Consider the following 43,781-nt stretch of genomic DNA (forward strand, 5'->3'; position numbering starts at 1 on the left):
GGACGACAAAACCGTCCTGCTCGACCGTCAGGGCCATGGCCCGGCGTCGAGTCCGCTGACCGACTTCGCCGCGCCGCCGCGCTTCGAGCAACTGGAAGAACGGATGATCTACGCCGCGCGCCTGCGCCCGGCGGAAGCGTTCAACATCAGTCTCAATTCGCTGGTGGCCGCATCGTCCGAACTGCTTTCGGAAGTGGTGCGCCTCAAGCACAGCGAAACCCGCGAAGACCTCTACGCGCTCAACGAGCGCCTGACCGCCGGGCTGAAACTGTTTGAAGTGCGTGCGCTGCACAACGGTGCGGAAAGCAGCCAGGTGATGGCCGCACGTTACGTGCTCTGCACCGTGGTCGACGAAGCTGTCGTGACCACGCCGTGGGGCAACGAAAGCGAATGGTCGCAGATGAGCCTGCTGAGCAGCTTCCACAACGAAACCTTCGGTGGCGAGAAGTTCTTCCAGTTGCTCGATCGGCTGTCGAAAAACCCGGTCAAGCACCTGCCGATGCTCGAACTGATGTACCTGTGCCTGTCCCTCGGTTTCGAGGGCAAGTACCGCGTGCAGGCACGCGGCATGCTCGAACTCGAAGGCATCCGTGACGCCTTGTACCGGCAGATCCGTCAGTTGCGTGGCGACGTGCCGCGTGAGTTGTCGCCGCACTGGGAAGGCCTCAACGATCAGCGTCGCAGCCTGGTGCGCATCGTGCCGGCGTGGATGGTGGTGTTGTTCACTTTTGTCTGCCTGGTGGTGATGTATTCGGGCTTCGCCTGGGTCTTGGGCGAGCAGCGCGAAACCGTTCTGCAACCTTATCAGCCGCTTGATCCGGCCGCGGTTCAGCCGCAGTCGCAGCCGTAAACAGGGACGTGTGATGAAGAATTTTTTCAAGAAAGTCGGCGCCTTTTTGCGCCAGACCTGGGTCTGGACCCTGCTGCTGGTGCTGTTCGTGGCGCTGCTGGTGTGGTTCGTCGGCCCGTTGCTGGCGGTGGATGACTACAAGTTCTGGGAGGGCGCGACCTCGCGTCTGCTGACCATCAGCGTGCTGTTCCTGATCTGGGGCCTGACGATGGTCTTCGTCAGCTGGCGCGCCGGTGTGCGCAAGAAAGAAGTCGAGGCTACCGAAGACGGCCAGGAGCGTATTCGCCGCGAAGAGCAGATCGACGACGAGCAGAAGGAGTTGAAGGCACGTTTCAAAGACGCGCTGAAAACCCTGAAAACCTCGAGCCTGTATCGCGGCCGCAGCGAACGCTGGCGCAGCGACTTGCCGTGGTACTTGCTGATCGGTCCGCAAGCCTCCGGCAAGACCAGCCTGCTAGACTTTTCCGGTCTGGAATTCCCGATCAACAAGATCGACCGCAAGCTGACCCGCGACACCCTCGGCACCCGTCATTGCGACTGGTACTTCGCCGACCACGGTGTGCTGATCGACACCGCCGGCCGCTACACCACCCAGCCTGACGCGGAAGTCGACGGCAGTGCCTGGCGCACGTTGCTGGAATTGTTGCGTAAGCGTCGTCGCGGCCGTCCGTTGAACGGTGTGCTGGTGACCATTCCGGTGGAATCGCTGACCGGTGGCACCGAGCAGGACATTGATGTGCTGGCGCGCCAGGTCCGCGCTCGTCTGCAAGACGTTTATCAGAAGCTGCACGTCGATGTGCCGGTGTATCTGGTACTGAGCAAGGCTGACAAGCTGCTCGGCTTTGACGAGTTCTTCGATCAACTGACCCGCGAAGAAAGCGATCAGGTACTGGGCACCAGTTTCCGCAAGGAACAGGTCGGCACCGACGTGGCAGTGCTGCGTAACGAGTTCGAAGAACTGCTGCGTCGCTTGAATAGCCAAGTGATCATGCGCATGCACTCCGAGCGCGACACTCAGCGCCGTGGCCGCATCCTCGACTTCCCGCATCAACTGGGGCAGATCGGCGAGCGTCTGTGCCTGTTCGTCGACATGGCATTCACCGGCAACCGCTATCAGCGTGCAACGCAACTGCGCGGTTTCTACCTGACCAGTGCACCGCACCTGACCCAGGAAATGGATTCGACCACCGCTGGCATTGGCGCCAACCTCGGCATTAATGCCGGCGTGCTGCCGACCTTGCGCAGCGGTCGTTCGCGCTTCATCCATCACCTGCTGAGCCAGGTGATTTTCCCCGAGGCCGATCTGGCCGGTCTGGACAAGCGTGAGCGCAGCCGCATTCATTGGGGCCAGCGTGCGTTGTACGTCGGCGCACTCGCAGCACTGGCACTGTTCGGCATGCTCTGGGCGGGCGGTTTCTCGGCCAACTACGAGCGTCTGGAAAACCTGCGCACACTGGCGCAGAACTGGACTCAGCAGCGTTCGGCACTGACCCCGCGCGATGATGCGATGGGCGTGCTGAAAACCCTCGACACCAGCTACGCCGCGACGCAGGCCTTCCCGAAGAAGGGCGACGTTTCGTATCACGAGCGCGGTGGTCTGTATCAGGGCGAAGACGTCAATCCGGTGGTCAAAGCGGCTTACGAGCGCGAGCTTGAGGTGCAACTGCTGCCACGGGTTGCAACCACGCTCGAAGGGCAGATCCGCGCCAACATGAAGGACCGCGAAAAGCTGATCAACAGCCTGCGTGCGTACCTGATGTTGAACATGAAGGATCGTCGCGACGCCGCGTGGCTCAAGGACTGGGTCGCCACTGACTGGTCGCAGCGCTACACCGGCAACACCGCCGTGCAGAACGGTTTGACCACTCACCTTGAGCGCCTGCTGAAGCAGCCGTTCATCTACCCGCTGAACGATCAGTTGGTGACGCAGGCACGTCAGGTTCTGCGTGCCGAATCGCTGGCCACCGTGGTCTACCGCATGCTCCGCGAGCAGGCGCGCAACCTGCCGGAATACCGCTTCAGCCAACACCTCGGCCCACAGGGCTCGCTGTTCATCGGCACCGAATACGTGATCCCGGGTTTCTACACCCAACAGGGTTATCAGCAGTACTTCTCGGTGCAGGGTTCGGCGCTGGTCACCGACATCCTTCGTGACAACTGGGTGCTGGGCGAAGGCGCGGGCATCAGCGACATGGACTTGCGTCGCCTGATGGTCGAACTGGAGCAACTGTACTTCCGCGACTACGCCAACTACTGGAGCGAGGCCGTTGGCCAGGTGGCCTTGCCACCGATCAGCGACGCCGGTGAAGGCGCCGAGCAACTGGCGGGCCTGACTTCGGCCAACTCGCCGGTGCTGGCATTGCTCACTGAAGTACGCGAGAACACGCGCTTCCCGGCCGCCGCTGATCCGGTGGATGAAGCCGGTGACGCTGCCGATGCACTGGCTGGGCAGAAGGGCAAGCTGGGTAAAGTCGGCAAACTGGCCTCGGCCGTAGCGGACAAGGCTTCGGCGATGGCCGTGGCGAAAAACCTGCCGGACACCGCGAAGAAGTCGCTGCAACGTCGCTTCGAGCCGCTGCATCGTTTGCTTGATGACAACAACGGCCCGGCCGCTGACCTGACGCCGGCCCTCAGCGCGCTCAACGACCTGCAACTGCAACTGTCCGGTCTGGCCCGTTCCAGTACGCCGGAACAAGCCGCGTTTGAAATGGCGAAAACCCGCATGAGCGGCCAGCGTGATGCGCTGACCAACCTGCGCACCGCGTCGGGTCGCCTGCCGCGTCCGCTCAGCGTGTGGTTCAACGTGCTGGCCGAAGACTCGTGGCGTCTGGTGCTCAACGATGCTTACCAATATCTGAACGGCCGTTATCAGAACGAGCTGTACAGCGTGTATGGCAAGACCATCAGCAAGCGTTATCCGTTCAGCGCCAGCAGCACCAGCGACGTGGCGATCAGCGATTTCCGCGAGTTCTTCCGGGCTCAAGGTACCGTCGACCGCTTCTTCGACAGCTACATGCGTCCGTTCGTCAGCGGTGATCCGGGCAACTACCGCATGCGCAGCATCGACGGTCACAGCCTGCCAGTGTCGAAGATGTATCTCGACCAGATGGCGGCAGCCCTGACCATTCGCCAGAGCTTCTTCTCGATCAACCCGGCCGAGCCGACCGTGCAGTTCAAGCTTGAGCCGTACACCCTCGACCCGGCGGTCAGTCGCTCCGAGTTCAAGTTCGGCGACAAGACCATGGAATACCGTCACGGCCCGATCCTGCCAATGTCGTTCAAATGGCCGACCGATGCTGAAGACGGTCGTACCAGTCTGGTCATGGACAAAATGGCCGGGCGTCCGATCGGCATCGAGAAGAACTCCGGCCCATGGTCGTTGTTCCGTCTGTTCGACCTGATGCAGACCGAGTACTTGAGCGGTCGCGACGTGCTGGTGCTGAAAGCTGACGTGGGCGGCCTGCGCGCCAACTACCTGCTGACCAGCCAGCGCACGCCGAACCCGTTCGACATGGGCGTGCTGCGCACCTTCCGTATGCCGGTGCAGCTCTGATGCTGGTGGCCAGTCCCTGGCGCAGCGCGGCGCGTACCGACCCGGGCAAGGTGCGGGCGCGCAACGAAGATGCCTTCCTCGACAATCCGCAGCAGGGGCTGTGGGTGGTCGCGGACGGCATGGGCGGTCATCAGGGTGGCGACATCGCCAGCCAGTTGATCGTCGCCAGCCTGGCTGAACTGCCGCAACACGAGGACTTCGACGAACGCCTCAAAGCCATTCGCCAGTGCCTGCACTGGCTGAACCGGCGTTTGGGGCAAGAGTTGACGGTCACCGCCGGGCGTCACGACAGCATCATGGGCAGCACCGTCGTGGCGCTGCTGGTGGAAGGCAATCGCGCGGCCTGCATCTGGGCCGGCGACAGCCGTTGCTATATGTGGCGCGGGCAGCGGCTGTATCAGCTGTCCAAGGACCATTCACTGCAGCAGCAACTGATCGACGAACAGCAAATGAGCGTCGAGCAGGCGGCCGCGCACCCGGCGGCTCAGGCCTTGACCCGAGCCGTTGGCGCCGCCGAAACACTGACCCTGGATGTGCTGGAACTTGAGGTGTATCCGGGCGATGCGTTTTTGCTTTGCAGCGATGGTTTGTACCAAGGCCTGAGCAGCGATGCCCTCGGCAACGCCCTCAGCCTCAGTGCGCCGCACGTGGCGCTGGAACGTTTGTTCGACGGCGCCCTGCGCGGCTCCGCTCGCGACAACCTGACAGCCGTGGTGATCCGCCAATGAGCAAAATCGAATCGCCAATCGATGACTTGCTGATGAGCGAAGAACAGGCTAACAACCTGACCTACTTCGCCTTCGCCAAGGCTAACAACGCAGAGCCTTTGCTGGCGCCAACCAAGGCCAGCATCGGTGCACTGCCAGACGTACTCGCCGGTCGCTACCACCTCGAGCGTCTGCTCGGGGCCGGCGGCATGGGCGCTGTTTACCGGGCCAGGGATCTGCTGCACGAACAGTTCGGCGATCCCGACCCTTACATCGCGCTGAAAATCCTCAGCGAAGAATTTGCCGAATCGCCGGACGCCAGTGCCTTGCTTTACAGCGAGTTCGCCCTGACCCGACGCCTGCGCCACGACAACGTTGTGCGCGCGCACACCTTTGAAGTCGACACCGATTGCCAGCGGGCCTTCATCACCATGGAATACATGCGTGGCCTGACCCTGGACAAATTGCTCTGCGAGCGGCCACTCGGCCTGCCGTGGAAAGAACTGCGCGACATCGTCCTGCCGCTGCTCGACACGCTGGCCTACGCCCACCGTCGCGGCGTGCTGCACGGCGACATGAAACCGAGCAACGTCATGCTCAGCGAAGACGGCCTGCGCCTCTTCGACTTCGGTCTCGGCCAGGCAGAAGAGGGCACCTTGCCCGGCCTGCCGCACCTGAGCCGCGAACGCTTCAACGCCTGGACCCCGGGCTACGCCGCCCCCGAACTGCTTGAGGGCCAATCGTTGTCGGCCAGCGCGGACGTATACGGCGTGGCCTGTGTGATCTATGAACTGGCGGGCGGCAAACACCCGTTCCGCCGCTTGCCCTCGACCCAGGCCCGCGACGAGCACCTGGAGCGCGAACTGCAAGCCCCGCAGAACTTACCGAAACACTGTTGGCCAGCGCTGCAAACTGCGCTGAGCTTCGATGCGGCAGAACGCACCATCACTGCCGAACAACTGCGTGACGCCTTGGGCGCCACTTCATCCTGGCTGCAACGTCTGCGGTTTCGGGCGTAACGGATGACATTCGAACAGGGAGCACACAATGTTCAACTCAGCTAACGAGACCCACTTCAGCCTCAAGGTCGAAGACTACGTGGGCGACCTGCAAGTGCTGGCGTTCACCGGTACCGAAGGCATCAGCCAGCCGTTTCGCTTCGACCTCGAACTGGTCAGCGAAAACCCCGATCTGGACCTGGAAAAGCTCCTGCACAAACAGGCATTCCTGGCGTTCGATCCACAAGGCTCCGGCATTCACGGGCAGATCTACCGCGTCGCCCAGGGCGATGCCGGCAAGCGCCTGACCCGCTACAAAGTGTCGATGGTGCCGCAACTGCAATACCTGCATCACCGCACCAACCAGCGCATTTACCAGCAGATGTCGGCGCCGAAAATCATCGCGCTTATCCTCGAAGAACACGGCATCAAGGGCAACGCCTACAACTTCCAGCTGAGCCAGCCGTGCCCGGATCGCGACTACTGCGTGCAGTACGACGAAACCGACCTGCACTTCGTCCAGCGCCTGTGCGAAGAAGAAGGCATTCACTACCACTTCCAGCACACCCCCAAAGGCCACCTGCTGGTGTTCGGCGACGACCAGACCGTGTTCCAGAAACTCGGCCAGCCGACCGCGTACGTGCAAGGCAGCGGCATGGTTGCCGACGAACTGGTGATCAAAGGTTTCAAACTGCGCCTGGAAACCCGCACCAGCCGCGTCACCCGTCGCGACTACGACTTTGAAAAGCCGCGCCTGCAAATGGAAGCGGCATACAAGCCAGAAGGCGAAAGCACTGAACCGGATCTGGAAGACTACGACTACCCCGGCCGCTTCATCGACCGCGCGCGCGGCAAATTCCTCAGCCAGCGCGCCCTCGAACGCCACCGCGCCGACTATCGTCAGGCCGAAGGCCGCAGCGACCAGACCCGCCTCGTCAGCGGCCACTTCCTGGAAATGTCCGACCACCCGCGCACCGAGTGGAACGACCTCTGGCTGCTCACCGAAATCGTCCACGAAGGCAAACAGCCGCAAGTCCTCGAAGAAGGCGTGACCAGCGACACCACCGACAACAAGGACGACTTCCACCAGGGCTACCGCAACACCTTCCTCGCCACCCCGTGGGACGTGTTCTACCGCCCGGCCCTCGAACACCCGAAACCGCGCGTCCTCGGCAGCCAGACCGCCCACGTCACCGGCCCCAAAGGCGAAGAAATCCACTGCGACCAGTACGGCCGCATCAAGGTGCAATTCCACTGGGACCGCGAAGGCCAGGCCGACGACAAAACCAGCTGCTGGCTGCGCGTCTCCAGCTCCTGGGCCGGCGACCGCTACGGCGCCATCAGCATCCCGCGCGTCGGCATGGAAGTCCTCGTCACCTTCCTCGAAGGCGACCCCGACCAACCCCTGGTGACCGGCTGCCTGTACCACAAGGAAAACCCGGTGCCCTACGCCTTGCCGGCGAACAAAACCCGCAGCGTCTTCAAAACCCTCAGCTCACCGGGGGGCGGCGGCTACAACGAACTGCGTATCGAAGACAAAAAAGGCGCCGAGCAGATCTACATCCACGCCCAACGCGACTGGGATGAAAACATCGAGCACGACCAGAAGATTCGGGTCGGCAACGAACGCCACGACACCGTCGAGAAGAACACCTACACCGAACTCAAGGCCGAAGAACACCGCACCACAGTGTCCGACCGCAAGGTTGAAGCGCGAATCGATGATCACCTGACAGTTGGGCAGAACCAGCACATCAAACTGGGCACCGCGCAACTGACCAGCGCCGGGAAAGAGATACACCTCAAGGCTGGGGACAAGATCGTTATTGAGGCGGGAACTGAGCTGACCATTCTTGGCGGTGGCAGCTTTATCAAACTCGATGGCGGCGGCGTGACGGTGGTTGGGCCGGTGGTGAAGATTAATGCTGGTGGCTCGCCTGGGAATGGGACCGGGATCGGGATTAAACCGCCGGTGCTGCCGGGGGCGGCGGATAAGGATAAGGCGGGGAGTTTGATGGGGCAGGCGATAGCGAATGCGCCAGAAGAGTCTAATCCCGAAGTGGATTATCCATTCTCGCTGTAAAGCTGACTTCTATGAATCTGAATTGATTAGAAATGGATCATATTAATGTTAATTAGCCCTCCTTTTATACCTGCAAGCGTTGCTAATGAGACTGATCACGACTATCTAGATAGAGCTATGATCGCCGGGGAGCCAGGAAACGGCGCATTTCCAGTAAGCTACGATATGGGTTGGCATGGGGGGGTTCATCTAACTGCTCCCCAGGGTACTGGTGGTTTTTTGCCAGTTCGCGCTATTGCCGATGGGAAAATCGCTTATTTTCGTAAACCATCTACTGATCTAACCTCTGATGCACTTAACTATGGAGGAGGGTGGACCGATGATGGATGTTTAGTAATAAAGCACGAAACAGATATTGGTGAGGGTGAACAAGCAAAAATTGTTTTTTATTCAGTTTATATGCACCTGGCCTCCATTTCTATTGCGAACATCAGCGTAGGCCTGCGCGTATACCGAAAAGATAAATTGGGTGTCGCTGGTAGTGTATATGGTCAGCGCAATAAGATTCACTTTGAAATAATTTGTAGTCAAGATCAAATATCAAAAATCACAGGTCGATCAACTAGCAAAGTGGGAAGTGGTAGTGGGCGTACGGATAGCTGTTGGGGGGATATGTATTTTCAATTGCCGCCCGAAGCAATATTGTACGAAGATAGACCTGCAGATCCTAAGAGCTCAGTGAATACATCCGCTGTAATATATCGTCCTGAAGAGACTCTGTTTCTTCGGATAAGTTACAGGCGAGGGCAGTGCAAGTTGTCGGTATTTAATGAGTCCGGTGTGCTGCAGGATGAGCGTGCTGATGAGTCTGACTATGAATATAATCTATATAAGCACGCGTTGAAGTCGTATCCGAATTGCACAAGCGCTGGTTATGAATTGCTAAGGTTTGGGCGAGTGCTAAGTTCAGATATTTTACAGCCGGCAGATTGTGCCCATTGGCGAAAAATAACGTCGCCACATGGAATTGGCTGGATAAATCTAAACGGTCCAACAATCACAATGTACAGCGATGCAGATTTTCCCCATTGGCAAGGCTGGCTGTTGATAGATGACGACAATAACGGGGATGGCCGCTGCCAGTCTAAAACGGTTTTGGATTTGCTTGGTATCGAAAATGCGCCAGAAACTTCGGAAGAGCGTGAGCGGTGTCGAGCGTTATTAGGCCAGCCCGAGATGTATGCGAGAATAGGTCGATTGGTGTGTAAGTTCCCCACTGAATGGAAGAAGGAAAATTTCGCCCAGAGATTCAGTTGGTTAACTAACGGGGAGACTCCCATCGTTTCGAGTGAGATCTACGAGCGTCTAAAAAAACACTATGAGGCTTTAGCGTTCTGGGAAGACGCTAACTTAGAAGGCATTGGTGCTGAACACTGGCATTTTCCTCCAAAGCAGTTTGTAGCTTTATTTCGACAGTGTGGTTGGCTTAGTTTAGATGAAATGATGCAGGTAATACCAACAATTAGAGCAGATGCGCCTGGTGAAATAGATAATTCCACTGTAAAAATTAGGCTTACTCTCGAAGGATTTGGTAACCAAGAAGCATATCGCCCTGCGGGAATGCATTTGAGTCTTAATAGGATGATGAGGAAGTACAATTTTTCTACTGCGGAGAGAATGTCAGCTCTGTTTTCGCAAGCGTTGACAGAAACCGACTTATTGAGAACTACGCGGGAGTACGGAAATCAAGATTACTTTACCCGAGGGTATGATGGGCGTTGTAATGTTAACATTCAAAGAGCGGTTCCAGAGTGGGGGCCAGGACTACTGACTTTGTCTCCTATCGGTAATTGCAGTCCCGGAGATGGCCCAAAATACATTGGGCGAGGTGTTATTCAAATGACCGGTCGTGAGCTTTACACGCAGTACGGTACTTATCGTGGCAAAAGCTTCGTCTCAGGTACCGCTCATCTGGACGTTTCAGATGTGGCAGATAATGCATGTGATAGTGCAGGATACTATTGGGTGAAAGAGGACCTACGGGACAGGAATTCCGCAGGGGCATATGTATTAAGAGGTGTAAAAAATATACACAGAGAGGCGGACGCTCTTAGCGGAACCGAACTAAGTACGGCTGCGGGACTGGCAGCAGCGGACACTAAAATCCTTAGCTTGACCCGACAAGTAAACAGGATGACTCTTCACCTCGTGAGGCGCAGGCATTTCTTCAAGCATGCATACTATTTTCTTTCAGAGTTGGTTTCATCGCCCCCGAGTGCTTTTCATAAAAGGTCTTTGTAATGAAGAAAAACTTCATGCGTCTCACTGGGTTTTCTTTAATCGCAGTCTTATCGTCGGCTCAGTCACAGCCGCTTGATATGTGTGGGGTTTCAATTCCGGATATTCCTGGTTTTATATTAAGTGTGAAAGCTGAAGGTGAAGTTTGCTATGGTGAATTGATTTCGAACGTTATCTTAAGACCAGATATTTTGACGGAGGAGAATGTTTTCCTAATTGAACCTGTTGCATTTGAAAAGAGCTTGGCTGCATCTGGGCGCTTCGATATGAATGGTAAATATATATATAGTTACGCCACGGATGAAGCGCTGCAGCAAGCGTCGGAAACGGGAAAGGTAGATCTTGCTCATTCAACGGCATCGGGTTCCGCTGCAATCAGGGTATTGATGTCCCCTTTCATGCTTTGGGACTCCGAGAAAGATATTGCTACTGCTGAGAAAAAATTCTCTTTGACAAAAAATGGATTGTGGATCGACTGTTTCTATGGACTGAAAGGTGTGAAAGGTGCCACGGTCAAGTTTTCGGCATGTGTACCTAGGTCGAATCTAAAAGGTGATCCTAAGTTATCTGATATTCGATCGTCATTTGAGGCTATGACACCTAGCAAAAACTAGACGCACAGTGGAATAGGGACGGATTTTCAGATCAATCCGTCCCCAGGCACCTATTTTTACGTCCTCGCGTCCTGCCTCGCCGCGATCAACTCTTCAAAATGATCCAGCGCGCGCTCCACCATGAGCTGCGCACCATCGGCGATTCGGCTAAGGGCCAGCGCTACGGAGCGGTTTGAGCCTTCGACATCGTCGGCTAATTTGGCGGCGATGGCGCTGATGGTGAAATGGGGACAGACCACGTTTTAGTAATGATCCGAAAACCGTGGTCTGTCCCCACGTTCCACTCTGAACGACTCCGTTACTATCGCGATCCAGTATGGTGCAAATCTCCCACAGGGCGCGGTTAGAACTGGCAGAAACTGCTTCATTATGGATGTATGATCTATGAAAATATTTTTTCTGTTGATGATCTTGTGTCCTGCTATCGCATGGTCTTCTGTGGGCGAGATATGTAATCCAGAGCAAGACTCGAAGAGTTTTATTACTGATTGGAATCTTGGGTACGGTAAGACGAAAGTATTGTCAACTCAGGAAGGTAAGGATTTTTTAGTGGATCACGGGCGTATCGCTTACACCGTTGATCTAAATCAGGACGGTAATGACGATTTCATCTTTGAAGCTTCAACAGGTGTCGGGTCAAGTGGCGATAAAGTTTTTAGTTTTTTACTCCAGTGTCATGGTTATCTTAAGTCATTAGGTGCTTCATATTTTGCCGATGTTAAAGTTATGGGGCAGGGCGAAGATCGAAATAAAGGTTTTAGAGATATTAAGGCGTTTTCTTATAAGCGAAGCTCAGACGGCAGTATTCAGCAGAAGAATGGGGAATCGTTAACGACGCAGCACATCTGGCGATTTAATCCTGAATCGCAAAAGTACGAAGGCGATTCAGAGTAAGGCGCGTTCGGGCACGTGGTTTCTGCCCCAAATCATTTTTTGCTATTGATTTATTGAACGTAATTTTCAATGAGTAGATGGGCAGTATACGTTTTTAATGATGGTGGAAAGGGGGAGTAGATTTATTTGTTGCGCTCGATGTTTAAAGGTTAATATGACTAGGCTGATTATAGTTTTGTTGGTGTCTTATATTGGTTTGGTTGTAGCTGTTCCGACTGAATATCAACTACTGTGCAAGGTTTTTGACCAGAGCGTGGATTCTAAGGGTGGACTGACTCTTTCTTTCGAAGGCGGGGCTTTCGCTATTGAAAATCCGGACCGAGGGTGTAAGTCTGATTACATCTATAGAGCATCATTGAATCAGTCTAGCACACCCCTTATATTTTCTTACCCCACCAGCGAAGACATGGGGCTTAACTCTCAAATCATGATCTTCGTTGCTTCAATTAAAGACGGTTCAGCTATGTATATTGGCTCCGTTCCTGCTGGTGCATCCGAACTGCAAGACGGAAGTTACAAAGATATTCAGCAATCTGGTGGTTCGATATACGAAAGTATATATCGTATAGAGGGGCGAGAGATATTAACGTTGACACCGGGCAAGGAGTTGATTATTTCAGGTGAGGAGTGTGTCTATAAGGAAAAGAGTGGCGGTGTTTGTAAAAAAATGCGAGGCAGCTTTAAAAATCCAGTATGTGTTTTTAACTACGGTAGTCGCAAAGTTCTTGCTAATGTGCCGGAGTGCTCGGATATGAGTAGAAATTTTTAAATAATAGCTGGTGATGATCACCAAATGCGTCGAGTCAAATGTGAGCAGAGCACGGTTATGAATGGTTTAAAACGTGTTGTGCCCTCGTTTATGAGTAATCGGAGGGGGCTGCGAAAAGGGGGCAAAATTTATTTGTTACGCGAGTCCTATGATTATTTTAATATTCCAAGACAGTATGTGGTTGTGCCGTTTGCAATGAGTTGCCCATCATGAAAAAAGATATTGCTCTATTTATTCTATTTTGTTTGGTCAGCATTTTCGCTTATGGCGATACCGGTCCTGAGGTAGTAGTTCCTCCAAAGGCCTTGCAGTTGAAAATTTCAACGGAGAATGAAGTAAAACTCAAAGATATGCTTTTTTTGCCTAGTGGTACGGTTGGTTTTAATGGCGCATATGTAAGTGCAATAATTTTTGACGAAAGCATAAAAAACTGCTCTATATTTATATTTTCTAATGGCGGTCTCTATGGAGCTTATGGCGGAGCCCCGTGTGAATTTATAGGGGCGGCTGAAATAGACTTTTCCGGCGGACCGGAAGGTCCGGATGTTTACTATAAAGTTAACGTTTTTTCTCCAGGTTTAGGTGCTTCTGTTAATGATTTGGTTGCGTTTTATTATGATTTCTCAAAGAAAAGTTTTTGTGAAAGTAGATTGTTGTCTACATGGAAATTTAACGGAAAAATCAATGTTCGCCCTAAGTTGAGTGATGGTATTTGTGGCTATGTTAATTAAATTGTGAATCAAATTCGGAGCGGTGAAATGGTGTAAAATGGGGACAGACCACGTTTTAGTAATGATCCGAAAAACGTGGTCTGTCCCCATTTCCGAAGGTCGAACTCCGCACCTATATTACGCATTCGGCAAATGGTCTGGTGGTTTCGTTATGTACGCCAAGTCCAGTGAGCCCATTTCCATTGTTCTAACGGATTCCGAGAACGAAATTCTCGATCCGGACGCCCTTTGTCAGCACACCAGAACCTGGTCCGAGGTCGTCAAAGGCAAGGTCGCGGGGATTTATGAGCTGATGGCGCAGGGCTCACAGATCGTCTCGATGTCTTACACAACGCAGTCCAACGGCAAGGAATGTGAAATGGGTACAGACCACGTTTTAATAATGATCCGAAAACGTGGTCTGTCCCCATTTTTTCCTCCCCATTTTTTCCTTCATGTGGAGAAGCCGAAGTTAAAGCAGCTGTCAACAAACGTAAGGCATCCCTGAGCGCGAAGCATGGTATTTGAAGGCCTTGGCGAAAGAGGTATAGATTATGAACAGACGACAACAGTTTTTAAGCCAGGAACGGTTTGATACCTTCTTAAAAGTTAAGAAAGCTGATTTGGAATTCGCAAAAACAAATTTGTTTGAAGCAGACTCATCCGAACAGGAAAAGTCGCTCAGAGCCAGATATTTTCAAGAACAGACTCTTGATGAAATATTGATACGCTACACGTCTGGTGATGAGATTGAGAGTCTAGTGGTACTCTTGGAGTTACTGGTTAGCCAGTATCAAGAGGTTCAAGAGACACTGGCCATTAGTGAGGGTGTTTCTATAATAGCGCCGCTAAATTTAAGATTGCTTTGCGAATATGAGGAGTGTGTACAGGTAATAAGTTTATGTGTCTTGCTGCATAGAGTCGACCTTCTACGAGTTTTTGTTGAGCTGTTTGATAAAGCCGGTTGCGCTGGGGATGATACTTTTTATGAGGACTTGTTGAGCAAGGTCCTCCCTGGTCGTCATGACGTGGACGAGTGGTATCACGAAGCTTACACGCCCCTCGTACATGTGATCTATGAAGAAGATGGGGAGGAGGCTTCAGAACTTTTAAAAGAATATTGTGATAACTGGTATACCTCTTTTGAGCAAGCCCCGTGGCACGATACCCACTTGATGGGTGATAGAGGTAGTTACGTAGGATATTGGGCTTTTGAGGCCGCTGCGGTTGCTTTTTTGTACGGTATTAATGATCGCGCCATCGAACACATGGTCTATCCGAAGGATTTGGTTGAATATGCCAGAAATTATGTGCCAATCAATTCCTCCAGTGTTTCTCGAATAGAGGCAGGGGAGGCCTGCAAAAAAACTGGATATTGGTTTACTCCTGCAAAATTAAACTCTAGACAGTATTTCAAGCAGGGCGAAATTATGCCGAAAATAGGTGAGTCGCAGTGGGGGGATACACTCTGGTACTGGTCGGGCGAATAACAAAGCATATTAATGTTTATGTAAAAGGGGACGGATTTATTTTTAGTCCGTCCCACGGGCATCTCTTATTTTTTCGCTTCCTGCCTCACCGCAAGCAATTCTTCCAGGTGATCCAGCGCACGCTCTACCATAAGCTGCGCACCATCGGCGATTCGGCTAAGGGCCAATGCCACCGAGCGGTTCGAGCCTTCGACATCGTCGGCTAATTTAGCGGCGATGGCGCTGATGGACAGCATGTCTTCGGAGGCGTTGGCCAGGAGGGCTTCCGGGTCAATGCCGGTGGAAATGGTGAAGAGCCTGCCTTTGCGGCGTTTGGACGGTTTGTCGTTGGTCGGTGGGAAGTAATGAGCGAAGGCGCGGTCGGCGGCTTCTTTGTCGAGCATTTCTGTATCGATGGATTGCTCGGCGGGGGTGCCAGTGTTGTCTGGCGGGTTGGGCGTTATTTTGAACATGGATACATCCCGATATGAGTATTTAAAGGGACTGACACCCGTTCGCTTGCATTCGAATGAAGGTGGCAGCTGTACGCAGGTGTGCAAGACCGGGCATATCGGACCCGGCAGACCCCAAAAGGACCTCCCGCGCACAGCCGCCATAAAGCGTCATAACGAGCACTTGAAAGCTCGAACCTCTGACCAGGCGTTTGTGCGGCGATATGTACCGGACTTGCACGTCCGTGTCACCGTTTTTTGCGGTGACAAATCAAGGTTAGCGGTGAATGCAAGGGGTGGATAGTTCATGGATGGCTCGGCGTCTTGCGGGAAATGTCCGACGAACATGACATCCGTTTAGCCGAAGATCGAAAGATCGTAGGTTCTGTTTAAGCGCTTGCTCCAGAAAGTGGATGGGTCTTACAGCTGGATATCATCGTCTGATTCTGAAGGTTGAATGGGTCAAATTCAGATCGGATGAATTGCAGTCTTTTATTGTTTTTCCAAGGAAACCAGGGAATGAAGATTTTCAGATTCGGCGTCGTTTTTTTACTGTCCTTGCTATCGTCCCTCGCCCACGCGGAAGGTACGTTTATTGCAACCGTGCTTCAGGCGGACTTTTCCAAAGATCCGGAAGTACGACTGCTCGTCAGAGTGATAGACATTGCAGCGGGGCCGGATTCGCCCTCTATGGCGCTTCGTAAGGAGTGTCTGGCGCGGGTGAAATCGACCGACCGTCCCGGCCCGGACCCATGCTTTTCGATTGAAATAACCGAGAGCAAAAAACAACGGGCCATCGTTCGGCAAACGCTCCTGAATGATCCTCAGCGTTCAACTGATCCGATCTATCTGGAGATTGTTTACCAATCGGAAGTCAGTGCGAGCGATCCGACCAACCATTATGGGCGCTCAGCCTGGCTGAAAATTGAAGAGAACGGTTTCTACAACTGGAACAACGAAACCAAGCAGGCATTGGCGGACGTTGAGTGGCCAACTGTGTCGAGTGGGGCGCTTGATCTGGTCGTGACGGATACGGATGCGTTGCTCAACCTGGTTTACCGGGAGCGCATGGAACGGTTGGACGAAAATGCACAGAAAGGGCTGAGAGAAACCCAAAGAGCCTGGATGAAGTTTCGCGATGCGGAGTGTCTGCCTGAGGCGAAATCGTATAAATCGGTTTTCGGTGAATGGTCAAATTCCTGCTTGATCCGCGCGACGATAGAGCGAGCGCGTCAATTGGCTATGGCTCCGGACAAGAACAAGCAATGAGCTAAAGCGTTCATGTTTATGGAAAGTTCATGGATAAGGACATCCTTTTAATGATCACTATGATGGTTGGAGAATTGACGAATTATGGATAGCCGTCAGCCCTTTATGACTGAGGCGTATTACAAGCGCCTTGTCGAGTTTTATGACTCTTCGGAATCATACTGGCGTTCTCACAATCTGGATGAGGACTTTCCGGGTCAGGCTGTTTCTTTAAAAGCGTTTGAAGTTAAACAGGATTCACTCCATGCCTTGATCATCAGGTATACGGCAGGTGAGCCTATTGCAAGTCTGCATGAGCCACTTGAAAGGCTCGTGGGAAATTTTGAGTTGTACCAACAAGCCTTGGCTGATTATGAAGGCGTACACGATATATCGCCGTTAAATATCGAGGATTATCCCGGCGAATTTGAGGAGTTTGTACAGGTTGCGAGCCTGTGCATACTCATGCATCGGAATGATCTTTTGGCCAGGTTTGTGCTCTTGACTGATAGGGCTGGCTTCAAAGGCGAAGATACGCTCTACGAAGATTTACTGCGGAAAAATCTGCCGGGAAGGGCAGATATTGATGAATGGTTTCATCCGGTGTACTCGCAATTGATCAGGGCGATATATGCGCCAGATCGGGCAGAGGCGTCTGCGCTTTTGAGTGAATATTGCGCTCAATGGTACGTTTCATTCGGGGACCTGCAAGCCAGTTGGCATGATACTCACTTGAGTATTAATGGTGATGACGGTAGTTACTTCGGGTATTGGGCCTTTGAGGCGGGTGCCATTGCATTTTTGTATGGGATCGACGATAGCCAGATAAAGCAGATGGTTTATCCAAAAGATCTTGTTGAGTATGCGAGAAAGATTGCAGGGCAGGAGAGGCAATGAAGGTCGTTTACCTGTTGTTTATGGCGTTGACATGGACATTGTCCGCAACTGCAGCGCCAGTCGGTTTAAGTACAGGCTCTACAATGCCTAACATCATGATCGCCGCCATCGTGAAGGAAAGTGAAATGCCTGCCGATAGTTTCCACTCCATTGCAGATGGCGTCGTGAACTGGAGTGGTGGAACGATTGCTGCCGTGGTGATTGAAGATCCGAATAGCATTTGCGCGATTTACAGGTATCAAGGAGGCCAGTTGGATCTACCTTTTGACGGCGTGCCCTGTAAGTTTCAGGGGCCACCTACGCTGGTGTTGGACAGAAAAACTGTATTGCCCGATGTCGTGTTTGCCGTCGAGGTGTTCGTCCCCAACCTGGGTGCGATGGTCAACCACAAGGTCGCGTTTTATTACGATGCCGAAAAAAATGCTTATTGCGAGAGTCAATCGCTCGCGGGTTGGTACCAGTTTGGAAATCGGGCGCTGGCTCCTGATCCTCGGGATGGTGAGTGTGTCGCGGGATCGGAATAGGCTAGTACGCCCCGATCTCTCATAAGGAAATGAATGTGAAAAAAGCATTGTTACTACTATCTAGCCTCTTCCCGCTAGTGGCCCACAGCGCAGTCACCAGCGAATCATTTTGCTTCGAACTCTCCGAATCCAGTCCGGTAAAGTTTGAGTTCCGTACCTTTTATGACGCGTCCAGCAAATGGTCTGGTGGCTTCGTCAAGTACGCCAAGTCCAGCGAGCCCATCTCCATTGTGTTGACGGATTCTGAGGGGGAGATGCTCGGTCCCGACGCTCCATGGCAGAGCGCCACAACGTGGTCTGAAATCATCAACGGCAAGGTCGCGGGAGCCTATGAGTTCGTGACTCAAGGGACACAGATCGTCTCGATGAAGTACACGAAAAAGTCCAACGGCAAGGTTTACCACTTCTTGAATAACCCCAACATCGACTCCTCCCTAGAGTCCGGATGCAAGTGGGAGTAGGCAAGCACATGCAATTCAAAACTCTAGCGCTATCACTGCTTGGCCTGCTTTGGGCGATCCCGGCACTGGCCGAAACCACTAAGTTCAGTCCGGTCACAGGCGTCGAGGCGACGCTGGTTATTGAGGGCGCCGCACTGAATGTTTCGGTTAAAGGCGAAACGCGTAGCGTGCCCCGGACCATAGATTTTGAAGCCATAAACGAACTCAAGGTACAGATCGAGGACTTCAATTTCGACGGTGCCAAAGATTTCGCGATCTGGCAGCTGGATGACGGCATGGGCACTTACGACTACTTCATAGTTTTCGTTTACCAACCCAAAACCGGCACCTTCAAAGAGTTGCAGCCGGATTGCGGCGATGGTTTCGTCAATCTGCGCGTCGACAAAAAACGCAAGGTGTTGCTCAGCACTTACTGGGAAATGAACAGGCCGAAGCAATGCGTCACCCGATTCACTCAACGCAAGACCTGAATGACTCAAGGAAGAACACGGTTGAAACGTTTTTTTGCGGTACCGAGTTGCGGTATGACAACACGCAGGCTAACCCAGTGGCTTTCCTTCGCATTGTTGAGCACCGGTCTGTGCACAAGCGCCTTTGCCTCTACTGAACAGCAATGCCCGGCCAAAAACTTCGCTGACTTCGTCAAAGTCTTTTCATCGGACTCGACGGTACAGAAAGCATTTACCGCATCGTCGGTGAAGACAACTCACGTCGTGGCTGAGAACAACATACCCATGGTCGTCGTGCGCAGCGTCAAGCATTTGCCCGCCGATGAATTCAGCATGCTGAGTGCGGAGAATGCTGCAGCGTCTAATCTGGCTATCGAGATTCCGTTTCTGAACAGGGTGGTGGTGCGTGATCAGCAAGGGGCCTTCTTGAAGATTTTCGTCTTCAAGCACAGCGACTGCTGGGTGCTGAACAGTGTTGAAGACTGGACGCTCGAAGCGGTGATGGATGACGTGGCTCGGACTGACCAACCCGCACCCGGTGAACGCGAACTGAAAAAAGGCGTGATGTTCGATCGGCTGGTCAACAAGGCATCTGGCGAATCCGGAGTCTCTTTGTACGCGGCAGCGCTGGACAGCTATGTGAACGGTGCCCGCAAAGGTTCGGCCCAAGCGGCGATAGCGGCTGCGGGAATTAGTCTTTCCGGGCAAGCACCACGATTGCCGAATGAGCAGATTCTGGAGCTTATGAATCAGGCATTTCAGAGCAATCCCGACGATGGCGTGGCTCTCTCCTTGTTTTACTGCGATGAGGGTGAGTACGGCGATGACAAGGCCTGCATCGATCCGCAAAAGTCGATGGCGACATTGGAAAGCGCCGCGCTACGAGGCTCTACCCACGCACTCCTGCGATTGGGTGAAGTCTACGAAACCGGCACCGTCGTCGCTGCTGATCTACCCCGCGCAATCGCCTGTTACCGCGAGGCCAGCAAGACCGAGCTTAAATGGAGCCCTGCTGCGGTCGAGCGTTTATTGGCCCGAGGCGTCGTCATGGACAGCTCAATTGAATGTATTGGCGCAGGTGGAACTCAGTGAATGTCGCCCGTTTGATGTTCTTTGCATTTGTGGCGATGTCAGTCTCGTCAGTCAGCTTTGCCCAAGATGCGGATTGCGAGGCCGTGGCCGGGCAACGTGCCGAGTGCGTAGAAGAAGCGATGAAGGCTGCGGATCGCGTGCTTAATGACCGTTACCAAGCGCTGATTGATAGAGCAGGGTCTCGGTATATTTTTCAATACCAGTCTCGGCATGAAGAGCATAAGGCGTTTCTGGATCGACTGAAAAACTCCCAACGGACGTGGATAAAGCTGAGGGATTCGAACTGCAGGCTTGAGGGGTTTGAGAATGAATGGGACAAGCCATCCTATTCTGCAGACCTGAATAGGTGCACCGCGAAGATGAGTCTGGAGCGAGCCTTATATTTGGACGGCATCCTTCCGGCACATTGATGTTGTGCTGATTAATGTTTTTGCTTGGTTGGGTGGTGATATGGAAATGTATAAAAGGGCCATTCGATTGAGTGTGTCCCAATCTTCTTTCACCTGGGTGTTCGCGTGCTGCACGGAATTTCTATCACCGACAGTGTTTGCTCAACAATCCACCTGCGAGTTTCACGACGTCCAGTCAACGCTCGAGGTGGTCAGTTGTCTCAACGAGGGCGCCGTGGAAGTCCTGAAGCTGGCGCCACGCAATCATCCAACTTATGAGAGTGATATAGATCGCCTCCCTACATTTATCGTGCGGGGTGATGACCTCAACGAGGTCAAGAAAACGGTGGGAATGAGTGCTTTGTCGTCGCCCTACAACTTGCTCGTCAAGTTGCCGGATGCTGAGGGAATCATGTACTTCGATCAGTTGCCCGAATCAGCCACTAAAAAACTGGCAATGCCAGGCTGGGTACTGACTGATGCCCGAGATGTCGTGTATGAACGACAGGGTGGCGGGGAAGGTTTTGGACTTGTATGCAGTACCCACGAAAAAGCAAACGGCTCTCAATATGTAGTCGTCACGCAATGTAATGGCTTTTACGAAGAAGATATTGCCAGGTTGAAGAATTTACTCGGCGTGATCGACGCTCACGCCGTGCGATAGCGGTTACTGAACGCGATCAATCGTTTGTCTTCGAGCGACTGATAGCCCGCGTTTTCCTTTAAACTCCCCACCCCCAAAGGAATGCGCTCAGGACACGGAATGCCAGCCCCCTCTTTCTCCCTTCGCCGTGCGTTGGTGCTGTGGCTGTACGCCGCCGCGCTGGTGCATCTGCTCGCCGGTCTGACCTTGAGCTGGGCCGGCCATTCCGGTTTACTCGACGGTTATCTGCACACCCTCGAACAGATTTTCTGGGGCGTCGACGCGGTGCCTGCCGCAGCCCGCGAACAGCAGGTCTGGTGGCTCGCGCTGTTCGGCGCGACGCTGCAAAGTTATTCGCTGTACATGCTCGCGCTGGTGCACATCGGCCATCGTCTGAAAGCGCCGATGGCCTGGATCTGGTTGCTTGCCGGCATCCTGCTGTGGGCGCCGCAGGACATGTTGCTCTCGGCACAAAAACAGGTCTGGTCGCACCTGTGGCTCGACGCTTTTGCGCTGCTCGTCCTGTTGCCACCGCTGCTCTGGCTGTACCGCCATGACCGCCGAAATTCCCTTTCCGATACCGCAATGAGTGAGTCGTCCCATGCCTGATTTTTCGCTGCTGGATTGGGCGTTCACGTTGCTGATCGCGCAGGCTTGCCTCGGTGCGCTCGACACCTTGTATCACCACGAACTGACCGTGGCGCTGCCGTATCGGCATAGTGCACGGCTGGAGTTGTCGATCCACGCGCTGCGTTCGTGTTTCTACGGCGTTCTGTTTCTCGGCATCGCGCACTTGCAGTTCGGTGGCGCCTGGGCGCTGGTGATTGCGTTGTTGTTCGCCCTGGAAATCGGCCTGACGCTGTGGGATTTCGTGGTCGAGGATCGCAGCCGCAAACTGCCGGCCATCGAGCGCATCATGCACACCGTGCTGGCGGTGAACGGCGGGGCGTTTTTTGCGTTGTACGGTGTGCAATTGGCGCAGTGGGCGAGTTTGCCGACCGGCCTGAGCGCTGTGGATTTCGGCTGGAAGGGCTGGGTGCTGACGCTGTTTGCCGTGGGCGTGACGGCGTCGGGGATTCGCGATGGTCTGGCGGCGTTGCGCATGCAGCGCGAAGGCAAGCCGTCCAACCCGTTTGCCGGTGGCGCTTTCAAGCGTGTGCTGGTCACTGGCGGCACCGGGTTTATCGGTGAAACGCTGGTCAATCAATTGCTCGATGCCGGCCACACCGTCAGCGTGCTGGCGCGGGATCCGTTGAAAGCCGCGTACCTGTTCGACGGTCGCGCCCGCTGCGTGCGTTCGCTGAGCAAACTGGGCTACGACGAAACCTTCGACGTGGTGATCAACCTGGCCGGCGCTCCGGTCGCCGGGCCGCGCTGGAGCCCCAAGCGCCAGGCGCAACTGATCGCCAGTCGGGTCAACACCACCGAAGCGCTCATGACCTGGTTGAAAAACGCCAGGCACAAACCGGCGCTGTGGGTGCAGGCCTCGGCCATCGGTTTCTACGGCGTGCGCGATGCCAGCGAAAGCCTCGACGAACAGGCGAGCAAGGGCGACGGTTTCATGGCCGAACTCTGTGCGCGTTGGGAAGCCGCGGCGCAACCGGCCACCGAATTTGGCGTGCGTCAGGTGGTGCTGCGCCTCGGCGTGGTGTTCGGTCCGGGCGGTGCGTTGTTGCCGTTGCTGATTCCGTTTCGCCTGGGCTTCGGCGGGCGCATGGGCGATGGTCAGCAGATCATGAGCTGGGTGCACCGCGACGATGTGATTCAGGTGATCGCTCGATCCTTCCACGATGAGAACCTGCGCGGCACCTACAACATGGTCGCCCCGGAAACGGTCAGTCAGGCAGCGTTCGCCGAGAACGTCGGCAAGGTTCTCAAGCGTCCGGTGTGGTTCCACATTCCTGCTGCGCCAGTGCGGGCGTTGGCCGGGGAAATGGCGCAGCTGTTCTTCGACGGGCAGCGTGTGGTGCCGCAGCGTTTGAGCGAGGCCGGATACACCTTTCGTTATCCGACCCTCGACGCCGCTTTGCGCGATCTGGCCTGAGGATCGTCCATGTGCAAGCCCTTGATGTACCTGCTGGCTGGCAACGGCAGCGCCGCCGATTGGTGGGACGACGCGCTGCCGCACTTTCAGCGTTACGAAGTGGTGCCGCTGGAATTGCCCGGTTTCGGTGCCAACCCGCAGCCACCCTGCGAGGATCTCGCGGATTACGCGCAAACCTTGCTGACGATGACGCAAAAGGGCAGCGCGATCATGGCGGTCGGGGTTAATGCGTTGCTGGTGCTGCATGCGCTGCAACGTCGGCCGGGGCATTTTTCGCGCAGTGTTCTGTTGGCGCCGGTAGGGGCGTTTTTGTGGCAGCGGCGGTTGCCGGCGCTGATGTCGCCGCTGCCGATTCGCAAGACCATTCACTGGCTGCTGTCGAACAAACCGACGCTGTTCGCACGCAAGTTTTCCAATCAGACCTGGACGTCCGCGCAGTACCAGCGCATGGGCGCCGGTTATGCGCGTTGCCGGGCATTTGTGCCGCATTGGGACCTAGTCCGCGCTGACACCGCGCTGCCGTTGCTGGAGTGGATCACCGATCCGGTCGAACTGGTTTGGGGCGATCAGGACAACGTGCTCGGCTTCGAGCAAGCGGCGGCGTGGTCAGCGATTCTGGCTCGCGCCGGTCTGACCATCAGCCTCAAACCCGGCTGGGGTCATTACCCGTGGATCGATTCGCCGGCCGAATTTGCCGCGTGGCTGGAGTCCGGCGAGCGCGGATTTGTTGCGCACACCAAGGGCGGTCGGTTGCGCCTCGCTGAACTGGCCCGGCAACCGGTGCCGGCGGCGCTGACCCTCAACGATTGCGATGATCCGCGTCTGTCTGCGTTTCTCGCCGCGCAACCCGACGTGACCTGGGCGGTGCGCTCCTCCAGTTATGGCGAAGATCAGGCCGACTCGGCGAATGCCGGCCTGAGCACCACTTATCTGCGCGTGCCGCGCGCCAACGTGCCGACGCGCATCGCCGAACTGACCGCCGCAGGCGTCGAGGAAGTGGTGGTGCAGCGCTTTATCACGCCGGTGGTCTCCGGGATCGCGTTTGTCCGGCATCTGTCGGTGGAACTTGAGTGGGTTGAAGGCCATCTGGAGTCGTTGGCCGATGGTCATGTCAGCCCTTCGCGGGCCGTCTTGTCGCGGGTCGGCGAGGCGTGGCGCAGCGGTGCATTTACCGCCACGCACGGTTTGACCGAAGCGCTGCTCTGGCAGTTTCTGCAAGACGTGTTGCGCGTTTTTCACTACGTTCCCGGCGACGTCGAATGGGCCTGGGACGGTGCGCAACTGTGGCTGCTGCAATACCGGCCGATCAGCGACTACGGCTGGCGTCGGCACCTGACTGCCGCCAACATCGCCGAGATCCTGCCACCGCAACCGAGCGTTTTTGTCGAATACGCCCAGCGCCGGGCCGCGGCGAGTATCCCGGCGATCATGGCGCGTTGGGATGCGCGGGTGTTGCAGGACAACGAGCCGTTCACCGCAGTGTTCGGCGGCGCGTCCTACATCAACAATGATCTGTTTCTCGCCCGACTCGCCGACTGGGGCATCAGCGCCAGCAACTACGCCGGTGAAGTCGGCGGCGCGACCCCGCATTTGCCGTGGCAGCCGCTGAAAATACTGCGCTCGTTGCCGCTGTTCCTGCGCATGCAGCGCATCGCTCGCGGGCATCTGCCGAGCCTTGAGCGCGGCTTGCAGCGCTTTGATCAAGAGCTGGCCGAACTCGTCGCCGAAGGGGCCGATGGCCAGCAACTGGCTGACTGGTTCACCCGGTTTTACGTGTTCGTCGTGCAAGGCAATCTGTGCATCGCCACGGCGCTGGCCAGCAGTGGCGGCGATTGGCTCGGGCGCCCGCCGACCGCTTACGACAACCTTGAAAACAGCCCGCATCGATTGCCTTGGGAGACCGATCCCGGCACCCCTCGGCCGGCGTCGAGCGAACTGCCGCTCCAGCCATTTCCGCAATGGTCAGGGCTGATCCGCCTCGCGCATTCCACCGGCCTGCCGGGCCTGCGCGGTTATTACCTGCAAGTGCGCGAGTGGTACCGCGACAACCTGATGCGCATCTTCTTCCGCCTGCATCACGCAATGCCGCTGGCGGATCGCGAGCATTGGTTCGCACCGCATCCGGACATCCGCAGTCGTGACGGCAGCTTCTGGCAGGACGGCTGTGAAGGCGCCGAGCAGGCCACCGGGTTCATGATTTATCCGGGGCAGGTGCAGGGCATTCTGGGCGAGGACATTTTGCTCGAAGACACCCTCGATCCGGGGCGTCATGCGCATTATCAAACGGCGCGGGCGGTGATTGCGCGGATGGGCGGGCGCTTGTCCCACGGTTCGACGTTGTTGCGGGAATTGCGCAAGCCGTCGGCGGTGATGCCGCAGGTTGATCCGGCGTGGGTGGGCTGTGAGGTGTTGTATCGGGATGGTGAGCTGCAATTGATCAATGCGAAGGATGCGCAGTGAAGCCTCGATATTTCCATGGATTACTGGCGTGTTTGTTCATGCTTGCTCAAATGGGCCATGCCGCTGAGACCGTGATGGTCGGCAATACGACAGGCCAGTCGCGGGTCGCTCAGGGGCCGGCGGACGTTGGCGTCGATATGGGGGCGTGCCGGTTTTCCATGCCGCTCTTGCAAGACCAATGGCTGCAATTCAACGCCCCCGATCTGATATTCATCGCCTCCCAACAACGGCCCGATCCCTCCAGCGCACCGCACTTGTGGCAAGTGCCGACATCCAGCGGTTATGAATGGAATTTTGAAACGTCGGCCAATCGGACTCAGCCATGGTTCGGGATGATGTGTGAAAACCTCGGCAGCTTTTCCTCCCTGACGACGCAGCCGCCAGCGGATGACACGATCGAACTGCAACTGCTGCGCGAGGCCAATGACCGCAAGTGCCCGGCGACCTTGACCGAAAACGGCTGGCGGCCAACAGCGCTGGCGGGTGATCCGCAAACCTATGCGTTTGAGTCACTGGAGGGGGCGAAGTCGTCGGGGTTCATCATCGGCTACCACCCACCGCATCAGCCCCAATTCAGCCGTATCGCCTTCTGCCTGATACAAGGTGAGCAGGTGCTGATCGGCGCTGCCGAATCAGGCTCGGCCACGCCGTTGTCAATTAACGCCGCAGGCTTCGAACAGATCAAGACAGCGGTGCGCAGCATTGCCTTCGAATGAACATCCCGACGATACGTCGCACAGATGGAGTTACAGCGTGAAAGGATTTCTGGTTCTACTCGGCAGCTTGCTACTGGCGATCTCATCCATGGCCTTCGCCGCCGACCCGGATTTCAAGGATTACACCGTCACCCCGGTCTTCACCGGCACTCACCCTGCGCTGGTGCCGCAGGAAAACAGCAGCTCGGTGATGGAGCAGGCACGCGCCCAGGCGCTGAAAGGCAAGGTCAACTTCGCCGGCCATTACATCGTGCACCAGTTTGGTTGTGGCGGCGGTGCCATCTGCGCCGAAGTGCTTGATGCGCGCACCGGAGAAGTCGTCGGCGGACTGCCGAATGCCTACGACGGCAGCACGTTCGCCATGCTCTACCATCCCGACAGCCGCTTGATCTTCATCACCGGGGTTGCCCTCGATGGTGAAGTAGACGCTCAGGGCAACTCGCTGGAGAGCGTTAACCGCTACCGTTACTACGAATTTGTGAACAACGAATTCCGCCTGCTGACGATGACCGACGTGGAATCGCCGCCGCTTGAATAAGGATGATGGAATGAACCGTTTTTTCATTCGGAGCGTGCTGAGCGCGCTACTGCTTTTGCCTTTCGCCCTGCCGGCGAGTGCCAGTGAAGGCAGTTGCTACGGCTATCTCACTGAACTGGTCAGGAGCAGCGATTTCCCGTTTCAGTATGTCGGCAAGGACAAGATCAATCTGCTGATTGATGAGGACGACGGAGAAATGGTGCGCGCCCAATTGTTCTTCGACACCAACGGCACCGGGACCATTGGCTGGGTCAAATACACCCCGGCGACGCGCGTGTTGCTCAACACCTCGGCGGAACTCGACGAGCCGGTGGCGTTGTCCTTCGACGCCAGGTTCGCCGATGGCTACGCAAAATGCCTGACGGAAAAACAGGCCGGTTAACGGCGACAGGGAATTCTCGATGAATCAGTTTTATCTCGCGGGCAGCCTGGGGTTGCTGCTTTCTGCGCCCGCGTTTGCAGCGCCGGCGGATGCCTATACGCAGCGCGACGTGATGCAGTGCGGCGGGGTTGAAGTGGTGTTGGTGTCGTCCTGCCGATCGGTGACGGTGGATGATGCAGAAACCCACCTCATCCCGGTCTGCTCAGACCAAGCGATCAACATCGGCGGCAAGGTGCTGCGGCGTGATGTCGGCAAGGTTTCGCAACTCACTTCCGACGGTGCGAAGACGAAGATGTTGAACAACGTGGTGGTGGCAATGGATTGCGTGACAGGCAGCAAGGGCAGCCTTGTTTCAATCGGAGGCTACGGCGGTTGCGGTGCCTGCCCGGAGTGGCACGGCTATTACTCGACAGCCGGGCGACTGGAGCAATACAGCTTCGATAACACCCGGCGTTCGTTTGGCTCGAAGGGGTCATGGGAGGAGCTGATTGAGGCGTATGGGGTTAGCAAAAGACAGCTGCAATCGCCAAGCCCGGCGGTGAAAAGGATTGAATATGGTCAGCCTTAAGTGGGTGTTGCTTGGCAGTCTGTTTGCAACCGCCGCCTGCGCTTTTGCCGAAGACGAAGATCCGCCAATTGTCGGTATCGGCGGGCACACGGTTACGTTTCGAGCTACAAAGTGGACGATGCCCGGCGTTGAGTCGGCGACCGCATGGTTCACCGCCAACGGCAAAACTTTCCCGCTCTTCAGCGCCGACGTTGGCGCCGATGCACACACCGATTGGCTCAGCCCTGACAAGAAAACCTTGTTGCTCGACCCGGTGATGTTCGGCATGTTGTCGCTCGAAAACGGTGAAGAAAAACTGGAGTCGCAACAGCATTGCGATGTGATTTCGATGGAGACCGGCTGCGTGCTGGCTGAGCGTTCTCCTCGTTTTTGTCTCGGCAAATGGGTCGGTAATCAGTGGTTTTCGGAGGATGGCGAAGTCCTCACGCCCACTCTGGAAACGCAGTCCCCCAAGGACTGGTTGAAATATATCTCGACGATCAAAGCTGCACAGTCCCGGGCTGACTCCATCGAAGGCAGCCTGGACTTTTTAAGTCCCGAATCCTACATGGCATGCCATCCCCCGGAGCAAAACGTTCAAACCTACAACGACCTGGGTTTTTACCTCGCCGAGGGCGGTAAAGATGAACTGGCGCTGAAGTTTTATCGCGGTGTTGAGGCGGTCGGCAAACGCACAGTGTTGATGCTGAACATGGCCGATTCACTGTGGCGACTTGATCGAAAAGACGAAGCGCAGCGCTATTACCGCGAGTACGGCGAATCGATGGCAGCCGCTGGCAAGACACAAAAAATTCCGCAACGCGTCGTTGAGCGAACAGCACATCAGGGATTGAAAAATTGAACAGGATTGTCCGCTTTATCGCGTTGCCCATCGGAATGCTGTGCGCGTCAATTGCGCACGCTGAGGACGATTGCAAAGTCATTAGCGTGAGCTGGCAAGTTGACCTATGCGTGAAAGCCGACCGCGAGAAAGCCGATGCAAAGCTCAACGCCAGCTACAAAAAGCTGATGGCAAGGTTTGAGTCTCAGCAAAAACGCGATCCCGAACAGGGCAAGGCATTCATGGCCATCGCCAGAGAGTCACAGCGAGCATGGATCAAGTTGCGCGATACCACGTGCCCGCTGGAAGCCACGGATATAGACCCTGATGCGGTAATGCATTCCACATTAATCAATAGCTGCATCGCCAGAATGAGCCTGGAACGTGCGGTGTATCTGGACGGGATCGTGGCGGACGGTCCGGGTGATGTGGTTGATATGAACAAGGTCTCCAGATCCGGCGCGAAGCGTTACCAAGACGTAGTGGCACGCTATCTCTATTCGTTCGACAACCCATGCCTGACGGTACAGATTCTCGCGCCTGACGGTGGTTGGCGAGTATTGTCATCTGCGCGGCTCTGCAGTTTTGACGGAAAGTCATTCCAGTCCGGTTACGCCGATGCTGGATTTGAGAAGCCTGTATTTGCAGATGACGGTCTGCACCTGACGTTAAGCACTACGGAGCTTCGCGCACCCGGAGAGAAGCGTCGCGCCTGTGTGATTCCGATCAAGAACGAGCAAATCAAAGAGCTGAAATGTGGCGCACCTGAGTCGACATGAAGATTAACCACGGAAGGAAAACAAAATTGGGCAGGCTTCCAGGTTTTGTTTGTGCACTTGGGCTTACGGCTGGTGTGTCGACTCAACTGGCACTGGCGAGCGATCCGCAGACCATCGGTGAGTTACATCCGCCGGTGGTGGCGTCGTGGGGCGATCAAAAGATCACGGTGTTCTTTCTGAAGAACAACCTGAAGCAGCAGGCGACGGAGGTTCATGTTCCTGCCGCCGAAATCTTCTACTCAGCTATGAACGCGACCAAACCGACGCTGAATTATGTGTGGAAGGTGGAGGGCGATCAGATTGCGTCGGTGTTTTTTCATGAGCGCAAATCCCCGGGGCGGGCAGGGAAGTCCATGTACGTGCTGACGGAAACGCAGGTGTCGAATCGAAGTTTCGAGGGCGCGTCCTACTCGGTTCTGGAACTGCCACTCATCAAGGACGGCAATCAGTTGTCTTTGAATTATTTCCGTGGGGATCCACCGGAACCTGAGTTTCAGAACTGTCGCGACGGGCTGGATCTGGAGGAAAGTCAGAAAGTGGTGTGCGCTTACAAAGACGCGGCAAGTGTGAAAAAGCGCTTGTCTGTACTTGATGGGCAGGCTGTTGAACAGCCTCAACCGAAGCCGGTCACTGTCAGTGCTAACGCAACTGCCATGGCGTGTCCTTCGCCCGACTTCTCAACCTTCCTCGCAGCCTTTTCCGAACACGCGGATGTGCAAAAAGCCTTTGTCCAGCAACCGCTGCAGATGGTCACGACGGTAGCGGGCGATCCCGAGCCGGAGCTGCAAAAGAGCAGCCTCAGCGGTGATCAGCTGAAGTTCCCAATCATGCCCGATCGCATCAAGCGCGACGCCCAAGGGCTGACGCTGACCGTCAAAGAGCAGCAGGACAACCAGGCCACGGCGATTCTGCAGAAGCCGGATACCGACTATGTCTTCGAGTATCGGTTTGAGCGTGGGCAGTGTTGGCAGTTGAAAGAAGTGATGGATTACTCGCTTTAAAACGCAGGACACAGGGTTTAAAGGCGAAAGGCCTTCTGTTCGATCAGACCCGTAAATCATGAGCAGGAAGGCAAGTTGAAAAGATTAGGGTTGGTCGCGTTATTGCTGTGTTCTTTCTCTGTGGCAGCGGGGCCGATGTTTCCGTCGCCCAAGTCATGCATGGATGCCGACAGCGACTGTGCGCTGGCGCTGAAAGACGATTTCTTGGTGGACGCCAAGTCTGGGCAACGTCTCTCCGAAAGGCCGGTATCGGCGGGAGCGATGAGTGTTTTCTGGCTGTATCGAGATGGCGAGCGTTACATCCTGGAGGAAGAAAACTCCTCACAGGCGAAGTCGCGCCGCTGGCTGGTGTTCACCTACGACAGCGGCAAAGTGATGCTCGACGGCGCTTATGTTTTCTCGATAGACATTGATATGAACACCGGGCCTTACTGGCATGGCTACGATTGCCGAGGTGATGCCAAGCCGTTCATCGTGCCAACGAAAGATTCGTTCAATGAAGTCGCTTTGGAGGAGTTGTGCGGGGAGGCCGAAGGCTGGGTCGTCTCGGGCCGGGATGCTGAAGTGCCGGTGTCTGCCAAGGGACTGGTCGTCAGTGTTCCCGTTTATCACGCCCGCAACCGTGACGGTTCAGCGACGTACCTGTTTACTGAAAGCGATGTTCCGGATCTTTCCAAGTTGGTGTGTTTGTCCAATTGTGCCGATGTCGCTCAAACACCAGAACGCGTTTCGCAAGAGACAGCGCCATTGAAGGGTGAGCAGGAGGGTACGTTGTGTTCGGACGACGAAGACATTTATTTCAGTTGCCCGTTGCAGGGCGGCAAGACGGTTTCCATTTGTGCGCAAGGAAACAGCAAGCCCACGGCCGGTTCTGTTCAGTACCGTTTTGGCGTGCCGGGAAAAATAGAAATGGTCTATCCGAAGACTGCCTCGCCGCCCAAGGGCAAGTTCTTCGTCGTGGATGCGTCGGAAGGCAGCGTGAACCTGAACATCATCAAGTTCAAAAGCGGTGCTTATACCTACCTCGTTAACCAGGCGTTTGTGAGTTATCTCTCAGTGCTCAAGGACGACAAGGTTGTGTTCCGACAGTCTTGTAATGCTGGTGGTGATGCGTACATCCACCGCGCAGCGATTTTCGGGTTGGAGGCACGTCCAAAAAGTGCAGAGGACTTTCGCTAGTCGTTGTTGAGGAGGAAAGAGGAGTTAACGTCAAGTTTGATCCGGTCCGATAATGAGTGTCAGGGTATTTCTGTTGATGTTCAAAAGCTTTCAAACGCCGCTACTCTCTCGACCTTGAAAATTGGCAGTGGTCGTCCAAGAGTCCGAGAGGTTTCCATGAAAAAGTCCAAACATGAACCAAAGCCTATGATGGCTGCCCGGTTCCAGGCTGAAGCTCGTGAAGTTTTGGCCAAGCGCTCTGGTAAGCGCAGCCGCTTTCTGGATGTTGCTCTGTCCAACGGCAGTGATTTCGAGCCTGTCGGTCGACTGGCCGGTTGAAGGTTTCGGATTCTCAAAAAAGCTGCCCTGATTGGCAGCTTTTTTGTATATGGATTTTTTGCAGACAGTTGCAGAAAGGGGACCTGACGTCCCCTTTTTTCATCCGCAAATTCCGTTACTGCTTGGCCTTCACACTCCGCACTTCAATGTGATCAAGCATCCCTTCGACCATCAATCGCACCCCATCCGCAATTCTGCTCAGGGCCAGCGCGACCGAGCGGCGGGAGCCGTGGAGGTCGTCTGCCAGATCGCAGGCGATGACGCTGATGGACAGGAGGTCTTCGGAGGCGTTGGCCATGAGGGCTTCGGCGTCGGTGCCGGGGGAGAGGTTGAAGAGGCCGGTCTCGCGTTTGGGGCGGGGTTCGACGGCGGGTTTGAAATGGTGATCGAGGGCGCGCTCGGCGGCTTCGTGGAATTTCTTTGATTCCAGAGTTTCGTAGGGCGAAACGTCTGGGTTTTCTGGGGGATTGGGTGTTGGTTTGATCATTCGGTCTTACTCCAGTTAAAGAAGCCGACACCGTTTCGCTCGCACTTCGAAAGTGGTGGCAGCTGTGCATAGGTGTGCAAGACCGGTGGAGTAACCCGGCAGACCCGAAGGTCTCCCATACACAGCAGCCATAACGATCCGCGAGCATAGGAAAACGCTCGGCGAATTGCCATAACCAATGTGTACTCCCGCCGGACTTGCACGTCCGTATCGCCGATTTTGAGGCGACACACAGAGCCTATCCACATCGCCCCAGCTCGCCTAGTTCATGGACAGCCCGGCGCTTTGCAGGAAATTTCCCATAGATTTGCAGGGCGGAAGATCAAAAGATCGCAGCCTTCGGCTGCTCCTACAGGGATGTGTTTCTTCAGGTGTAGGACCGAGGTTATTAGCCGACCTTAAATATATAGATATCCCGGATGCCCCAACCCCAGTAGCAATCGCGTAGCTTCTGCCTTACTTCTTGTGCGACCACGGCGTTGGTGGCACCAGCCTGCCAGCTATACCGACCCTCGTTAACATCAAGAAATTGATAGATCCCAGCTCCAGTGCGCACCATGGCGACAGTGTGCCCCCAGTTCTGTGCGGCGGCGGGTTGGTTGGCATCGGAGCCAAACATAACGATGACCGCGCCGGTGCCTGCAGCTAATGCAAGGTGAGGGGCCATTTGAATGAGGCTATGAACGTGATGGACTTGAAACGGCCGTCCTTGGCGTCGCGCCGGGTCTTCGATAAATCTTTGGGTGGGGGATTCGGCAATCTGCAGATACTGGGCATATTGGGCACCACCCCAATTGCCTCTGAGTGCATATTCCCATCTGAGGGCATAGGCCCTTTGGTGAGACACTCCACGAAAATACGCAGTCTCGATATCCCAAGGTTGATTTTGCAGTGTGGAAAGAACCCACTCAGTCGACATGGCATGACAGACGCCACCCAGGCTTTGAAGATCTATGACATTGGTGTCGAGCCACGTTCCTTGATCAAGCGGAATGTCCAAGTTCATCGAATCTTCCTTTTTCGATTGGTTGGAAAACTGGGGGGGATGACCCAAACGGCACGATTGTGGGTATAGCACACAAAGCCAGCGTATGTAGTTGCCAGGCGAGATGGCGTGACTTGGCAGTCATCATGCGAGAAAAGCGCGACATCGTCTTCTAACCATCAGGGATAGTGGCGAATCTTTCCGAATCCCTTACACTGCCCCGGCCGTTCATTTTCCTTTTGAGGCTGTGCGCATGAAATTTCGTTTTCTTCTGTGGATGCTGGGTCTGTTGATGGGTAAGGCCAGCCGGACAAATCCTGCGTTCCAGCAGCAGTTGGGTGACAAGGAACTGGTGTTCCAGCTACAGACACTGGATGGGAAAGTGGCGCGGCATTTCCTGGTGAAGAATCAGCGCATCACCAGCAAGTCTGGCGTGGTGGCGGAGCCGGCGTTTGCGATTGCCTTTAAAGATGCCGCTTATGGCTTTGCCACGATGCAGGCGAAGAACAAGCAACTGGCGTTTATGCAGGGGATTCAGGACAAGTCGATCCAGATCAAGGGCAACCCGGCGCTGGTGATGTGGTTTCAGGGGTTGATGAAGTACTTGAAGCCGAGGAAGGCCAAGCCTAAGGCTTGATATCGGGGCTTGAGTAGAAGGGTTGTTGTGGTGAGGGGATTTATCCCCGATGGGCTGCGAAGCGGCCCCAAAACCTGATGCCTTGGATACACCTGATTGGCTGGTTTAGCGACTGCTGCGCAGTCGAGCGGGAGCAAGCTCCCTCGCCACAGGGGTTCAGTACATCCAGGAAACCGAGCTGGATTCATCGCGGGCAAGCCCGCTCCCACAGGGATCGTGTTGATCTTGTGGGAGTGGGGCTTGCCCGTGATGCGTTTCAGGCCTGGCTGAACTGCGAAGCCAGTTCGCGCAGCAGGACTTCGGCTTCAAGCACTTTGCTGACGACGTCGTTGGCTTTGTCGCGGGTCAGGCCGACGCGTTCGAGCAGGGCGTCGGGGATGTCTTCATCCGGGCCGGAGCCGATGCCACGGCTGCGCAGCAGGCGTACGGCCAGGCAGACGAGATTCGGATATTCAGCGTAGGCGCCGTCGTAGCTTGGGTCGTGCTGGAAGCGCAGGGCGGTGGCCAGTTCGTCGGGCATGTCCCAGTAGCGCATCAGCCACGAGCCGATCTGTTCACGGCTGATACCGAGCAGGTGTTGCTCGATGTAGCTGTGGCACAGGTGCGGGTTGACCTCCAGGTGGCGGCAGATCAGCGAGAAGTGTGGCGGAAAGACGTGGGCCAGCAGCAGGTAACCGAAGTTGTGCAGCAGACCGGCGAGGTAGGTCAGGCCGGCCTCCGGACGCTGGGCGCGTGGCATGGCGCGGGTCAGGCCTTCGATGACGGCGGCGGTGTAGATCGACTGCTGCCAGTACGGCGTGGTGTGTTGCGGGTGGTCTTTGGGCAGGCTCAGGGTCTTGCCGAGGGCCAGGCCCAGCGCCAGGTTGATCACCAGATCGAAGCCGAGCACGCGAACGATCGCGTCTTCCACCGAACGAATCTTGCCCGGCGAGGCGTAATACGGCGATGCGGCCCAGCTCACCACTTGTGCAGCCAGCGCCGGATCGGTTTCGACCACGCCGGTGATGTCGTCGATGGTGGCGTTGGGGTCGACGCGCAGCTTGATGATTTTTTGCGCGGTTTCGGCCAGCGGTGGAATCTCGATGGTCGCTTCCAGACGCTGTTGAATCCGGCGCGCGGTAAACGCCTGCACGGCCTGGGTGATTTCCTCGCGGTCATCGTCCGGGCGGTCGAGGTTGGGGCGGATGCTGCTCAGAGCTTCGCCGAAGTTGGCGGCGCTGGCCTTGGTCAGCATGGTCTTGAAGTCTTCGCTGGCGATTTCCAGCAGCAGGCCCGGCTCGCCGGAGTTGATCAGCAACTTCGGTTCGCGCAGCAGGCTTTCTTCATAGAGGCACGGCGAACTGGTCAGCGCCGGCAGGCCCGGCAGCAGGCTCAGGCTGTGTTTGCCGAGCATCTTTTCCAGGCGCTCGGTCGAGACGGCGGTCAGGCGACGGCCCGTCAGTTCAGCGAGGCGATTGAGATCCAGCAACTGGCTCTGTGGAAACAGCACCATCAGGGCGCCAACGGCGTCGTCCAGCAACACGGCTTGCACTTTGCGCGAGGCATTGAGGCCGTGGTGCTCGAGCACTTCTTCGTAGGCGACGCCCAGCTTGTTGAGCAGCAGCCGAATGACAGACGGAGCGTGCGGAGATTCGGGGGCGAGAGCAGCTTCGGTCATGGTCTGTATCCGTTTTTGAAACAATGGCAGGAGTATAACCAGCTCTGTCGGAAGGATCTTTCAGAAACTGCGACGGTGCTCACACTTGGCCGTATTGCTGCCCGTGGCGCAGCCAACGGTCGAGCAATGGGCTGACGTGGGTCGGCCAGCGCTCCAGCAAGGCCTGCGCAGCATCGCGCACGGCGGGCAGCAGGTCGGCGTCGCGCATCAGGTCGGCGACCTTGAATTGCAGCAGGCCGGTCTGGCGGGTGCCGAGCATTTCGCCGGGGCCGCGCAGTTCGAGGTCTTTTTCGGCGATGACGAAACCGTCGTTGGTCTCGCGCATGATGCCCAGACGTTGACGACCGATCTGCGACAGCGGCGGATGGTAGAGCAGCACGCAATGGCTGACCGCACTGCCCCGGCCAACGCGGCCGCGCAATTGGTGCAACTGCGCGAGGCCAAGGCGTTCAGGGTTTTCGATGATCATCAGGCTGGCGTTGGGCACATCGACGCCGACTTCGATCACCGTGGTGGCGACCAGCAGTTGCAGGTTGCCGGCCTTGAATTCGGCCATCACCGCAGCTTTCTCGGCGGGCTTCATGCGCCCGTGAATCAACCCGACTTTCAACTCGCCGAGGGCGAGGGTGAGGTCTTCAAACGTGGTTTCGGCAGCCTGACAGGTTAGCTCTTCCGACTCTTCGATCAGCGTGCACACCCAATAGGCCTGACGGCCCTCGGCGCAGGCACTGCGCACGCGTTCGATGACTTCGACGCGGCGGGTGTCGGTGACCAGCACAGTGTTGACCGGGGTTCGACCGGGCGGCAGTTCGTCGAGGATCGAGGTGTCGAGGTCGGCGTAGGCGCTCATCGCCAAGGTCCGTGGAATCGGTGTGGCGGTCATGATCAGTTGATGCGGACACATGCGCCCGCCGACACCTTTCTGCCGCAGCGCCAGGCGTTGCTGGACGCCGAAGCGGTGTTGTTCGTCGATGATCACCAGTGCGAGATTTTTGAACTGTACTTCGTTCTGGAACAGCGCGTGAGTGCCGACCACCATCGGCGTGCCGCTGGCGATCTGCTCCAGCGCGGCGACGCGGTTCTTGCCCTTGAGCTTGCCGGCCAGCCACGCGACATCTATGCCCAGCGGTTCGAGCCAGCGCTTGAAGGTGATGAAGTGTTGTTCGGCGAGAATCTCGGTCGGCGCCATCAGCGCAACTTGGTAACCCGCCTCCAGCGCTTGCAGCGCGGCGAGGGCGGCGACCACGGTTTTACCCGCGCCGACGTCGCCCTGAATCAGGCGCAGCATTGGTTCGTGCTGACTGAGGTCGTAGGCGATTTCGTTGCCGACACGCTGTTGCGCGCCGGTCGGATTGAAACCGAGGTTGGCCAGATACTTGGGCGGCAGTTTTGTCGCTTTCGGCATGGCCGGCGCGCGCAGTGAACGCATGCTCTCGCGCAGGCGCTGCTGCGACAGTTGATGCGTCAGCAGCTCTTCGAAGGCGAGGCGATGTTGCGCCCAGTGATGACCGAGGGCGAGTTCGTCGACATCGGCATCGGCGGGCGGGTTGTGCAGGTAGCGGATCGCATCGGCCAGCGGCGCCAGTTGATAGTCGCGGGCAAGCTCGGTCGGCAGCCAGTCGGGCAGGGTGGCAGGCTTGAGCATCGTCAGGGTCTGCATGCACAACTGGCGCAGCCGCGCCTGGGTCAGGCCTTCGGTGAGCGGGTAAACCGGGGTCAGGGTTTCATCCACCGGCGGCGGTTCGTCGCCAGTGATGGCGCGGTATTCCGGGTGGTAGATTTCCAGTCCCGACGCACCGGGACGGGCTTCGCCGTAGCAGCGAATCCGCGTGCCGCGCTTGAGGCCTTCTTTTTGCGCGTTGCTGAAGTGGTAGAAGCGCAGGCTGAGGCCGCCGGTGCCATCCTGCAAACGCACGACGAGGCTGCGCCGGCGGCCCATGACCACGTCGGCGCCGCTGACGGTGCCTTCGACCACGGCGTCCTGCCCTGGCCGCAATGCGCCGATCGGCACCACGCGGGTGCGATCCTGATAACGCAGCGGCAGGTGGAACAGCACGTCCTGGAGATTCTCCAGGCCGACCTTGGCCAATTTCTCGGCCATGGCTTCGCCGACACCCTTGAGTGCCGTCACCGACACTTGCGACAACTCAGTCATGACGCTGGCTTAACCGGCCGTAACCGGTGCCGCTGGCTTGGCCACCGAGCACAGGCGAACGGAATCGGCGAGGATCTCGATGGCTTTCGGCCGCGGGAAGCTTGCGCGCCAGGCAATGGCCACGGTGCGGAACGGCACCGGCGGCGACAGCGGCCGCACTTCGATCACGCCCGGGGCGTAGTGATGGCTGTCCACCGCCGACAACGGCAGGATCGAGATGCCCAGGCCGGAAGCGACCATGTGGCGAATGGTTTCCAGCGAGCTGGATTCGACCGTGGTGTGTTTGGCGCCGTCGTTGCCCTTGGTCAGGGTCGGGCAGGCTTCCAGCACTTGATCGCGGAAACAGTGGCCTTCGCCGAGCAGCAACAGACTCTTGTCGTTGAGCAGGCCGGCGTCGATGGTTTCTTTTTGCGTCCACGGGTGCTGGGCCGGCATCAGGACGTAGAACGGTTCGTCGTAGAGCGGCAGGGTCAGCACGTCGGCTTCGTTGAACGGCAGCGCGATGATGATCGCGTCGAGCTCGCCGTTGCGCAGTTTGTCGCGCAGCACGTGGGTGAAGTTTTCTTCGATGTACAACGGCATCTGCGGGGCGACCCGGTGCAGTTGCGGAATCAGGTGCGGGAACAGGTATGGGCCGACGGTGTAGATGGCGCCGACTTTCAGCGGGGCGGTCAACTGGTTCTTGCCGGCCTGGGCCAGTTCACGAATGCCTTGGGCCTGCTCCAGCACTTTCTGCGCCTGGGCAACAATGCCTTCGCCGACCGGGGTCAGGCGCACGGCGCTTTTGCTGCGCTCGAAGATCAGCACACCGAGTTCGTCTTCAAGCTTTTTCACGCCCACGGAGAGGGTCGGTTGGCTGACGTGGCACTTCTCGGCCGCGTGACCGAAGTGCTGCTCTTGGGCGAGGGTAACGATGTAGCGCAATTCTGTGAGAGTCATAGCAAGCGTCCATGAAGATGCGGGCCAAGCATACCGGCTGCAATCGATAGACGCACGTTATCAGACTGAGGGAGGCGTGCGACACCGGGCAATGTGTGATTGCCGCGGGCAGATAAGCAAAAGGCACCTTTCGGTGCCTTTTTGGCGGGTTTCTTACGGCTGACGAAGAACCCTTGTAGGAGTGAGCCTGCTCGCGATAGCGGTGTGTCAGGCGATAAATGACTGACTGACACGGCCCCATCGCGAGCAGGCTCACTCCTACAGGTACTGCGGTGTTACTTAGCGGCGACGTTCCAGCGAGTAAACAAACGGCGCAACAATTTCAATCGAGCCATTGTTCAGCATGTCGGCCGGTGGCTTGGGCAGCGGTTGTGCGCGGCGGATCATTTCCAGGGTGGCCCGGTCCAGATCGGCGTTGCCGGAGCGGCCCACCAGTTCGAACGACAACACATTACCTTCGGCATCGACCACAAAACGCAGACGGTTCAAGCCTTCCTTACCCCGTGCCTGAGCGCTGGCCGGGTACTTTTTGTACTTGGCCAGATGCGCGAGCAGGGTGCCTTGCCAACTGGCCTTGGCGGCCATTTGTGCAGGCGACGGGCCTGGCGCAGGCTGGGCGGATTTCTCCGTCGGTGCCTGAGTCGGTTGCGTGTCGGCCGGTTTTTCCTCGGAAGGTTTTTCTTTCGGCGGATCGGGGAGCTTCTTCTCGACCGGCTTCGGCGGTTTAGGCTTTGGCTTCGGTTTAGGCTTCTGCACCGCGATTTCGGCTTTTGGCGCTTCGGCCAGTTTCGGGATCGGCAACTCTTCGACCGGAGCCGGTGGCTGCGGCGGTGTGACGACTTTCGGCGGTGCAGGCGGTGGCGGGGCCGGAACCGGGGCCAGCTCGACCATCATTGCCTGCGGCGGCAATTCGATGGGCGGGCGGGCGGTCCAGTTCAGCGCCAGCGCGATGGCCAGCGCATGAACGCCCAGCACCACGGCCAGGCTACCGCTGTAACGCGTCAGCTTATGGCGCGTCGTGATCATTTTTTGACCGCGCTCTCGAGTCCGACCAGACCAACCTTCAGGTAACCGGCGGAGCGCAGGTTATCCATCACGCTCATCAGGTCGCCGTAATCCACGCCTTTGTCGGCCTGGAAGAAGATCGTCGTGTCTTTCTTGCCTTTGGTGCGGGCGTCGAGGGTGGCGCCCAGTGTTTCGGGCTTCACTTCGTCTTCACCGAGGAACAGGCGCTGGTCAGCCTTGACGCTGAGGAATACCGGTTTCTCTGGCCGCGGCGCCGGTTTGGCGGTCGAGGCAGGCAGGTCGACTTTGATATCGACGGTGGCCAATGGAGCGGCCACCATGAAGATGATCAACAACACCAGCATCACGTCGATGAACGGCGTGACGTTGATTTCGTGGTTCTCGGCCAGATCGTCGTCTGCGCCTTCTTTCAAATGCAGGCCCATGGCCGATTACCCCACTTTGACCATGTGCGGCTGCGAGCTGCGCTCAGGCTGGTGGTCGAGGTCGCGGCTGACCAGCAGCAGAACTTCTGCCGAGGCATCGGACACCTGCGCCTTGTAACCGGCGATGGAGCGGGCGAAGACGTTGTAGATCACCACCGCAGGAATGGCCGCAACCAGACCCAATGCAGTGGCCAACAGCGCTTCAGCGATACCGGGCGCTACGACGGCGAGGTTGGTGGTCTGGGTTTTGGCGATGCCGATGAAGGAATTCATGATGCCCCACACGGTACCGAACAGACCCACGAACGGCGCGGTGGAACCGATGGTGGCGAGAACGCCAGTGCCGCTGCTCATGTTGCGACCGCAGGCTGCAACCAGACGCTCAAGACGGAAGCTGACGCGTTCCTTGATGCCTTCTTTCTCGCGGCTGTTGACCGACAGGCGCATTTCTTCGAGCGCGTCGTGCACCAGCAGGTTGGCGAGGGTGCCTTCCTTGCCCGCCGTGGCGCTGGCTTCCTTAAGGGTGGTGGCTTTCTTCAGAGCGGCGATTTCACTACGCAGACGACGCTTGGCGCCCATCAGCTCGAAGCCTTTGGCGATCCAGATGGTCCAGGTGATGATCGACGCGATGGCCAGACCGATCATCACGATTTTCACGATGATGTCGGCGTTCTGGTACATGCCCCATGGCGACAGGTCGTGGGCCATGCCCAGCGTGTTGTCGGCTTCGAGCACTTCAGGAACGTCGGCAGCGTCTACTGCTTGCACCGGATCGGTGGCGGTCGGAGCAGCGGCTGGCGCGTCAGTAGCAGGTGCATGCTGTTCGGTCGCGACCGGGGCGGCTGGTGCCTGGGCGTCGGCGAAAGCAGCGGTTGGTGCCAGCATCAGGCTGAGCAGCAAAGCCGCCATTGCGCTCCAGGCGCGAGGTCGATTGGTTGGCGAAGCGGGAATTTGATTGCGTGTCATGCTGGCCGGACCTGAGATAGAAAAACGTTGATGCTCTTCCAGGCCTCGTAAGGCCGAGAACAAAAGTGGCGTGCATTATTGCAAGTAATTCTTGTTAACAAAAGTAATAGAGTATCTTTTTTTCCTTCATTGCTAGCCGCCCGTCCTTTGCCAGCGCTAGTCTGTATCTTTCCGATAGGAGTTTTTTGATGTCCGCGCCTTCTGTTTTGATTGCCGGTTGTGGTGATGTCGGCAGTCGTCTGGCCAAGCAATTGCTGGCGGCTGGCTGGGAAGTTCATGGCTTGCGCCGGGATGTTTCGAAGCTGCCCGACGGTGTGATCGGCGTTGCCGGCGACCTGTTCAACGAAGACTGTCCGGCGACCTGGCCGGTGGGTGCCGTGGACTATCTGGTGTATTGCGCGGCAGCCACCGATCACGACGAGGCTGGTTATCGCGCCGCTTACCTGCAGGGTTTGCAGAATGTCCTGAGCTGGCTCGACGACTATGGTCAGGTGCCGGAGCGGCTGATCTTTGTGTCCAGCAGCAGCGTTTATGGACAGCAGGATGGGGAGTGGGTGGATGAACACTCAGAGACCGTTGCCGCCGGTTATTCCGGGCGCTTGATGCTGGAGGCTGAGCAGGTGGCGCTCAATAGCGGCATTCCGGCGAGCATTCTGCGTCTGACTGGCATCTATGGCCCGGGCCGCGAATGGTTGTTGACTCAAGTGCGTCGCGGTTATCGCGTGGCGGTGGAGCCGCCGCTGTATGGCAATCGGATTCATGCTGACGATGCGGCCGGTTTGCTGGCATTCCTGTTGGAGAAGGCTCGGCAGGGCGTGAAGCTGGAGGATTTCTACATCGGCGTCGACGATGCACCGGCGCCGTTGGCCGAAGTGGTGGGCTGGCTGCGCGAGTATCTGGGCGTTACCGAATGGGCGGAAGATGCCAGCGTTCGGCGCACCGGCAGCAAGCGTTGCAGCAACGCCCGGGCGAAAGCGTTGGGCTGGACGCCGACTTACCCAAGCTACCGCGAAGGTTATGCCGCAATTCTTGAAGGTAAGTGCTGACTCCCGCACACCACAAACCAGTGTGGGAGCGGGCTTGCCCGCGATGGCGGCATGGCAGTCAACACAAGTGTTGAGTCTGATGGCCTCATCGCGGGCAAGCCCGCTCCCACAGGGTTATGTGTTGTTCTCAGCGTGTGCTTACTGCTTTTCGAGCAACCACTTGCGTTCGCCCGGCGTGTACTGCGGCATTTCATCAGTCAATGCAGTGTTCACCGCCTGGAAGATCTCCAGTTCCTTGCCCTTGCGCGCAAAGATGTAGGCGTTGCCCTGACCATTGAGCTGCAGCCACATATTGTCATTGGTGCTGCTCATCGATGCGCAGTCACCCGCCAGGCACAGGGCATAGCGATCGGCACCCGGCAAACCGGAGACCTGGCCATCGGCCTGGAACTGCACGGTGTTGCCTTCACCCTGGCCGCTGGCGATTTTCCAGCTGCCGCCCATGTAAGCGGAATACAGCGCGCGTTCGAAACTGGCGCCGATCGGTGCGCCTTCCGGCACCGGGATCTGGGCGCGGTCGAAGACCTGTTCCGGTTCGTTGTCGCTGGCGGCTTGCTGCAGTTGCCCGCCATCACGTTTCAGCTCGCTGGCGGAGCTGCCATAGAAGTCGACTTTCCAGGCGCCGGATTTCTCACCCAGCAGCCGTCCTTCGACGTTCTCGAAACCGTTGGTGTAGCGGGCCTGGCTGGCCTTGGTGTTGATATCCCATTCCAGATTCGGGCCGTAGGCCTGAAGCGCTTCGCGCAGGGAGCCGCCCTTGGTGGCAGCATCGATCGCCACCTGGTTGATCCAGGTGCCGCTGATGTCACGGTCGGCAGGGTTGCTGGCGCAGCCGCCGAGGAAAATGGCGAGCAGCGGGAGAGCTAGCGCTTTGCGCATGGTGGAATCCTTTCAAAACCTTGTCTTGCTGAGCAGTCGGCGCGGCGTTTGAAGGCCGCGCCGTGCGCATCACTCGATGACCAGAATGGCATCCATTTCAACCTGCGAACCCTTTGGCAAGGCAGCTACGCCGATGGCGGCGCGGGCCGGGTATGGCTGGTCGAAGTACTTGCCCATGATCTCGTTGACCGTGGCGAAGTGGCTCAGGTCGGTGAGGAAGATGTTCAGTTTGACGATGTCCTTGAACGAACCACCGGCAGCTTCGGCCACGGCTTTGAGGTTCTCGAACACCTGGACGGTCTGGGCTTCGAAGCCTTCAACCAGTTCCATGGTTTTTGGGTCCAGAGGAATCTGGCCCGACATGTAGACGGTGTTACCAGCCTTGATCGCCTGGGAGTAAGTACCGATGGCGGCCGGGGCCTTGTCGCTGGTGATAACAGTCTTGGTCATGTATGACTCCTTGTTAGGTGTGAGTTATGCACGCATGCGGGTAATGCGGATTACCCCGGTCAGGGCGCGCAGTTTCTTGATCACGCGGGCCAGGTGCACACGGTCGTGGACGCTGACCACCAACTGGACAACGCTGATGCGACCATCGCGTTCGTCCATGCTGATTTTCTCGATATTGCCGTCGGCCGCGTTGACGCTGCTGGCCAGCAGAGCGATCAGGCCGCGCTGGTGTTGCCGGGGGCGCCGCCCCGCGGGCGGGGGATAGGCGGGGTAAGCCGTTGGCC

Annotated in this window: 46 protein-coding genes and 1 pseudogene; 34 read left to right on the plus strand and 13 right to left on the minus strand. The window is 56.8% G+C overall.

Going from position 1 to position 43,781, the window contains the following annotated elements; genetic code table 11:
- The 7 genes from icmH to ACIONG_RS22500 form a co-directional block, all read left to right on the plus strand.
- On the plus strand, nucleotides 1-850 hold an 850-nt coding region (gene icmH / locus ACIONG_RS22470; RefSeq protein WP_401302759.1), incomplete at its 5' end, for a type IVB secretion system protein IcmH/DotU.
- Nucleotides 851-863: 13 nt separating this feature from the next.
- A complete protein-coding gene (gene tssM, locus ACIONG_RS22475; protein WP_401302761.1) occupies nucleotides 864-4,403 on the plus strand; it encodes a type VI secretion system membrane subunit TssM in 3,540 nt (1,179 codons plus the stop codon).
- Nucleotides 4,403-5,131: a PP2C family serine/threonine-protein phosphatase gene (locus tag ACIONG_RS22480; RefSeq protein WP_103302641.1), complete on the plus strand. Its 729-nt coding sequence runs from the start codon at nucleotides 4,403-4,405 to the stop codon at nucleotides 5,129-5,131. The genes tssM and ACIONG_RS22480 overlap by 1 nt, the downstream gene beginning before the upstream one ends.
- Nucleotides 5,128-6,129, plus strand: a complete 1,002-nt coding sequence (locus ACIONG_RS22485; RefSeq protein ID WP_401302763.1) for a serine/threonine-protein kinase — start codon at nucleotides 5,128-5,130, stop codon at nucleotides 6,127-6,129. The genes ACIONG_RS22480 and ACIONG_RS22485 overlap by 4 nt, the downstream gene beginning before the upstream one ends.
- A 28-nt stretch (nucleotides 6,130-6,157) precedes the next feature.
- The gene (locus ACIONG_RS22490; protein ID WP_401302765.1) at nucleotides 6,158-8,191 is read left to right on the plus strand and encodes a type VI secretion system tip protein VgrG; all 2,034 of its coding nucleotides are present in this window, start codon (nucleotides 6,158-6,160) and stop codon (nucleotides 8,189-8,191) included.
- A 45-nt stretch (nucleotides 8,192-8,236) separates the two neighbouring features.
- Nucleotides 8,237-10,432, plus strand: a complete 2,196-nt coding sequence (locus ACIONG_RS22495; RefSeq protein WP_401302767.1) for a hypothetical protein — start codon at nucleotides 8,237-8,239, stop codon at nucleotides 10,430-10,432.
- Entirely contained in the window at nucleotides 10,432-11,043 is a 612-nt protein-coding gene (locus ACIONG_RS22500) for a hypothetical protein (protein ID WP_401302769.1), read from the plus strand. The genes ACIONG_RS22495 and ACIONG_RS22500 overlap by 1 nt, the downstream gene beginning before the upstream one ends.
- Nucleotides 11,044-11,099: 56 nt before the next feature.
- Here the strand turns inward: ACIONG_RS22500 and ACIONG_RS22505 are convergent.
- Nucleotides 11,100-11,264: pseudogene (locus ACIONG_RS22505) on the minus strand (DUF6124 family protein); the annotation flags it as partial.
- A gap of 163 nt (nucleotides 11,265-11,427) precedes the next feature.
- Between ACIONG_RS22505 and ACIONG_RS22510 the strand changes: the two are divergent.
- From ACIONG_RS22510 to ACIONG_RS22530, 5 genes are all read left to right on the plus strand, one after another.
- On the plus strand, nucleotides 11,428-11,937 hold the full coding sequence (locus ACIONG_RS22510) for a hypothetical protein (protein WP_401302771.1): 510 nt from the start codon (nucleotides 11,428-11,430) through the stop codon (nucleotides 11,935-11,937).
- Nucleotides 11,938-12,118: 181 nt separating this feature from the next.
- Nucleotides 12,119-12,706, plus strand: a complete 588-nt coding sequence (locus tag ACIONG_RS22515) for a hypothetical protein (RefSeq protein WP_401302773.1) — start codon at nucleotides 12,119-12,121, stop codon at nucleotides 12,704-12,706.
- A 209-nt stretch (nucleotides 12,707-12,915) separates the two neighbouring features.
- Nucleotides 12,916-13,437 (plus strand): hypothetical protein, encoded by a 522-nt coding sequence (locus tag ACIONG_RS22520; RefSeq protein ID WP_401302775.1) that lies wholly within the window; start codon nucleotides 12,916-12,918, stop codon nucleotides 13,435-13,437.
- Nucleotides 13,438-13,588: 151 nt separating this feature from the next.
- The gene (locus tag ACIONG_RS22525; protein WP_401302776.1) at nucleotides 13,589-13,924 is read left to right on the plus strand and encodes a hypothetical protein; all 336 of its coding nucleotides are present in this window, start codon (nucleotides 13,589-13,591) and stop codon (nucleotides 13,922-13,924) included.
- 46 nt (nucleotides 13,925-13,970) lie between these two features.
- Nucleotides 13,971-14,906 carry a PoNe immunity protein domain-containing protein gene (locus ACIONG_RS22530; RefSeq protein WP_401302778.1) on the plus strand — a complete coding sequence of 312 codons (936 nt, stop codon included), beginning with the start codon at nucleotides 13,971-13,973 and terminating at the stop codon, nucleotides 14,904-14,906.
- A gap of 65 nt (nucleotides 14,907-14,971) precedes the next feature.
- Here the strand turns inward: ACIONG_RS22530 and ACIONG_RS22535 are convergent, their stop codons facing one another.
- Nucleotides 14,972-15,358 (minus strand): DUF6124 family protein, encoded by a 387-nt coding sequence (locus ACIONG_RS22535; RefSeq protein ID WP_401302780.1) that lies wholly within the window; start codon nucleotides 15,356-15,358, stop codon nucleotides 14,972-14,974.
- A 498-nt stretch (nucleotides 15,359-15,856) separates the two neighbouring features.
- On the opposite strand from ACIONG_RS22535, the gene ACIONG_RS22540 reads away from it, so the two are divergent.
- The 20 genes from ACIONG_RS22540 (at nucleotide 15,857) to ACIONG_RS22635 (ending at nucleotide 31,845) form a co-directional block, all read left to right on the plus strand.
- Entirely contained in the window at nucleotides 15,857-16,606 is a 750-nt protein-coding gene (locus tag ACIONG_RS22540) for a lysozyme inhibitor LprI family protein (RefSeq protein ID WP_401302782.1), read from the plus strand.
- Between the two features lie 84 nt (nucleotides 16,607-16,690).
- A complete protein-coding gene (locus tag ACIONG_RS22545) occupies nucleotides 16,691-17,482 on the plus strand; it encodes a PoNe immunity protein domain-containing protein (protein WP_401302784.1) in 792 nt (263 codons plus the stop codon).
- Nucleotides 17,479-18,006 (plus strand): hypothetical protein, encoded by a 528-nt coding sequence (locus ACIONG_RS22550; protein ID WP_401302786.1) that lies wholly within the window; start codon nucleotides 17,479-17,481, stop codon nucleotides 18,004-18,006. The genes ACIONG_RS22545 and ACIONG_RS22550 overlap by 4 nt, the downstream gene beginning before the upstream one ends.
- Before the next feature lie 29 nt (nucleotides 18,007-18,035).
- Complete coding sequence (locus tag ACIONG_RS22555) at nucleotides 18,036-18,467, plus strand: hypothetical protein (protein WP_401302788.1); 432 nt, start codon at nucleotides 18,036-18,038, stop codon at nucleotides 18,465-18,467.
- An 8-nt stretch (nucleotides 18,468-18,475) separates the two neighbouring features.
- A complete protein-coding gene (locus tag ACIONG_RS22560; RefSeq protein WP_401302790.1) occupies nucleotides 18,476-18,937 on the plus strand; it encodes an XAC2610-related protein in 462 nt (153 codons plus the stop codon).
- Nucleotides 18,938-18,958: 21 nt separating this feature from the next.
- The gene (locus ACIONG_RS22565; RefSeq protein WP_401302792.1) at nucleotides 18,959-20,008 is read left to right on the plus strand and encodes a sel1 repeat family protein; all 1,050 of its coding nucleotides are present in this window, start codon (nucleotides 18,959-18,961) and stop codon (nucleotides 20,006-20,008) included.
- Nucleotides 20,005-20,418, plus strand: coding sequence for a lysozyme inhibitor LprI family protein (locus ACIONG_RS22570; RefSeq protein WP_401302794.1), 414 nt, complete (start codon nucleotides 20,005-20,007; stop codon nucleotides 20,416-20,418). The genes ACIONG_RS22565 and ACIONG_RS22570 overlap by 4 nt, the downstream gene beginning before the upstream one ends.
- Nucleotides 20,419-20,632: 214 nt before the next feature.
- Nucleotides 20,633-21,061, plus strand: a complete 429-nt coding sequence (locus tag ACIONG_RS22575; RefSeq protein ID WP_401302796.1) for a hypothetical protein — start codon at nucleotides 20,633-20,635, stop codon at nucleotides 21,059-21,061.
- Nucleotides 21,062-21,160: 99 nt separating this feature from the next.
- Entirely contained in the window at nucleotides 21,161-21,649 is a 489-nt protein-coding gene (locus ACIONG_RS22580) for a cell division protein (protein WP_401302798.1), read from the plus strand.
- Nucleotides 21,642-23,084 carry a TIGR01777 family oxidoreductase gene (locus ACIONG_RS22585; protein WP_401302800.1) on the plus strand — a complete coding sequence of 481 codons (1,443 nt, stop codon included), beginning with the start codon at nucleotides 21,642-21,644 and terminating at the stop codon, nucleotides 23,082-23,084. Before ACIONG_RS22580 ends, ACIONG_RS22585 begins: the two co-directional genes overlap by 8 nt.
- A gap of 9 nt (nucleotides 23,085-23,093) precedes the next feature.
- Nucleotides 23,094-25,544, plus strand: a complete 2,451-nt coding sequence (locus ACIONG_RS22590) for an alpha/beta hydrolase (protein ID WP_401302801.1) — start codon at nucleotides 23,094-23,096, stop codon at nucleotides 25,542-25,544.
- A gap of 38 nt (nucleotides 25,545-25,582) precedes the next feature.
- Nucleotides 25,583-26,260, plus strand: a complete 678-nt coding sequence (locus ACIONG_RS22595) for a hypothetical protein (protein ID WP_401302803.1) — start codon at nucleotides 25,583-25,585, stop codon at nucleotides 26,258-26,260.
- 88 nt (nucleotides 26,261-26,348) lie between these two features.
- Complete coding sequence (locus ACIONG_RS22600; protein ID WP_401302830.1) at nucleotides 26,349-26,798, plus strand: hypothetical protein; 450 nt, start codon at nucleotides 26,349-26,351, stop codon at nucleotides 26,796-26,798.
- A 10-nt stretch (nucleotides 26,799-26,808) separates the two neighbouring features.
- A complete protein-coding gene (locus ACIONG_RS22605) occupies nucleotides 26,809-27,180 on the plus strand; it encodes a hypothetical protein (RefSeq protein WP_401302805.1) in 372 nt (123 codons plus the stop codon).
- A gap of 19 nt (nucleotides 27,181-27,199) precedes the next feature.
- On the plus strand, nucleotides 27,200-27,748 hold the full coding sequence (locus tag ACIONG_RS22610) for a hypothetical protein (RefSeq protein WP_401302807.1): 549 nt from the start codon (nucleotides 27,200-27,202) through the stop codon (nucleotides 27,746-27,748).
- Nucleotides 27,735-28,589, plus strand: a complete 855-nt coding sequence (locus ACIONG_RS22615) for a type IV pilus biogenesis/stability protein PilW (protein ID WP_401302809.1) — start codon at nucleotides 27,735-27,737, stop codon at nucleotides 28,587-28,589. The genes ACIONG_RS22610 and ACIONG_RS22615 overlap by 14 nt, the downstream gene beginning before the upstream one ends.
- A 35-nt stretch (nucleotides 28,590-28,624) precedes the next feature.
- The gene (locus tag ACIONG_RS22620; RefSeq protein ID WP_401302832.1) at nucleotides 28,625-29,347 is read left to right on the plus strand and encodes a lysozyme inhibitor LprI family protein; all 723 of its coding nucleotides are present in this window, start codon (nucleotides 28,625-28,627) and stop codon (nucleotides 29,345-29,347) included.
- Complete coding sequence (locus tag ACIONG_RS22625) at nucleotides 29,344-30,348, plus strand: hypothetical protein (RefSeq protein WP_401302811.1); 1,005 nt, start codon at nucleotides 29,344-29,346, stop codon at nucleotides 30,346-30,348. The genes ACIONG_RS22620 and ACIONG_RS22625 overlap by 4 nt, the downstream gene beginning before the upstream one ends.
- A gap of 159 nt (nucleotides 30,349-30,507) precedes the next feature.
- On the plus strand, nucleotides 30,508-31,527 hold the full coding sequence (locus ACIONG_RS22630) for a hypothetical protein (protein WP_401302813.1): 1,020 nt from the start codon (nucleotides 30,508-30,510) through the stop codon (nucleotides 31,525-31,527).
- 156 nt (nucleotides 31,528-31,683) lie between these two features.
- Nucleotides 31,684-31,845, plus strand: coding sequence for a hypothetical protein (locus ACIONG_RS22635; RefSeq protein ID WP_194935780.1), 162 nt, complete (start codon nucleotides 31,684-31,686; stop codon nucleotides 31,843-31,845).
- 115 nt (nucleotides 31,846-31,960) lie between these two features.
- Here the strand turns inward: ACIONG_RS22635 and ACIONG_RS22640 are convergent, their stop codons facing one another.
- Nucleotides 31,961-32,332, minus strand: coding sequence for a DUF6124 family protein (locus ACIONG_RS22640; RefSeq protein ID WP_401302815.1), 372 nt, complete (start codon nucleotides 32,330-32,332; stop codon nucleotides 31,961-31,963).
- A gap of 388 nt (nucleotides 32,333-32,720) precedes the next feature.
- Nucleotides 32,721-33,338, minus strand: a complete 618-nt coding sequence (locus ACIONG_RS22645) for a hypothetical protein (protein ID WP_401302817.1) — start codon at nucleotides 33,336-33,338, stop codon at nucleotides 32,721-32,723.
- A 232-nt stretch (nucleotides 33,339-33,570) separates the two neighbouring features.
- Between ACIONG_RS22645 and ACIONG_RS22650 the strand changes: the two genes are divergently transcribed.
- A complete protein-coding gene (locus ACIONG_RS22650; RefSeq protein WP_213026973.1) occupies nucleotides 33,571-33,954 on the plus strand; it encodes an SCP2 sterol-binding domain-containing protein in 384 nt (127 codons plus the stop codon).
- 256 nt (nucleotides 33,955-34,210) lie between these two features.
- Here ACIONG_RS22650 and ACIONG_RS22655 read toward each other — a convergent pair whose 3' ends face one another.
- From ACIONG_RS22655 to exbB, 6 genes are all read right to left on the minus strand, one after another.
- On the minus strand, nucleotides 34,211-35,611 hold the full coding sequence (locus tag ACIONG_RS22655; protein WP_103302610.1) for an aminoacyl-tRNA deacylase and HDOD domain-containing protein: 1,401 nt from the start codon (nucleotides 35,609-35,611) through the stop codon (nucleotides 34,211-34,213).
- 79 nt (nucleotides 35,612-35,690) lie between these two features.
- Complete coding sequence (gene recG / locus ACIONG_RS22660) at nucleotides 35,691-37,766, minus strand: ATP-dependent DNA helicase RecG (protein WP_103302609.1); 2,076 nt, start codon at nucleotides 37,764-37,766, stop codon at nucleotides 35,691-35,693.
- Between the two features lie 9 nt (nucleotides 37,767-37,775).
- Nucleotides 37,776-38,705, minus strand: coding sequence for a hydrogen peroxide-inducible genes activator (locus ACIONG_RS22665; RefSeq protein ID WP_103302608.1), 930 nt, complete (start codon nucleotides 38,703-38,705; stop codon nucleotides 37,776-37,778).
- Between the two features lie 279 nt (nucleotides 38,706-38,984).
- The gene (locus tag ACIONG_RS22670; protein WP_038359287.1) at nucleotides 38,985-39,731 is read right to left on the minus strand and encodes an energy transducer TonB; all 747 of its coding nucleotides are present in this window, start codon (nucleotides 39,729-39,731) and stop codon (nucleotides 38,985-38,987) included.
- The gene (gene exbD, locus ACIONG_RS22675) at nucleotides 39,728-40,156 is read right to left on the minus strand and encodes a TonB system transport protein ExbD (protein ID WP_103302606.1); all 429 of its coding nucleotides are present in this window, start codon (nucleotides 40,154-40,156) and stop codon (nucleotides 39,728-39,730) included. The genes ACIONG_RS22670 and exbD overlap by 4 nt, the downstream gene beginning before the upstream one ends.
- 6 nt (nucleotides 40,157-40,162) lie before the next feature.
- Nucleotides 40,163-41,122, minus strand: a complete 960-nt coding sequence (gene exbB, locus ACIONG_RS22680) for a tonB-system energizer ExbB (RefSeq protein ID WP_401302820.1) — start codon at nucleotides 41,120-41,122, stop codon at nucleotides 40,163-40,165.
- A gap of 188 nt (nucleotides 41,123-41,310) precedes the next feature.
- Between exbB and ACIONG_RS22685 the strand changes: the two genes are divergently transcribed.
- Nucleotides 41,311-42,168: an SDR family oxidoreductase gene (locus ACIONG_RS22685; RefSeq protein WP_401302822.1), complete on the plus strand. Its 858-nt coding sequence runs from the start codon at nucleotides 41,311-41,313 to the stop codon at nucleotides 42,166-42,168.
- Between the two features lie 138 nt (nucleotides 42,169-42,306).
- On the opposite strand, the gene ACIONG_RS22690 is transcribed toward ACIONG_RS22685, so the two are convergent.
- The 3 genes from ACIONG_RS22690 to ACIONG_RS22700 form a co-directional block, all read right to left on the minus strand.
- A complete protein-coding gene (locus tag ACIONG_RS22690; RefSeq protein WP_401302824.1) occupies nucleotides 42,307-43,047 on the minus strand; it encodes a hypothetical protein in 741 nt (246 codons plus the stop codon).
- 69 nt (nucleotides 43,048-43,116) lie between these two features.
- Nucleotides 43,117-43,497, minus strand: a complete 381-nt coding sequence (locus ACIONG_RS22695) for a RidA family protein (protein WP_401302826.1) — start codon at nucleotides 43,495-43,497, stop codon at nucleotides 43,117-43,119.
- 24 nt (nucleotides 43,498-43,521) lie between these two features.
- The coding region (locus tag ACIONG_RS22700) for an ACT domain-containing protein (protein WP_401302828.1) at nucleotides 43,522-43,781 on the minus strand (260 nt) is incomplete at its 5' end.

Source organism: Pseudomonas sp. NPDC087817, assembly GCF_044742875.1.
In the GTDB taxonomy this organism is placed as follows: Bacteria; Pseudomonadota; Gammaproteobacteria; order Pseudomonadales; family Pseudomonadaceae; genus Aquipseudomonas.

What these genes read in the sequence shown, in the direction of transcription:
- recG (WP_103302609.1), bottom strand. Translation starts at nt 37,766, where the DNA reads ATGACTGAGTTGTCGCAAGTGTCGGTGACGGCACTCAAGGGTGTCGGC.
- ACIONG_RS22695 (WP_401302826.1), bottom strand. Translation starts at nt 43,497, where the DNA reads ATGACCAAGACTGTTATCACCAGCGACAAGGCCCCGGCCGCCATCGGT.
- ACIONG_RS22525 (WP_401302776.1), top strand. Translation starts at nt 13,589, where the DNA reads ATGTACGCCAAGTCCAGTGAGCCCATTTCCATTGTTCTAACGGATTCC.
- ACIONG_RS22625 (WP_401302811.1), top strand. Translation starts at nt 29,344, where the DNA reads ATGAAGATTAACCACGGAAGGAAAACAAAATTGGGCAGGCTTCCAGGT.
- ACIONG_RS22665 (WP_103302608.1), bottom strand. Translation starts at nt 38,705, where the DNA reads ATGACTCTCACAGAATTGCGCTACATCGTTACCCTCGCCCAAGAGCAG.
- ACIONG_RS22520 (WP_401302775.1), top strand. Translation starts at nt 12,916, where the DNA reads ATGAAAAAAGATATTGCTCTATTTATTCTATTTTGTTTGGTCAGCATT.
- exbD (WP_103302606.1), bottom strand. Translation starts at nt 40,156, where the DNA reads ATGGGCCTGCATTTGAAAGAAGGCGCAGACGACGATCTGGCCGAGAAC.
- ACIONG_RS22500 (WP_401302769.1), top strand. Translation starts at nt 10,432, where the DNA reads ATGAAGAAAAACTTCATGCGTCTCACTGGGTTTTCTTTAATCGCAGTC.
- exbB (WP_401302820.1), bottom strand. Translation starts at nt 41,122, where the DNA reads ATGACACGCAATCAAATTCCCGCTTCGCCAACCAATCGACCTCGCGCC.
- ACIONG_RS22560 (WP_401302790.1), top strand. Translation starts at nt 18,476, where the DNA reads ATGCAATTCAAAACTCTAGCGCTATCACTGCTTGGCCTGCTTTGGGCG.
- ACIONG_RS22610 (WP_401302807.1), top strand. Translation starts at nt 27,200, where the DNA reads ATGAATCAGTTTTATCTCGCGGGCAGCCTGGGGTTGCTGCTTTCTGCG.
- ACIONG_RS22490 (WP_401302765.1), top strand. Translation starts at nt 6,158, where the DNA reads ATGTTCAACTCAGCTAACGAGACCCACTTCAGCCTCAAGGTCGAAGAC.
- ACIONG_RS22485 (WP_401302763.1), top strand. Translation starts at nt 5,128, where the DNA reads ATGAGCAAAATCGAATCGCCAATCGATGACTTGCTGATGAGCGAAGAA.
- ACIONG_RS22495 (WP_401302767.1), top strand. Translation starts at nt 8,237, where the DNA reads ATGTTAATTAGCCCTCCTTTTATACCTGCAAGCGTTGCTAATGAGACT.
- ACIONG_RS22550 (WP_401302786.1), top strand. Translation starts at nt 17,479, where the DNA reads ATGAAGGTCGTTTACCTGTTGTTTATGGCGTTGACATGGACATTGTCC.
- ACIONG_RS22595 (WP_401302803.1), top strand. Translation starts at nt 25,583, where the DNA reads ATGCTTGCTCAAATGGGCCATGCCGCTGAGACCGTGATGGTCGGCAAT.
- ACIONG_RS22540 (WP_401302782.1), top strand. Translation starts at nt 15,857, where the DNA reads ATGAAGATTTTCAGATTCGGCGTCGTTTTTTTACTGTCCTTGCTATCG.
- ACIONG_RS22655 (WP_103302610.1), bottom strand. Translation starts at nt 35,611, where the DNA reads ATGACCGAAGCTGCTCTCGCCCCCGAATCTCCGCACGCTCCGTCTGTC.
- ACIONG_RS22605 (WP_401302805.1), top strand. Translation starts at nt 26,809, where the DNA reads ATGAACCGTTTTTTCATTCGGAGCGTGCTGAGCGCGCTACTGCTTTTG.
- ACIONG_RS22600 (WP_401302830.1), top strand. Translation starts at nt 26,349, where the DNA reads ATGGCCTTCGCCGCCGACCCGGATTTCAAGGATTACACCGTCACCCCG.
- ACIONG_RS22480 (WP_103302641.1), top strand. Translation starts at nt 4,403, where the DNA reads ATGCTGGTGGCCAGTCCCTGGCGCAGCGCGGCGCGTACCGACCCGGGC.
- ACIONG_RS22590 (WP_401302801.1), top strand. Translation starts at nt 23,094, where the DNA reads ATGTGCAAGCCCTTGATGTACCTGCTGGCTGGCAACGGCAGCGCCGCC.
- ACIONG_RS22635 (WP_194935780.1), top strand. Translation starts at nt 31,684, where the DNA reads ATGAAAAAGTCCAAACATGAACCAAAGCCTATGATGGCTGCCCGGTTC.
- ACIONG_RS22530 (WP_401302778.1), top strand. Translation starts at nt 13,971, where the DNA reads ATGAACAGACGACAACAGTTTTTAAGCCAGGAACGGTTTGATACCTTC.
- ACIONG_RS22645 (WP_401302817.1), bottom strand. Translation starts at nt 33,338, where the DNA reads ATGAACTTGGACATTCCGCTTGATCAAGGAACGTGGCTCGACACCAAT.
- ACIONG_RS22685 (WP_401302822.1), top strand. Translation starts at nt 41,311, where the DNA reads ATGTCCGCGCCTTCTGTTTTGATTGCCGGTTGTGGTGATGTCGGCAGT.
- ACIONG_RS22640 (WP_401302815.1), bottom strand. Translation starts at nt 32,332, where the DNA reads ATGATCAAACCAACACCCAATCCCCCAGAAAACCCAGACGTTTCGCCC.
- ACIONG_RS22690 (WP_401302824.1), bottom strand. Translation starts at nt 43,047, where the DNA reads ATGCGCAAAGCGCTAGCTCTCCCGCTGCTCGCCATTTTCCTCGGCGGC.
- ACIONG_RS22670 (WP_038359287.1), bottom strand. Translation starts at nt 39,731, where the DNA reads ATGATCACGACGCGCCATAAGCTGACGCGTTACAGCGGTAGCCTGGCC.
- tssM (WP_401302761.1), top strand. Translation starts at nt 864, where the DNA reads ATGAAGAATTTTTTCAAGAAAGTCGGCGCCTTTTTGCGCCAGACCTGG.
- ACIONG_RS22630 (WP_401302813.1), top strand. Translation starts at nt 30,508, where the DNA reads ATGGATGCCGACAGCGACTGTGCGCTGGCGCTGAAAGACGATTTCTTG.
- ACIONG_RS22510 (WP_401302771.1), top strand. Translation starts at nt 11,428, where the DNA reads ATGAAAATATTTTTTCTGTTGATGATCTTGTGTCCTGCTATCGCATGG.
- ACIONG_RS22580 (WP_401302798.1), top strand. Translation starts at nt 21,161, where the DNA reads ATGCCAGCCCCCTCTTTCTCCCTTCGCCGTGCGTTGGTGCTGTGGCTG.
- ACIONG_RS22585 (WP_401302800.1), top strand. Translation starts at nt 21,642, where the DNA reads ATGCCTGATTTTTCGCTGCTGGATTGGGCGTTCACGTTGCTGATCGCG.
- ACIONG_RS22545 (WP_401302784.1), top strand. Translation starts at nt 16,691, where the DNA reads ATGGATAGCCGTCAGCCCTTTATGACTGAGGCGTATTACAAGCGCCTT.
- ACIONG_RS22620 (WP_401302832.1), top strand. Translation starts at nt 28,625, where the DNA reads ATGCTGTGCGCGTCAATTGCGCACGCTGAGGACGATTGCAAAGTCATT.
- ACIONG_RS22615 (WP_401302809.1), top strand. Translation starts at nt 27,735, where the DNA reads ATGGTCAGCCTTAAGTGGGTGTTGCTTGGCAGTCTGTTTGCAACCGCC.
- ACIONG_RS22650 (WP_213026973.1), top strand. Translation starts at nt 33,571, where the DNA reads ATGAAATTTCGTTTTCTTCTGTGGATGCTGGGTCTGTTGATGGGTAAG.
- ACIONG_RS22535 (WP_401302780.1), bottom strand. Translation starts at nt 15,358, where the DNA reads ATGTTCAAAATAACGCCCAACCCGCCAGACAACACTGGCACCCCCGCC.
- ACIONG_RS22555 (WP_401302788.1), top strand. Translation starts at nt 18,036, where the DNA reads ATGAATGTGAAAAAAGCATTGTTACTACTATCTAGCCTCTTCCCGCTA.